Origin of the sequence: Acidovorax sp. NPDC077693 (genome assembly GCF_044542805.1) — a bacterium.
In the GTDB taxonomy this organism is placed as follows: Bacteria; Pseudomonadota; Gammaproteobacteria; order Burkholderiales; family Burkholderiaceae_C; genus Acidovorax.
Map to the genome: position 1 here is coordinate 316,599 of NZ_JBITVD010000005.1, position 56,593 is coordinate 373,191.

Annotated in this window: 46 protein-coding genes and 1 pseudogene (2 of these 47 only partly in view); 19 read left to right on the forward strand and 28 right to left on the reverse strand. The window is 66.4% G+C overall.

From position 1 onward, the window contains the following. Both ACIGHN_RS09150 and ACIGHN_RS09155 read left to right on the forward strand, forming a co-directional pair. Positions 1 to 4,091, forward strand: the 3' portion of a protein-coding gene (locus ACIGHN_RS09150; protein WP_396504105.1) for a PAS domain S-box protein. The gene continues 751 nt to the left of window position 1, outside the view; 4,091 of the gene's 4,842 nt are visible here — the last part of the coding sequence; its start codon lies off the left edge, out of view; its stop codon occupies positions 4,089 to 4,091. A 33-nt stretch (positions 4,092 to 4,124) separates the two neighbouring features. Further along, positions 4,125 to 5,255, forward strand: coding sequence for a two-component system response regulator (locus ACIGHN_RS09155; protein ID WP_396504106.1), 1,131 nt, complete (start codon positions 4,125 to 4,127; stop codon positions 5,253 to 5,255). Positions 5,256 to 5,383: 128 nt separating this feature from the next. Here the strand turns inward: ACIGHN_RS09155 and ACIGHN_RS09160 are convergent, their stop codons facing one another. Beyond that, entirely contained in the window at positions 5,384 to 6,361 is a 978-nt protein-coding gene (locus ACIGHN_RS09160; RefSeq protein WP_396504107.1) for an inositol monophosphatase family protein, read from the reverse strand. Positions 6,362 to 6,544: 183 nt separating this feature from the next. Between ACIGHN_RS09160 and ACIGHN_RS09165 the strand changes: the two genes are divergently transcribed. After that, complete coding sequence (locus ACIGHN_RS09165; protein WP_396504108.1) at positions 6,545 to 7,327, forward strand: RNA methyltransferase; 783 nt, start codon at positions 6,545 to 6,547, stop codon at positions 7,325 to 7,327. Between the two features lie 35 nt (positions 7,328 to 7,362). Continuing rightward, complete coding sequence (gene cysE, locus ACIGHN_RS09170) at positions 7,363 to 8,145, forward strand: serine O-acetyltransferase (protein WP_056414910.1); 783 nt, start codon at positions 7,363 to 7,365, stop codon at positions 8,143 to 8,145. Between the two features lie 227 nt (positions 8,146 to 8,372). Here cysE and mog read toward each other — a convergent pair whose 3' ends face one another. Then, positions 8,373 to 8,978, reverse strand: a complete 606-nt coding sequence (mog, locus tag ACIGHN_RS09175; protein WP_396504147.1) for a molybdopterin adenylyltransferase — start codon at positions 8,976 to 8,978, stop codon at positions 8,373 to 8,375. A 13-nt stretch (positions 8,979 to 8,991) separates the two neighbouring features. After that, positions 8,992 to 9,678, reverse strand: coding sequence for a ribosome biogenesis factor YjgA (yjgA, locus tag ACIGHN_RS09180; protein ID WP_396504109.1), 687 nt, complete (start codon positions 9,676 to 9,678; stop codon positions 8,992 to 8,994). Positions 9,679 to 9,742: 64 nt separating this feature from the next. On the opposite strand from yjgA, the gene pmbA reads away from it, so the two are divergent. Next, positions 9,743 to 11,176: a metalloprotease PmbA gene (gene pmbA / locus ACIGHN_RS09185; RefSeq protein ID WP_056170450.1), complete on the forward strand. Its 1,434-nt coding sequence runs from the start codon at positions 9,743 to 9,745 to the stop codon at positions 11,174 to 11,176. Between the two features lie 19 nt (positions 11,177 to 11,195). Continuing rightward, positions 11,196 to 11,681 (forward strand): hypothetical protein, encoded by a 486-nt coding sequence (locus tag ACIGHN_RS09190; RefSeq protein WP_396504110.1) that lies wholly within the window; start codon positions 11,196 to 11,198, stop codon positions 11,679 to 11,681. 156 nt (positions 11,682 to 11,837) lie between these two features. Here the strand turns inward: ACIGHN_RS09190 and ACIGHN_RS09195 are convergent, their stop codons facing one another. Then, on the reverse strand, positions 11,838 to 13,187 hold the full coding sequence (locus ACIGHN_RS09195) for a PLP-dependent aminotransferase family protein (RefSeq protein WP_396504111.1): 1,350 nt from the start codon (positions 13,185 to 13,187) through the stop codon (positions 11,838 to 11,840). 153 nt (positions 13,188 to 13,340) lie between these two features. On the opposite strand from ACIGHN_RS09195, the gene ACIGHN_RS09200 reads away from it, so the two are divergent. Further along, positions 13,341 to 13,970, forward strand: coding sequence for a DJ-1/PfpI family protein (locus tag ACIGHN_RS09200; protein ID WP_056414928.1), 630 nt, complete (start codon positions 13,341 to 13,343; stop codon positions 13,968 to 13,970). Positions 13,971 to 13,982: 12 nt separating this feature from the next. Here the strand turns inward: ACIGHN_RS09200 and ACIGHN_RS09205 are convergent, their stop codons facing one another. Further along, positions 13,983 to 15,077, reverse strand: coding sequence for a tartrate dehydrogenase (locus ACIGHN_RS09205; protein WP_396504112.1), 1,095 nt, complete (start codon positions 15,075 to 15,077; stop codon positions 13,983 to 13,985). Between the two features lie 112 nt (positions 15,078 to 15,189). On the opposite strand from ACIGHN_RS09205, the gene ACIGHN_RS09210 reads away from it, so the two are divergent. Beyond that, positions 15,190 to 16,185, forward strand: a complete 996-nt coding sequence (locus tag ACIGHN_RS09210; protein ID WP_396504113.1) for a LysR substrate-binding domain-containing protein — start codon at positions 15,190 to 15,192, stop codon at positions 16,183 to 16,185. A gap of 114 nt (positions 16,186 to 16,299) precedes the next feature. On the opposite strand, the gene ACIGHN_RS09215 is transcribed toward ACIGHN_RS09210, so the two are convergent. After that, a complete protein-coding gene (locus tag ACIGHN_RS09215; protein WP_056414940.1) occupies positions 16,300 to 16,746 on the reverse strand; it encodes a GatB/YqeY domain-containing protein in 447 nt (148 codons plus the stop codon). Between the two features lie 223 nt (positions 16,747 to 16,969). Next, on the reverse strand, positions 16,970 to 17,182 hold the full coding sequence (gene rpsU / locus ACIGHN_RS09220; protein WP_007833691.1) for a 30S ribosomal protein S21: 213 nt from the start codon (positions 17,180 to 17,182) through the stop codon (positions 16,970 to 16,972). A gap of 361 nt (positions 17,183 to 17,543) precedes the next feature. On the opposite strand from rpsU, the gene ACIGHN_RS09225 reads away from it, so the two are divergent. Further along, the gene (locus ACIGHN_RS09225) at positions 17,544 to 20,816 is read left to right on the forward strand and encodes an EAL domain-containing protein (protein WP_396504114.1); all 3,273 of its coding nucleotides are present in this window, start codon (positions 17,544 to 17,546) and stop codon (positions 20,814 to 20,816) included. A gap of 121 nt (positions 20,817 to 20,937) precedes the next feature. Here the strand turns inward: ACIGHN_RS09225 and ACIGHN_RS09230 are convergent, their stop codons facing one another. Beyond that, entirely contained in the window at positions 20,938 to 22,185 is a 1,248-nt protein-coding gene (locus ACIGHN_RS09230) for an NAD(P)/FAD-dependent oxidoreductase (RefSeq protein WP_396504115.1), read from the reverse strand. A gap of 97 nt (positions 22,186 to 22,282) precedes the next feature. On the opposite strand from ACIGHN_RS09230, the gene ACIGHN_RS09235 reads away from it, so the two are divergent. Continuing rightward, the gene (locus ACIGHN_RS09235) at positions 22,283 to 22,771 is read left to right on the forward strand and encodes a DUF4124 domain-containing protein (protein WP_396504116.1); all 489 of its coding nucleotides are present in this window, start codon (positions 22,283 to 22,285) and stop codon (positions 22,769 to 22,771) included. A 34-nt stretch (positions 22,772 to 22,805) separates the two neighbouring features. Here ACIGHN_RS09235 and ACIGHN_RS09240 read toward each other — a convergent pair whose 3' ends face one another. Continuing rightward, on the reverse strand, positions 22,806 to 23,939 hold the full coding sequence (locus ACIGHN_RS09240; RefSeq protein ID WP_056414957.1) for a sterol desaturase family protein: 1,134 nt from the start codon (positions 23,937 to 23,939) through the stop codon (positions 22,806 to 22,808). 194 nt (positions 23,940 to 24,133) lie between these two features. On the opposite strand from ACIGHN_RS09240, the gene ACIGHN_RS09245 reads away from it, so the two are divergent. Further along, positions 24,134 to 24,622 (forward strand): acyl-CoA thioesterase, encoded by a 489-nt coding sequence (locus ACIGHN_RS09245; protein ID WP_056170428.1) that lies wholly within the window; start codon positions 24,134 to 24,136, stop codon positions 24,620 to 24,622. A gap of 98 nt (positions 24,623 to 24,720) precedes the next feature. Here ACIGHN_RS09245 and ACIGHN_RS09250 read toward each other — a convergent pair whose 3' ends face one another. The 7 genes and pseudogenes from ACIGHN_RS09250 to ACIGHN_RS09280 form a co-directional block, all read right to left on the reverse strand. Next, positions 24,721 to 26,238, reverse strand: a complete 1,518-nt coding sequence (locus ACIGHN_RS09250; RefSeq protein WP_396504117.1) for a cellulase family glycosylhydrolase — start codon at positions 26,236 to 26,238, stop codon at positions 24,721 to 24,723. Positions 26,239 to 26,588: 350 nt separating this feature from the next. Continuing rightward, positions 26,589 to 27,302 carry a methyl-accepting chemotaxis protein gene (locus ACIGHN_RS09255; protein ID WP_396504118.1) on the reverse strand — a complete coding sequence of 238 codons (714 nt, stop codon included), beginning with the start codon at positions 27,300 to 27,302 and terminating at the stop codon, positions 26,589 to 26,591. A 256-nt stretch (positions 27,303 to 27,558) separates the two neighbouring features. Then, positions 27,559 to 28,398, reverse strand: coding sequence for a uroporphyrinogen-III C-methyltransferase (cobA, locus tag ACIGHN_RS09260; protein ID WP_082485942.1), 840 nt, complete (start codon positions 28,396 to 28,398; stop codon positions 27,559 to 27,561). Continuing rightward, complete coding sequence (gene ybiB / locus ACIGHN_RS09265) at positions 28,395 to 29,318, reverse strand: DNA-binding protein YbiB (protein ID WP_396504119.1); 924 nt, start codon at positions 29,316 to 29,318, stop codon at positions 28,395 to 28,397. The genes cobA and ybiB overlap by 4 nt, the downstream gene beginning before the upstream one ends. A 174-nt stretch (positions 29,319 to 29,492) precedes the next feature. Further along, positions 29,493 to 32,330: a molybdopterin-dependent oxidoreductase gene (locus ACIGHN_RS09270; RefSeq protein ID WP_396504120.1), complete on the reverse strand. Its 2,838-nt coding sequence runs from the start codon at positions 32,328 to 32,330 to the stop codon at positions 29,493 to 29,495. 48 nt (positions 32,331 to 32,378) lie between these two features. Next, positions 32,379 to 33,227: a type IV pili methyl-accepting chemotaxis transducer N-terminal domain-containing protein gene (locus ACIGHN_RS09275; protein ID WP_396504121.1), complete on the reverse strand. Its 849-nt coding sequence runs from the start codon at positions 33,225 to 33,227 to the stop codon at positions 32,379 to 32,381. Between the two features lie 59 nt (positions 33,228 to 33,286). After that, positions 33,287 to 34,507, reverse strand: a pseudogene (locus ACIGHN_RS09280) (NAD(P)/FAD-dependent oxidoreductase); the annotation flags it as partial. A gap of 342 nt (positions 34,508 to 34,849) precedes the next feature. On the opposite strand from ACIGHN_RS09280, the gene ACIGHN_RS09285 reads away from it, so the two are divergent. Continuing rightward, positions 34,850 to 36,649 (forward strand): protein kinase, encoded by a 1,800-nt coding sequence (locus ACIGHN_RS09285; RefSeq protein ID WP_396504122.1) that lies wholly within the window; start codon positions 34,850 to 34,852, stop codon positions 36,647 to 36,649. Between the two features lie 376 nt (positions 36,650 to 37,025). On the opposite strand, the gene ACIGHN_RS09290 is transcribed toward ACIGHN_RS09285, so the two are convergent. Further along, complete coding sequence (locus tag ACIGHN_RS09290; protein ID WP_056414980.1) at positions 37,026 to 38,240, reverse strand: nitrate/nitrite transporter; 1,215 nt, start codon at positions 38,238 to 38,240, stop codon at positions 37,026 to 37,028. 514 nt (positions 38,241 to 38,754) lie between these two features. Here ACIGHN_RS09290 and ACIGHN_RS09295 point away from each other — a divergent pair. Then, positions 38,755 to 40,413, forward strand: coding sequence for a methyl-accepting chemotaxis protein (locus ACIGHN_RS09295; protein ID WP_396504123.1), 1,659 nt, complete (start codon positions 38,755 to 38,757; stop codon positions 40,411 to 40,413). Positions 40,414 to 40,566: 153 nt separating this feature from the next. On the opposite strand, the gene ACIGHN_RS09300 is transcribed toward ACIGHN_RS09295, so the two are convergent. Beyond that, positions 40,567 to 41,592 (reverse strand): LacI family DNA-binding transcriptional regulator, encoded by a 1,026-nt coding sequence (locus ACIGHN_RS09300; RefSeq protein ID WP_396504124.1) that lies wholly within the window; start codon positions 41,590 to 41,592, stop codon positions 40,567 to 40,569. 204 nt (positions 41,593 to 41,796) lie between these two features. On the opposite strand from ACIGHN_RS09300, the gene ACIGHN_RS09305 reads away from it, so the two are divergent. The 4 genes from ACIGHN_RS09305 to ACIGHN_RS09320 are packed head-to-tail and all read left to right on the forward strand — an operon-like array spanning position 41,797 to position 45,182. Next, a complete protein-coding gene (locus ACIGHN_RS09305) occupies positions 41,797 to 42,282 on the forward strand; it encodes a gluconokinase (protein WP_056416228.1) in 486 nt (161 codons plus the stop codon). Beyond that, positions 42,279 to 42,806 (forward strand): TRAP transporter small permease, encoded by a 528-nt coding sequence (locus tag ACIGHN_RS09310; protein WP_396504125.1) that lies wholly within the window; start codon positions 42,279 to 42,281, stop codon positions 42,804 to 42,806. The genes ACIGHN_RS09305 and ACIGHN_RS09310 overlap by 4 nt, the downstream gene beginning before the upstream one ends. 5 nt (positions 42,807 to 42,811) lie before the next feature. Next, the gene (locus tag ACIGHN_RS09315; RefSeq protein WP_396504126.1) at positions 42,812 to 44,107 is read left to right on the forward strand and encodes a TRAP transporter large permease; all 1,296 of its coding nucleotides are present in this window, start codon (positions 42,812 to 42,814) and stop codon (positions 44,105 to 44,107) included. 55 nt (positions 44,108 to 44,162) lie between these two features. Next, positions 44,163 to 45,182, forward strand: a complete 1,020-nt coding sequence (locus tag ACIGHN_RS09320) for a TRAP transporter substrate-binding protein (protein WP_396504127.1) — start codon at positions 44,163 to 44,165, stop codon at positions 45,180 to 45,182. An 89-nt stretch (positions 45,183 to 45,271) separates the two neighbouring features. Here the strand turns inward: ACIGHN_RS09320 and ACIGHN_RS09325 are convergent, their stop codons facing one another. From ACIGHN_RS09325 to ACIGHN_RS09350, 6 genes are all read right to left on the reverse strand, one after another. Next, positions 45,272 to 46,450: a hypothetical protein gene (locus ACIGHN_RS09325; RefSeq protein ID WP_396504128.1), complete on the reverse strand. Its 1,179-nt coding sequence runs from the start codon at positions 46,448 to 46,450 to the stop codon at positions 45,272 to 45,274. A gap of 654 nt (positions 46,451 to 47,104) precedes the next feature. Further along, complete coding sequence (locus ACIGHN_RS09330; RefSeq protein WP_396504129.1) at positions 47,105 to 48,418, reverse strand: hypothetical protein; 1,314 nt, start codon at positions 48,416 to 48,418, stop codon at positions 47,105 to 47,107. Between the two features lie 35 nt (positions 48,419 to 48,453). After that, on the reverse strand, positions 48,454 to 49,347 hold the full coding sequence (locus ACIGHN_RS09335; RefSeq protein WP_396504130.1) for a hypothetical protein: 894 nt from the start codon (positions 49,345 to 49,347) through the stop codon (positions 48,454 to 48,456). 308 nt (positions 49,348 to 49,655) lie between these two features. Further along, a complete protein-coding gene (locus tag ACIGHN_RS09340) occupies positions 49,656 to 49,949 on the reverse strand; it encodes a hypothetical protein (RefSeq protein ID WP_056416233.1) in 294 nt (97 codons plus the stop codon). An 80-nt stretch (positions 49,950 to 50,029) separates the two neighbouring features. Beyond that, positions 50,030 to 50,317, reverse strand: coding sequence for a hypothetical protein (locus ACIGHN_RS09345; RefSeq protein ID WP_056415001.1), 288 nt, complete (start codon positions 50,315 to 50,317; stop codon positions 50,030 to 50,032). Between the two features lie 30 nt (positions 50,318 to 50,347). Then, complete coding sequence (locus tag ACIGHN_RS09350) at positions 50,348 to 50,845, reverse strand: hypothetical protein (RefSeq protein ID WP_396504131.1); 498 nt, start codon at positions 50,843 to 50,845, stop codon at positions 50,348 to 50,350. Between ACIGHN_RS09350 and ACIGHN_RS09355 the strand changes: the two genes are divergently transcribed. Next, the gene (locus tag ACIGHN_RS09355; protein WP_056415005.1) at positions 50,844 to 51,281 is read left to right on the forward strand and encodes a CBS domain-containing protein; all 438 of its coding nucleotides are present in this window, start codon (positions 50,844 to 50,846) and stop codon (positions 51,279 to 51,281) included. The two genes, ACIGHN_RS09350 and ACIGHN_RS09355, sit on opposite strands and share 2 nt — an antisense overlap. Positions 51,282 to 51,465: 184 nt before the next feature. On the opposite strand, the gene ACIGHN_RS09360 is transcribed toward ACIGHN_RS09355, so the two are convergent. From ACIGHN_RS09360 to ACIGHN_RS09375, 4 genes are all read right to left on the reverse strand, one after another. After that, positions 51,466 to 52,278 (reverse strand): ABC transporter ATP-binding protein, encoded by an 813-nt coding sequence (locus ACIGHN_RS09360; protein ID WP_056415006.1) that lies wholly within the window; start codon positions 52,276 to 52,278, stop codon positions 51,466 to 51,468. 104 nt (positions 52,279 to 52,382) lie between these two features. After that, complete coding sequence (gene ntrB / locus ACIGHN_RS09365) at positions 52,383 to 53,342, reverse strand: nitrate ABC transporter permease (RefSeq protein ID WP_056416236.1); 960 nt, start codon at positions 53,340 to 53,342, stop codon at positions 52,383 to 52,385. Positions 53,343 to 53,407: 65 nt separating this feature from the next. After that, positions 53,408 to 54,652 carry a CmpA/NrtA family ABC transporter substrate-binding protein gene (locus tag ACIGHN_RS09370; protein WP_056170379.1) on the reverse strand — a complete coding sequence of 415 codons (1,245 nt, stop codon included), beginning with the start codon at positions 54,650 to 54,652 and terminating at the stop codon, positions 53,408 to 53,410. Between the two features lie 491 nt (positions 54,653 to 55,143). Further along, a complete protein-coding gene (locus ACIGHN_RS09375) occupies positions 55,144 to 55,770 on the reverse strand; it encodes an ANTAR domain-containing response regulator (protein WP_056415009.1) in 627 nt (208 codons plus the stop codon). A 206-nt stretch (positions 55,771 to 55,976) separates the two neighbouring features. On the opposite strand from ACIGHN_RS09375, the gene ACIGHN_RS09380 reads away from it, so the two are divergent. Beyond that, positions 55,977 to 56,593: the 5' portion of a branched-chain amino acid ABC transporter substrate-binding protein gene (locus ACIGHN_RS09380; protein ID WP_396504132.1), read on the forward strand. The gene runs 553 nt beyond the window's last position; 617 of the gene's 1,170 nt are visible here — the first part of the coding sequence; the start codon lies at positions 55,977 to 55,979; its stop codon lies beyond the right edge, outside the window.

Sequence of the window (56,593 nt, forward strand, 5' to 3'; positions counted from 1 at the left end):
GCGTGGCGTCCGCGCTGCCGTTCTCCACCGACGCGAAGGAGGTGCAGCTCAACGGCGTGACCTATGCGCTCAGCCGCAGCAGCATCGACTGGAAGGACCCGGGCGGCCCCTGGCAGCTGGTGGTGCTGGACGACATCAGCGCGCTGATGTCGCCCACGCAGCGCATCCAGGTCGGCGGCGCCACGTTCGTGCTGCTGTTCCTGCTGGGCCTGCTGCTGCTCGATCTGTTGCGCAGCCGTGCGCGCGTGGCGGCGGCGCTGGAGCGCTTTCGGCTGCTGGGCGCTGCGCTGCAGAGCAGCCCGGTGTCGGTGGTGATCACCGACGGGGACGGGCGCATCGACTGGGTCAACACGCAGTACGAGCGCAACACGGGCTATTCGCTGGCCGAGGTGCGGGGCAAGAAACCGTCCATCGTGGCCAGCGGCCAGACGCCCGCGCAGACCTACCAGGCGATGTGGTCCACGCTGCTGTCAGGCCGCTCGTGGCAGGGGCATTTCGTGAACCGCCGGCGCGACGGCAGCACCTACCACGACGAGGCCACGCTGTCGCCGGTGCTCGACGAGAACGGCAAGCGCATCGGCATCGTGGGCCTGCATGAAGACGTCTCCGAGCGCATCCAGTCGCACAAGGAACTGGAGCGGCGCGAACGCCTGCTCAACGAGCTGCTGGAGCAGCAGACCGCCATCTTCGACAACGCCCCGCCCATCCTGCTGGTGTGCGACGGGCACTTCCGGCAGTTCAACCCGTCCTTCGTGGAGCTGATGGGCGGCGAGGCGTCGGAGCTGCTGGGCATGGGCATGTCGCGGCTGTTCGGCACGCCCGCGGGTGCCGAGCAGTTCTTCGCGCGCGTGGGGCCGGGCCTGGCCGCGGGCGAGGCGCTGCGCGAGACGGCCACCTTGAGCCGCCTGGACGGCAGCAGCTTCGAGGCACGCCTGGCCGGACGCAGCCTGCAGATGGAGGGCTTCAAGGCCGCGTCGATCTGGGTGATCGAGGACGTGAGCGAGCAGCGGCGCGCCGAGCTGGCCGTGCAGCAGGCCCGCGACCGCCTGGAGATGGCGCAGGAGGCCGGCAAGATCGGCGTGTTCGACATCGACCTGATGACCGACCAGGTGCTGTGGAGCGAAAAGCTGGTGTCCATGCTGGGCCTGCCGCCGGGCGACCAGTTGCGCAGCCGGCACGACTGGACGGAGCGCCTGCACCCCGAGGACCGCGACCGCGCCCTGGCGTACTTTGCGCAGTGCCTGGCCAGCGGCAACACGGACCTGCGCGACTCGTGGCGCATCGTGCGGCCCGACGGCGAGGTGCGCTGGTTCCTGTCGGCCGCGCGCATCTTCCGCGATGCGGCCGGCCAGGCCGTGCGGGTGGTGGGCGTCAACGTGGACATCCACGACCAGAAGCTGCTGGAGGCCCAGGTGGCCGAGCAGCTCGACTTCCAGCAGGCGCTCATCGACGCGATCCCGGTGCCGCTGTTCTACAAGGGGGCGGACGGCCGCTACATCGGCTTCAACCGCGCCTACGAGCAGTCGTTCGGCGTGCAGCGCGAGACCCTGATCGGCAAGACGGTGATGGACCTGACCTTCCTCCCCCAGAGCGAGCGCGCGCAGTTCGACGATGACGCACAGGAGGCGCTGCACGGCGTGCAGTCGGTGCACAAGGAGGTGGACATGCCGTACGCCGACGGCAAGATCCACCACACGCTGTTCTGGCTGCATGGCTTCTCGCGCCCGGACGGATCGCCGGGCGGCGCCATCGGCACCTTCGTCGACATCACCGACCGCCAGCGCGCCGAGGAGGACCTGCGCCGCGCCAAGGAGCTGGCCGAGGAGTCCACCGCGCTCAAGTCGAACTTCCTGGCCAACATGAGCCACGAGATCCGCACGCCCATGAACGCGATCATCGGCATGTCGCACCTGGCGCTCAAGTCGGGCCTGTCACCCCGCCAGCACGACTACGTGAGCAAGATCCAGCAGGCCGGCCAGCACCTCTTGGGCGTGATCAACGACATCCTCGACTTTTCCAAGATCGAGGCGGGCAAGCTCACGGTCGAAAAGCAGCCCTTCGTGCTCGACCGCATGCTCGAGAGCGTCTCGGACGTGGTGGGCTACAAGGCGGGCGCCAAGGGGCTGGAGCTGGTGTGCGACGTGGCCTGCGACGTGCCGCCCAACCTGGTGGGCGATTCGCTGCGGCTGGGGCAGATCCTCATCAACTTCGCCAACAACGCCATCAAGTTCACCGACGCCGGCGAGATCAGCATTGCCGTGCGGCTGCTGGAGGCCGCGGGCCACCGCGTCATGCTGCGCTTTGAAGTGCGCGACACCGGCATCGGGCTCACGCCCGAGCAGATGGGCCGGCTGTTCCAGAGCTTTCAGCAGGCCGACACCTCCACCACCCGCCGCTACGGCGGCACGGGCCTGGGCCTGGCGATCTGCAAGAGCCTGGCCGAGCTGATGGGCGGCGAGGTCGGGGCCGAGAGCACGTTCGGCAAAGGCTCCACGTTCTGGGTGTCGCTGCCGCTGGAGCGGGGCGCGCCGGCCCGCGTGCTGCTGCCGCCGCCCGACCTGCGCGGGCGCCGCGTGCTGGTGGTGGACGACAACCAGACCGCGGCCACCGTGCTGTCCGACATGCTGCTGGCCATGGGGTTCGAGGTGGACCAGGCCCATTCCGGGCTGGAGGCGCTGGAGCGCCTGCGCGAGTCGATGGCGCAGCGCCGCCCGTTCGGCCTGCTGCTGCTCGACTGGCACATGCCGGGCATGGACGGCGTGGAGCTGGCCGGCCACATCCGCGGCCTGGGCATGGCCGAGGTGCCCAAGATGCTGATGATCACCGCCTACGGCCGCGAGGACGTGATGCGCGCAGCGCGCTCCCAGGGCATCGAGACGGTGCTCATCAAGCCGGTCAACGCATCGCTGCTGTTCGACACGCTGATGCAGCCCCAGGAGCATTCCACCTTCAGTGCGCGCCGCCTGGTCACCCCGGCGCCCGCCGCCGAAGAGCTGCCGCTGGCGATCCGCGGCGCCTGGGTGCTGCTGGTGGAGGACAACGAACTCAACCAGATGGTGGCGGTCGAGCTGCTGCAGGAAGCGGGCTTTGCGGTGGATGTGGCGGAGAACGGCCAGGCCGCCATCCAGTGCATCGAACGCAAGGCCTACGACGTGGTGCTGATGGACATGCAGATGCCCATCATGGACGGCGAGACCGCCACGCGCCAGCTGCGCAGCAACCCGCGCTTTGCCCGCCTGCCCATCGTGGCCATGACCGCCAACGCCATGGAGGCCGACCGCCAGCGCTGCTTTGCCGCGGGCATGAACGACCATGTGGCCAAGCCCATCGAACCGGCCGCGCTGTGGGCGGCGCTGACCCGCTGGATACGGCCGCGCCCCGGCCTGGGCCAGGCGCTGTCACCGGAGGCGGTGACCGACGGCCTGCAGGACCCGGCGGCCGCCTTGCCCGCCGACGCTGCACCCGTACCGCCGCCCGCGGTGCCCGGGCTGGACACGGCCCTGGGCCTGCAGCGCGCCCTGGGCAAGCCTGGGCTCTACGCCGAGATGCTGCGGCGCTTCGCGCAGGGGCAGGCCACGGTGCTGGAGGACCTGCAGCAGGCCCTGGCCGTGGGCGACGTGGTGCTGGCCGAGCGGCTGGCCCACACCCTGCGCTCGGTGGCGGCCAACATCGGTGCGCAGGGGGTGGCCGACCAGGCCCAGCTGCTGGAGCAGGCGCTGCGCAGCGGCCAGCGGGGCGACGGCGTGACCGGCGCGCTGGTGCCACTGGCCACGGCCCTGCAGCCGCTGCTGCAGGCGCTGCAGGCCTGGGCGCAGCAGGCGGTGGCGCCACGCCCTGCGGCCAGCACGCCGGCAGCGGTTGGGGGCGTTCCTGCGCTGTCTGCGGGAGATGCCCTACAGCGATTTCGCACGCTGCTGGAGCAGGATGACCCTGCAGCGACCGAGTTTTTGCAACACAATGTCTCTGTGCTGAAGTCCGTGTTGGGACCGGCCTTCGCGCACGTGGAGGTTCACACCCTCAACTTCGACTTCGAGCAGGCCTTGGGGGCGATGGCGACGGTGCCGCACCCCGAACACCCCGCTGCCCTTTGACACCGGGCAGAGCACTACGCAGGACCCGACTCCATGGACCACGCGCCTTTTGCCCCCCAGCAATCCGCACTCGTCGACAAGCCGATCGCGACGGTGCTGGTGGTGGACGACACGCCCGACAACCTCACCCTGATGGGCAGCCTGCTGCGCGAGCACTATCTGGTGAAGGTGGCCAACCATGGCGAGAAGGCGCTGAAGATCGCGCAGTCGAGCACGCCGCCCGATCTGATCCTGCTGGACATCATGATGCCGGAGATCGACGGCTACGAGGTCTGCCGCCGCCTGAAGGCCGCGCCCGCCACGCGCGACATCCCGGTGATCTTCCTGACCGCGCGCTCGGACCCCAACGACGAGCGCATGGGCCTGGCGCTGGGGGCGGTGGACTACATCACCAAGCCCATCAGCCCGCCCATCCTGCTGGCGCGGGTGAACACGCACCTGGCCCTGAAGGCCACGGCCGACTTCCTGCGCGACAAGAGCTCGTACCTGGAGCGCGAGGTGGCCATGCGCACGCTGGAGGTGCAGGCCATCCAGGACGTGACCATCATGGCCATGACCTCGCTGGCCGAGACGCGCGACAACGAGACCGGCAACCACATCCGCCGCACGCAGCTGTATGTGAAGACGCTGGCGGAGCGGCTGCGCAACCACCCGCGCTTCGAGCATGCGCTGACCGACCGCATGATCGAGCTGCTGTACAAGTCGGCGCCGCTGCACGACATCGGCAAGATCGGCATCCCGGACGCCATCCTGCTCAAGCCGGGCAAGCTCACGGTCGAAGAGTTCGAGATCATGAAGACCCACACCACGCTGGGCCGCAACGCCATCCAGGAGGCCGAGCGCCGCCTGGGCATGCGCGTGGCGTTTCTCAGCGTGTCCAAGGAGATCGCTTACAGCCACCAGGAGAAGTGGGACGGCTCGGGCTACCCCGAGGGCCTCAAGGGCGAAGAGATCCCGGTGTCGGCCCGCCTCATGGCCGTGGCGGACGTGTACGACGCACTGATCAGCAAGCGTGTCTACAAGCCCGCGTTCTCCCACGACCAGGCCTGCAACACCATCGTGCGGGGCAAGGGCACGCATTTCGACCCGGACATGGTGGATGCGTTCGTGGACATCGCGGAGGACTTCCGCAACATCGCCCAGAAGTATCCGGACCCGGGCTGAAGGCTGACGTTCGACGTTCGACGGCTGACCGCTGCGGGCTGCGGGCTGCGGAGCGCCACCGGGGCGGTGGGCCCCTGGCGCTGGCGCCCGACCAGCGTCCTCAGGCCTCCCGGCTCACAACACCGGCATCAGAACGGCGCGTCGTCGCCCTTGGCGCTGCGGTCCTTGCCTGCGGTGCTGTCCTCGTGGCCTTCATCCGCATCGTCCGCTGCGGCGGGCTCTTGCGCATCGACCGGATCGGCACCGCTGCCGCCGTCCGCCAACGCGGCCTGGCGCACTGCGGCCTTGTCGCCAGCGCCGGCGAACTTGCTGTACTTGCCCAGGATGGGCACCAGTTGGCCGTAGATGCGCGGGTTGCCGGCCAGGCACTCGCGCTGCTCCAGAAAGTCCGCCTCGCCCGTGAAGTTGCCCACCAGGCCGCCGGCCTCGGTCACCAGCAGCGAGCCCGCAGCCACGTCCCAGATCGACAAGCCGGTCTCGAAGAAGCCGTCGGTGAAGCCCGCGGCCACATAGGCCAGGTCCAGCGCCGCGGCGCCGGGGCGGCGCAGGCCGGCGGTGCGCTGCATCACGTCGGCCATCATGTTCAGGTAGCTCTTGAAGTTGTCGCCCGGGCGGAAGGGGAAGCCGGTGGAGATCAGGCAGTCCTTGAGCTGGGTGCGCTTGCTCACGCGGATGCGGCGCTCGTTCAGGTAGGCGCCGCGGCCCTTGGTGGCGGTGAACAGGTCGTTGCGGCTCGGGTCGTACACGACGGCCTGCTCGACCTTGCCCCTCACGGCCAGCGCGATGCTGACGCAGTAGACGGGAAAGCCGTGGATGAAGTTGGTGGTGCCGTCCAGCGGGTCGATGATCCAGACGAATTCCGAATCCTTGGCGCCGTATTCCGTGCCCGACTCTTCGGCCAGGATGCCGTGGCCGGGGTAGGCCGTGAGCAGGGTCTCGATGATGATCTTCTCGGACGCGTGGTCCACTTCGGTCACGAAGTCGTTGATCTGCTTTTGCGAGATCCGCACCGATTCCACGTCCAGGGCCGCGCGGTTGATGATGGCGCCGGCGGCGCGTGCAGCCTTGATGGCCACGTTGAGCATGGGGTGCAGATTGGACGACATAGATTGTGGTGGTGAGCAGGGCGCCCCGGCACGAAAGAGCGTGGCGGCCTGCGAATCATGAGCGGGTCGGCCCGTCCCGGCGATGCGGGCGGCGACAATGAGGGCGGGATTTTACCCGGACCGCCTTTTTTTGCCTAACGCACGGCTTTTCCGCGCCGTTGCGCTCCAACCCGTTCCTGCGCCATGAAGACCCGTTTTGTCCTGATCAACACCAGCCACGCCGGCAATGTGGGCGCCGCCGCCCGCGCCATGAAGACCATGGGCTTCGACGATCTGGTGCTGGTGGCGCCACGCTGGGCCAACGTGCTGCGGCGCGAGGAAACCATCCAGCGCGCCAGCGGCGCCCTGGACGTGCTGAACAACGCGCGCATCGTCGCCACGCTGGACGAGGCGCTCGACGGCATCAGCCACCTGTGCGCCACTGCCATGACCCCGCGCGACTTCGGCCCGCCCACGGCGGCGCCCCGGGATCACTTCGAGACGCTCCTGAAAAGTGAGCTGGCGGCGCAGTCTGGACAAGCGCCAGATGCCGATCTGGTGTCCACCGCCGGCGGACAGGCTGGCGTGGCCTTTCTCTTTGGCTCCGAGCGCTTCGGCATGGCCAACGAGGACGTCTACCGCTGCCATGTGGCGCTCTCCATCCCGACCAACCCCGGCTTCGGCTCGCTCAACCTGGGCGCGGCCATCCAGGTCATCGCCTACGAATGGCGCCTGGCGCTGGGCGGCTTTGCGGTGCAGGACGCCACCACCGACCGCAGCCTGGCCGACGCCGCCCAGGTGGCCGGCATGCTGGGCCACTGGGAGCAGGCGCTCACGGCCATCGGCTTCCTGGACCCGGCCGCACCCAAGAAGCTCATGCCCCGCCTTAACCAGCTTTTCAATCGCGCGCAGCTCAGCCCCGAAGAAATCCACATCCTGCGAGGTGTCGCCAAAGCCATGATCGAGGCCGGCGGGCCAAAACGATAGACTGTGCGGCCATAAACTCATAACCAGAAGAACCGATGCTCGCCCGACTGCGCTCCGATATCCAGTGCATCCTCGACCGCGATCCTGCCGCGCGCAGCACGTGGGAGGTGATCACCTGTTATCCGGGCTTGCACGCGATCTGGCTGCACCGGCCCGCGCACTGGTGCTGGAACAACGGTCTCAAGTGGCCGGGGCGCTTCATTTCGCACTTTGCGCGCTGGTCCACGGGTATCGAGATCCACCCTGGCGCCAAGATCGGCGAGCGCGTGTTCTTCGACCATGCCATGGGCGTGGTGGTGGGCGAGACCGCCGAGATCGGCGACGGCTGCACCATCTACCAGGGCGTGACGCTGGGCGGCACCTCGCTGTACAAGGGCGCCAAGCGCCACCCCACGCTCGGCCGCGACGTGGTGGTGAGCGCGGGCGCCAAGGTGCTGGGTGGCTTCGAGGTGGGCGACGGCGCCAAGATCGGCAGCAACGCCGTGGTGATCAAGCCCGTGCCGCCGGGCGCCACGGCCGTGGGCATTCCGGCCCGCATCATCCCGTCCAAGGCCGGCGAGAGCGCCGACGTCACCGAACCCCAGCAGGCCCGCAAGTTCACGGCCTACGGCATCACGCAGGAAGACGACCCGCTCTCGCAGGCCATGCGCGGCCTGATCGACAACGCCTCGTCGCAGGAGCACCAGATCGCGCTGCTGTGGCAGGCCATCGAGAAGCTGTCGGCTTCATCGCAGCAGGCCAAGGACTGCGTACCGTGCGATGCGGCGATCAAGGAGCAGTTCGAGGCCGGCAAGTTCAACGAGCTGGTGGGCAAGTAGGCGCCGCCAAACCATCGCGACGCACTGGCACGGTTTGCTATTGAAAATATAGCTGCCAGCGCTTTCTTATCAAGCGGTAGCAGCTATTTTTCTTCGAATGATCTGGCTTGCAACAACCCACTGAGCCGTTCACGCTGAGCTTGTCGAAGCGCAGCGCAGGGCTTCGACAAGCTCAGCCCGAACGGTGGGCGTAGTTCAAAAATGCCGACACATCAATGTGCCGAAACTCAGGCCTGGCGCGGCGCCCGCACCGCGCTTTTGGGTCGGAACGCCTTGCACACTGCATCGTGCGTTTCCAGGTACGGCCCGCCGATCAGGTCGATGCAATAGGGCACGGCCGCGAAGATGCCGGGCACGATCTGCCCGCCCTCGGCGTCCTTCAGGCCTTCCAGCGTCTCGGCGATCGCCTTGGGCTGGCCGGGCAGGTTGATGATCAGGCTCTGGCCGCGGATCACCGCCACCTGGCGCGAGAGGATGGCCGTGGGGACGAACTTCAGGCTGATCTGGCGCATCTGCTCGCCAAAGCCCGGCATCTCCTTGTGCGCCACGGCCAGCGTGGCCTCGGGCGTCACGTCGCGCAGGGCGGGGCCAGTGCCGCCGGTGGTGAGCACCAGGTGGCAGCCTGCCGTGTCCACCAGCTCGATCAGCGTGGCGCTGATGCGCTCCTGCTCGTCGGGGATCAGGCGCGGCTCGAAGGCGATGGGGTTGTGCAGCGCGCGGGCCAGCCAGTCCTGCAGGGCCGGCAGGCCCTTGTCTTCATACACACCGGTGCTGGCGCGGTCGCTGACCGAGACGATGCCGATGCGCACGGCATCGTGCAGCGCGCCGCCCATGCCTGTGGGGGTGTCAGTCATTGCCGTCCTCGTCGCCGTCTTCGTCCAGGTCGCCGTGGTCATCGGCGTCGCCGGCACCGCCGCCCAGGTGCTCGCGCACCAGCTGGAACAGCTCGCGGTACGCGCGGCCCTTGCGCGGCGCCAGGCCTTGGGAGACCTGGACATTGGCCTCCTTGCCTGCGGGCTGGGCATCCTTGCGCGCCTGGCGGATCAGGGCGCGCAGCTGCTGCGTGTCGGTGCCGGGGTGCTCGTCCATCCACTGGGGCAGGGCGTCGTCGTCGGCGATCAGGCGGTCGCGCCACTGCTCGGCCAGGTGCAGGGCCAGCTTGTCGGAGGCCGAGCCAGTGCGCTGCACTTCCAGCGCCTGGCGGGCGGCATCCACCAGCTGGGGCTCGAGCTTGCGCATGAGCTTGCCCACAAACTGCATCTGGCGGCGCTTGCCCTCGAAGTTGGTGATGCGCTTGGCTTCGTTGATGGCATCCACCAGCTTGTCGGGCAGCCCCACGTTGTTGAACAGGTCGGCGCGCAGGCCCAGCAGTTCCTTGCCCAGATCCTGAAGTTCATCGCTCTCGCGCTTCATATCCGTGCGGCTGGCATCCGGCGTGCCTTTGAGTTCGGCCTTGAGTTGAATGTCCAGTTCGCTGCCTTCGGCAACGAACTGGCCTCTCACAAAGTAGCCTTTTTTGGGTTTGCGTGACATGGGGTGGGGGCAAATGGGAGGTGGCGCAGCGCGCGCCACAGCGGCAAGTATCATAGCCGTCGCTATGAACAAACCCTCCCAAAGCGCCGCGCGCGCGCCTGGCGCTGCTGCCGCAGCCACCGCCCCCCGCACTCCCGACTCGGGCTTCAGCTACAGCCGCCCCTTCTTTGAAGAGCTGGTGGACCGCGCCCTGGCGCACGCCAAGAAGCTGGGCGCCACCGATGCCGGCGCCGAAGCGTCCGAAGGCTGCGGCCTGTCGGTCAGCGTGCGCAAGGGCGAACTTGAAAATGTCGAGCGCAACCGCGACAAGTCGCTGGGCGTGACCGTCTACCTCGGCAACCGCCGTGGCAACGCCAGCACCTCCGACTTCTCCACCAAGGCCATCGAGCAAACCGTGCAGGCGGCGTACGACATCGCCCGCTTCACGGCCGAAGACCCGGTGGCGGGCCTGCCCGATGCCGACGACATCGCGCCCACCGACACCCACCGCGACCTGGACCTGTTCCACCCCTGGGCCGTCGACAGCGAGCAGGCGGCCCAGATGGCCATGGAATGCGAGGCCGCGGCGCTCAAGACCCACCGGCGCATCACCAACAGCGAAGGTGCGGGCGTGTCGGCGCAGCAAAGCCATTTCTTCAGCGCCCACACGCGCGGCTTTCGGGGTGGCTATGCCAGCTCGCGCCACAGCTTCTCGGTGGCGCCCATCGCATCGCTGCCCGGCCGCAATGCCGAGATGCAGCGCGACGCCTGGTACAGCTCCATGCGCGACGCTGCCGAACTGGCCTCGCCCGAGGCCGTGGGCCGCTACGCCGCGCAGCGCGCGCTGAGCCGCCTGGGCAGCCGCAAGATCCCCACCACGCAGTGCCCGGTGCTGTTCGAATCCACGCTGGCCGCGGGCCTGCTGGGCGGCTTCGTGCAGGCCGTGAGCGGTGGCTCGCTGTACCGCAAGAGCAGCTTTCTGCTCGACTCGCTGGGCAAGATGGTGTTCCCCAAGCACATCGACATCGCCGAAGACCCGTTCGTGCTGCGCGGCAAGGGCAGCTCTCCGTTCGACGAAGAAGGCGTGCGCGTGGCGCCGCGCAAGGTGGTGCAGGGCGGGCGCGTGCAGGGCTACTTCCTGTCGAGCTACTCGGCACGCAAGCTGGGCATGAAGACCACGGGCAACGCCGGTGGCTCGCACAACCTGACGCTGACGTCGCGCCTGACGCAACCGGGCGACGACCTCGATGCCATGCTGCAGAAGCTGGGCACCGGCCTGTTCGTGGTCGAGCTCATGGGCCAGGGCGTGAACTACGTGACGGGCGACTATTCGCGCGGCGCGAGCGGCTTCTGGGTGGAAAACGGCCGCATCGCCTTCCCCGTGCACGAGATCACCATCGCGGGCAACCTCAAGGACATGCTCAAGGGCATCGAGGCCGTGGGGGCGGATGTGTACAACTACGGCGCCAAGTCGGTGGGCTCGGTGCTGGTGAACCGGATGAAGGTGGCGGGCAGCTGACACTACCGAAGGCATTGGCATGTCTCAGCACGAATCGTTCCTCAGCACCTTTCACGCGGCGGTAGTGGCCTTTCTGACTCTGGATGAGCCGGCCATCGAGTCGCTGCAAACACGGTTCGCGCAGCACGCGGGGACTTGGACTCGGGCATGGGCATGCGGGTATTACCGGGCTGCCCACCTGTATCCCGCGCTGAGTCAGTCGGACCAAGATTTCTACGCCCTTGAGGCCAAAGAACTGGTGGGGCTGATTGCACCGGGCTTGGATATTGGGTCTGTGCCGAGCGCTGACGTCCAGCGCATCATGGCTGGGTTCGATGCCACACTCGCCTATGACGCGGTGGACGGACCGCTTACCCTGGTGCAAATCAACGATATGGCCCATGGACTCGCCATGTTGCTGGTGGCAAACCCGGGGTTTAGGGAACCCCGGCGGCGCGAGCGCGTTTTGCAATCGCTTTGCAATGACGTGACTGAGGATGTGCTGGGAGATTGGCCGACGAAATAGATCACTGATCGACGCCGCAGCTTCGCGCATTGGCAGCCAAGTGCGGGCGCTGATCTGCATAGGATTGCGCCCTCGCACCAGAGACTCCCGCAAACGCTGGAGTTTTTTGCGTGGTGGGAGGAGGGGCGATGGCGATGTGCGCCGACCGCCCACGTGTCAGCGATCCGTGAGGTCCTGCACTACGCTGCGCACCGTTTGCAACGCAGTGCGCAGTTGCTCGTGCCCCACCGAGCCGAGTGCCAGCCGTATCGCGTGGGGCACCTGGCGCGAGGTGGCGAACGGCTCGGCGGTGGAAACGGAAACGCCGCTCTTCAGCAGCGCCACCGCCACGCGGTCGGCGCGCACGCCCTCGGGCAGGGGCAGCCAGCTGAAGTACGACGCAGGGTGGCCCACCAGCGGCAGCCCGGCCAGCACCTTGCGCGCGATGGCTTGCCGCACCGTGGCGTCACGGCGCTTTTCTGCCTCCAGCCGGCGCACGGTGCCGTCCTGCAGCCAGCCGCAGGCCAGGGCAGTGACCACGCCCGCCGTGTTCCAGGTGGTGGTGCGGATGGCGCGCTGCAGCAGCGGTGCCCACTGCGGCGGCGCGGCCGTGAACCCGAAGCGCAGCCCGGTGGCCACGCTCTTGGACAGGCCGGACACGTACACCGTGGATTCGGGGGCGACGGTGGCCAGGGGCGCGGGCGCATCCTTGGCCAGAAAGGCATATGCCGCATCCTCGATGGCCACCAGGCCATGCTGGCGCACGATGGCCGCCAGGTCCTGCCGCCACTGCGCGCTGCAGACCCAGCCCAGCGGGTTGTGCAGGGTGGGCATGGTGTAGATGGCCTTCACACGCCGGCGGGCGCACAGGCGCCGCAGCGCGTCCAGGTCGGGGCCCTCGGTGCCGTTTGCCGCGGCGGGCAGCGGCGCCAGCGTGAGGTGCAGCATGCCGGCCAGCGCCTTGAACCCAGGGTAGGTGAGCGCGTCCACCGCCACCACGTCGCCGGGCTGCAGCAGCGCCATGCAGGCCACGGCCAGGCCGTGCTGGGCGCCGTCCACGATCAGCACCTGGGCGGGGTCCACCACCAGGCCGCGTGCGCTGGCCAGGTGCTGTGCCACGCATGCGCGCTCGTGCTGGCGGCCCCCGTGCGGGGCGTAGCGCAGCAGCGCCTCCAGGTCGCCGCCCGCCGCCAGCCTGCGCAGGCCGCTGGCCAGCAGACGGGCCTGTCCGGGCAGTGATGGGTAGTTGAAGTTCAGGTCCATCACCCCGGCGGCAACGGCCTGCTGGTCCACGGCCTGGCCCGCGGAGACGGGGGCCTCGCGCACAAAGGTGCCGCGGCCCACTTCGCCGCTGGCCAGGCCCAGGGCCTGCAGCTCGGCATAGACCCGCGTGGCCGTGGTCAGCGCGATGCCGTGCTGGCGTGCCAGCTGGCGGTGCGTGGGCAGGCGGGTGCCGGGCGGCAGACGACCTGCGCGAATCTGTGCAGCGAGGTCGTCCACGACGGGTTGGAACAAGGGCTGGGTCATGTTGCGCGGGGGTGTGGTGCAGGGCGAATGAGATGGGCCCGAACGATGGCTGCGGGATGTACTCAGGACAATTTTTTGATTGTATGGGGCAGCTTGCCTACGATGAACTCTGTCTTCAACCCCACCCCACACGCCCGCTGCGGCGCACCTGCCATGCACATTGCCATCCTGACCTTCGACGGTTTCAACGAGCTCGACTCGCTCATCGCGCTGGGCATCCTGCACCGCATCAAGCGCCCGGGCTGGCGCGTGAGCCTGTGCTGCCCCACGCCGGAGGTCACGTCGATGAACGGCGTGACGGTGCGCGCGCAGTCCCAGCTGGCGGAGGCCCGCACGGCCGATGCCGTCATCGTGGGCAGCGGCGTGCGCACCCGCGAGGTGGTGGAAGACGCAGCGCTGATGGCCCAGCTGTCGCTGGACCCTGCGCGCCAGCTGATCGCGGCGCAGTGCTCGGGCACGCTGGTGCTGGCCCGGCTGGGGCTGCTGGGGGCGGTACCCGCGTGCACCGACCTCACCACCAGGCCCTGGGTGCAAGCCGCGGGCGTGAACGTGCTGAACCAGCCGTTCTACGCGGAGGGCAACGTGGCCACTGCGGGCGGCTGCCTGGCATCGCCCTACCTGGCCGCCTGGATCATCGCCCGCTCGGAGGGCCTGGAGGCCGCCACGGCCGCGCTGCACTACGTGGCCCCGGTGGGCGAGAAGGAGGCCTATGTGGCCAACGCGCTGAGGTACCTGGGGCCTTACCTGCCCGAGCACCAGGGTGCGCAAGCGGTGGTGGCCTGAGCCTGATCGATTTCAGCCCTTCGCAATCAATGCTGCAATGGCCTCGCCGATCTGCGTGGTGTTGGCGCTGCCGCCCAGGTCCGGCGTGCGCGGTCCGCTCTTGAGCACTTCTTCGATCGCGCCGACGATGGCATCGTGCGCGGCGCGGCCCGCGCCTTGGCCCTGGGTGAGAAAGTCCAGCATCAGCGCGCCGGACCAGATCATGGCGATGGGGTTGGCGATGTTCTGGCCGTAGATGTCGGGCGCCGAGCCGTGCACGGGCTCGAACAGGCTGGGGAAATTGCGCTCGGGGTTCAGGTTGGCGGAGGGCGCCAGGCCGATGGTGCCGGTGGTGGCGGGGCCCAGGTCGCTCAGGATGTCGCCGAACAGGTTGGTGGCGGCCACCACGTCGAAGCGGCCGGGCTGCAGCACGAAGCGGGCGGTGAGGATGTCGATGTGCTGCTTGTCCAGCTTGACGTCGGGGTAGGCCTTGGCGACGTCGTCGGCGCGCTGGTCCCACCAGGGCATGCTGATGGCGATGCCGTTGCTCTTGGTGGCCAGGGTCACGTGCTTCTTGGGGCGGCTCTGGGCCAGGTCGAACGCGAACTTGAGCAGGCGGTTGGCGCCGTGGCGCGAGTAGACCGACTCCTGGATCGCGATCTCGCGGTCGGTGCCCTCGTACATGATGCCGCCGAGCGATGTGTACTCGCCTTCGGTGTTCTCGCGCACCACGTAGTAGTCGATGTCGCCAGGCTTGCGGCCGGCCAGGGGGCAGGGCACGCCTTCGAACAGGCGCACGGGGCGCAGGTTGATGTACTGGTCGAACTCGCGGCGGAACTTGAGCAGCGAGCCCCACAGCGACACATGGTCCGGCACGGTGGCGGGCCAGCCGACCGCGCCGAAGAAGATCGCGTCCATGCCCGACAGCTGCGCCTTCCAGTCGTCGGGCATCATTTTTCCGTGGGCGGCGTAGTAGTCGCAGCTGGCCCAGTCGATGGTGGTGGTTTCAAGCTCGATGCCGAAGCGCTGGGCGGCGGCCTGTACCGCGCGCAGGCCTTCGGGCATGACTTCCTTGCCGATGCCGTCGCCAGGGATGACGGCGATCTTGTAGGTGGGGCTGGTGCTCATGCGGGTTCCTTTGGGTCTGGAGAGAGGAAGAAAAAATCAGGGTGTAGCAGGATTGTTCGGCAGGCCACCAAAAAATACAATCCGGCAACTGTGCTCTTATTCTTCACACATCGTGCATAAAAACCCGGCCACCGACGACCTGCGCGTGTTCACCGTGGTCGTGCGCAAAGCCAGCTTTGGCGATGCGGCCACGGAGCTGGGCGTCTCGCCCGCGTACGTGAGCAAGCGCATCCGCCTGCTGGAGCAGGAGCTGGCCGTGAAGCTGCTGCACCGCACCACCCGGCGCGTGGCGGTGACGGAGGAGGGCGAGCGCGTCTTCCACTGGGCGCAGCGCATCCTGGACGACATGGACCAGCTGCTGCAGGAGGTGGCCATCACCCGGCGCGAGCCGCGCGGGCAGCTGCGGGTGAGCAGCAGCTTCGGCTTTGGCCGCCAGATCGTGGCGCCTGCACTGTCGCGGCTGGTGGAGCAGCACCCGGGCCTGCAGGTGCGGCTCGAAGTCTTCGACCGGCTGGTGGATGTGGCGGGCGAGGGGTTCGATCTGGACGTGCGCGTGGGCGACGAGATCGCGCCGCACCTGATCGCCCGCCGCCTGGCCGACAACCACCGCGTGCTGTGCGCCGCCCCCGCGTATCTCGCGCGCCACGGCACACCCCGCACGCTGGCCGAGCTGCCCAGCCACGACTGCTTGGTGATCAAGGAGCGCGACCACCCCTTCGGTGTGTGGCGGCTGCGCAGCGGCGCGGTGGACGAGACGGTGAAGGTGCGCGGCCCGCTCTCGGCCAACAACGGCGAGATGGTGGTGCAGTGGGCCGTGGATGGCCGCGGCATCGCGCTGCGCTCGCTGTGGGACGTGGGCGTGCACTTGCGGGCCGGGCGGCTGGTGCAGGTGCTGCCCGACTGGTACCAGGAGGCCAATGTGTGGGCCGTGTACCCCACGCGGCTGGACCGCTCGGCCAAGGTGCGGGTGTGCGTGGAGTTTCTGGAGGAGTATTTCCGCACGGAGTGGGGCAAGGTGCGGTCGCAAGGCGGGCAGGTCTTGGACGCACAGGGGGCAGGGTCTGCAGGCGCAGGCCCGGCGGTCGCTCAGCCCTTGATGAAAAAATAGCCGCTACCGCTTGTCCAACAAGCGCCAGCAGCTATTGTTTTGATAGTGGATGGCCTGGGCCACCCGCAGCGCCGTGGCGCTGTGGCTCCATGGCGCTGTGCCACCGCGGGGCGATCAGCCCGCCAGCGCAGCCTTCACGGCGGCAGAGACCTGGCCCATGTCGGCCTTGCCGGCCAGGCGGGTCTTGACCACGCCCATGACCTTGCCCATGTCGCCAGGGCCTGCAGCGCCCAGCTCGGCCACGATGGCCTTGACGGCGGCCAGCGTCTCGTCGGCCGACATGCGCTCGGGCAGGTAGGCCTGCAGCACGGCCATTTCCGACTTTTCCTTGTCGGCCAGGTCCTGGCGGCCCGCGCCTTCAAAGGCGGTGATGGAGTCCTTGCGCTGCTTGATCAGCTTGTCCACGATGGCCACGACCGCCACGTCGTCCAGCTCGATGCGTTCGTCCACTTCCTTTTGCTTCATCGCGGCCTGCAGCAGGCGGATGGTGCCCAGGCGCTCGCTGTCCTTGGCGCGCATGGCGGTCTTCATGTCTTCGGTGATCTTTTCCTTGAGGCTCATGGCGGCTTCCTTCTTGGGGTTTCAGGCAGGGACAGGGGACACAGGGTCTGCCAAAAGGCTTTCTGGCTAGGCGTCAACGCCGCAGACAGTAGTCCCGCTACGGCAAGGCGTTGCAACGACGCCAGAAAGCCTTTTGGCAGACCCGAAAAAACAAAAACCCGCGCTTGGCGTCCCTAGCGCGGGTTTGGCGGCTGCCCGGTGAGGGACAAAGCCGAAGTTGTACTTAGTACAGCTTCTTGGGCAGTTGCATGCTGCGAACGCGCTTGTAGTGACGCTTCACGGCGGCTGCCTTCTTGCGCTTGCGCTCGGCGGTGGGCTTTTCGTAGAACTCACGGGCGCGCAGGTCGGTCAGCAGGCCGAGCTTTTCAATGGTGCGCTTGAAGCGGCGCAGTGCGACGTCAAAGGGTTCGTTTTCTTTTACGCGGATCGTAGTCATTAGCTAAATGGTTTCCAAAATGTGCCCACAGAGGGACTCCAGGAGATCGAGCCTGAAGGCCGTGTGTGGCGGGTTCCCCGTCTGTAACTAGTATTTGGCCGACGGGGCATTGCCAGCAAAGCCGGAGATTATAGCCCTTGTCCCGCCGCATTGTGCAAGCGGTCCTTGTGCACCCCTGCTCGCCACCGGGCCGGAAGTCGCCCGCAGCGGCGAGTCGGAAAGCAAAACCCGCACGGAATCGGGTCTGCGCCCGCGCCAAGAGCCCGAGTGGCGTGGAAGTTGCTTCATGTTGTAACAGCAACATTCACCGCGAACGGCGGGCCCTCTTGACCGGGGCCCGCCACGCGCAGACACCAAGACCATGGCATTCATGCACCGCGTTTCGGGCTGGCTGGGCCGCCTCAGTGTGGGCCGCAAGCTCATGCTCATCTACCTGCTGGACCTGTCGGCGGTGATCTACGTCTCCAGCATCCTGATCCACGAGAAGTACGTGGCCATCGACTTCACGCGCAAGGAGATCGTGGGCACCACCTACGCGGCGGTCCTGCGCGATGGGCTGATGGGCCAGTTCCTCGCCGCGCCGCAGCAGCAGCCGCCCCTGGTGGCCGACGTGCTCACGCGGCTGGCGGGTGTGCGCCAGGCCTACGACGACCAGTTGCACACGCACGAGGTGGGCGAGCGCTTCAGTTCGGTGCTGCAGCAGCTGGTGCAAAGCCCGCCGCCCACCACCGACCCCATCGCGCTGACCCGGCTGCGCAGCCAGCTGCTGCGCGAGGGGCGCGAGCTGCTCACCACCGTGGGCAACCAGTCCAACCTGATCCTGGACCCGGACCTGGACAGCTACTACGGCATGTCGCTGGTGGTGCTGCGCTTTCCCGAGTTGCTGCAGGCGGTGCACGACACCGTGGTGTTCCTGCACGCGGCGCCCACGGGGCGCGGGCCGCAGTGGTCGTCCGAGCTGCTCACGCTGGTGGGCCGGCTGGACGCGGTGATGCTGGGCATCGAGTCCGACTACAACCAGGCGTTCATCGCCGGATCGCCCGAGATGCGCACCGCCCTCATGGCGCAGCGCGAGGCATTGAAGGCCTCGCTGGAGAGCTTTCAGGCGCTGCTGCAGGGCATGGCGGCGGGGGAGTCGCGCCTGACGCTGGCCCAGGTGGGCGCGCAGCAGGCGCAGGTGCTGGGCGCGCTGCGCGATGCCTGGGGCGTGGGCATCACCGACCTGGAGCGGCTGCTGAACCGCCGCGTGGACGGGCTCTATGCCCGCATGTGGCTGCACCTGGGCACGGCGCTGGTGCTGCTGGGCTGCATCCTGAGCCTGGTGACGCTGGTGGCCCGGCAGATCGCCAAGCCGCTGCAGCAGCTGGCGCGCGTGGCCGACGAGGTGCGCAAGAGCGGCGACCACACGCTGCGCGCGCACTGGTCGAGCCGCGACGAGATCGGCCGCCTGGTCACCGCGTTCAACGAGATGCTCTCGCAGCTCGACCGCGACCGCGTGCTGCAGCAGGAGCTGGCCGCCAGCGCCCGTGCGGCCGAGGCGCAGCGCGAGCTGGTGGAGGCGTTCCCGATCCCGATGGTCGTCACCTCGGTGCCCGAGCACGAGGTGCTGCATTCGAACGCGCCGGCCGGCCACTGGCTGGACGGGCGCAAGACCGACCCCTGGGCCGTGGGGCTGGAGCCCGGCGTGCGGGCGCGGTTCTTCCAGCGCCTGGCGGACCAGGGCTCGGTCGATGAGTTCGAGGTGCGCTGGAAGGGCAGCACCGAGCCTTCGTGGGCCGTGCTGTCGGCGCGGCGCCTGCAGTTCCAGGGCCGCGACGCGGTGCTCACGGCGTTCACGCCGATCAACGTGCTCAAGGTCATGGAGCAGCGGCTGGAGCTGTGGGCCAAGGTGTTCGAGGCCTCGTCCGAGGGCATCATCATCATGAACGCCGAGCAGCAGATCATCAGCGTGAACAAGGCGTTCTGCCGCAGCACGCACTACGACTTCTACGAGGTCATCGGCGAGGACCTGGGCTTCTTGCTGGAAGAGGCGGGCGGCGAGCCGCTGTCGGCGCAGATCAGCCGCACCATGCTCGACAAGGAGTCCTGGCAGGGCGAGGTGCGGTTTCGCCGCCGTTCCGGCGAGACCTACCCGGCCTGGCTCATGGTGTCTGCCGTGCGCGAGAGCAAGGGCGGGGCCGTGGCCAACCACATCGGCATCGCCATCGACATCACCGACCGCAAGCTCAACGAAGAGCGCATCCAGTTCCTGGCGCACCACGACGTGCTGACCGAGCTGCCCAACCGGTCGCTGTGCGTGCAGCGCCTGCAGCTGGCGCTGGCGCAGGCGCCGATCACCGGCGAGAAGGTGGCCGTGCTGTTCATCGACCTGGACCGCTTCAAGGCCATCAACGACACGCTGGGCCACCACATCGGCGACGGGCTGCTGCGCTCGGTGGCCGGACGCCTCACGCAGGCCGTGCGCAGCCGCGACACCGTGAGCCGCCTGGGCGGCGACGAGTTCGTGGTGGTGATGCGCGACGTGGCCGGGCACGACGACGTGCAGCAGCTGGTGGAGCGGCGGCTGATCCCGCTCATCCGCCAGAGCCACCCGGTGGAGGGGCACGAGCTGAACGTGTCGTGCAGCGTGGGCATCGCCGTGTACCCCGAGGATGGCGGCGACATCGACGAGCTCATGCGCCGCGCCGACGCCGCCATGTACGAGGCCAAGACCACCGGCCGTGACGCGGCGCGCTTCTATTCGGTGGAGACCGACCAGCGCGCCCTGGCGCGCCAGACCATGGAGCAGCACCTGCGCCGCGCGCTGGAGCGCCACGAGCTGAGCCTGCACTACCAGCCGCGCCTGGCGGCCAAGGGCGGGCGCCTGCTGGGGGTGGAGGCCCTGCTGCGCTGGAACAACCCGTCCATCGGCGCCATACCGCCCAGCGAGTTCATCCCCATCGCCGAAGAGACCGGCATGATCCGCGCCATCGGCAGCTGGGTGCTGCAGCAGGCCTGCGAGCAGTGGGCGCGCTGGCAGGCGCTGCCGCGCTCAGCGGGGGATGGCGGCGGTGGCAGTGGCGGCAGTGGTGGCAGTGGTGGCGCCCGGCACCCGCTGGCGGACATCTCGGTGTCCGTCAACCTGTCGGCCGCGCAGATGGCCGACCCGCTGCTCGTGCCCGACATCGAGGCGCTGCTGGCCCGCACCGGCATGCCCGCCCACCGGCTGGAGCTGGAGATCACCGAGTCGCAACTGATGGACAACGCCCACGCGGCCGAGCAGCAACTGGCGGCGCTCAAGTCGCTCGGGGTGCAACTGTCCATCGACGATTTCGGCACGGGGTATTCGAGCCTGGCCTACCTCAAGCGCTTTGACATCGACCGCCTGAAGGTCGACAAATCCTTTGTGCGCGACATGCTGAACAACCCCGCCGACATGGCCATCACGCGCGCCATCATCGCGCTGGGCCACACGCTGGGGCTCAAGATCGTGGCCGAGGGCGTGGAAGACCTGGCCACCGCGCAGGTGCTGGGCGTGCTCGACTGCGAGGAGCTGCAGGGCTACCACTTCAGCCGGCCGCTGGCGGTGGCGCAGCTGGAGGACTGGGCGCTGCAGCAGCGGGCGCTGCAAGTCAGGGCGGTTGGGACGGCGTAGCGGCCGAACATGCGCTGCGCAGGCGAGGGACGCCGAGCAAGGGCCGCCCCGCAGCGAGGGCGTCGTCCCCCTGCCCGCAGCGCTCTGGCGCTGCGAGAGCGGGGGGAAGGCCCGCAGGGCCTCAGGGGGGTGTCGCCTTCAACGCCTGTGCGCACGCATGGCCGCTGGCCCAGGCCCATTGGAAGTTGTAGCCGCCCAGCCAGCCGGTCACGTCCACCACCTCGCCGATGAAGTACAGGCCGGGTTGTGCCTTGCACTCCATGGTCTGCTGCGACAACGCCTTGGTGTCCACGCCGCCCAGGGTCACTTCCGCCTTCTTGTAGCCCTCGGTGCCCGTGGGGGTCAGCTCCCAGCGGGCCAGCTGCTCGGCCAGCCGCGCCAGGGCCTTGTCGGAGGCCTCGTTCACCGGGCGCTGCCAGTCGGCCTCGCGGCCCGCCCAGGCATCGGCCAGACGGCTCGGGACCAGCGTGGCCAGTTCGTTGGCGATCAGCTTGCGCGAGCGGGACTTGGCCTGCGCCAGTGCCGCGGGCAGGTCCACGGTGGGCGCGAGGTTGACGGCCAGCGGCGTGCCCTCGCGCCAGTAGCTCGAGATCTGCAGCACCGCCGGCCCCGACAGGCCGCGGTGGGTGAACAGCAGGTCTTCGTGGAAGGCCATGCGGTCCTTCTTGGCGCCGGTACTGATGTCCACCGGCAGCGCCAGGCCCGCCAGCTGCACAAACGGTGCCCAGGCATCGCCGTCGAACGTCAGCGGCACCAGGCCGGGCCGGCGCTCGACGAGGGGCAGGTTGAACTGCTGCGCCATCCGGTAGCCAAAGTCGGTCGCGCCGATCTTGGGGATCGACAGGCCACCGGTCGCGATGACGACCGAGCGTGCCTGCACTGGACCCCGGTCAGTATCAATTTGATAGCTGCCGGCGCTTGTCGGATCAGCGGAAGAGGGCAAATAGCCCAATTTTTTGACACCACACGGCTGCCAGTGCGTCACACCGCCGGCCGCGCATTCGGCCAGCAGCATGGCGATGATGTCCTCGGCCGAGCGGTCGGCAAACAGCTGGCCCTTGTGCTTTTCGTGAAAGGCGATGCCGTGCTTTTGCACCAGCGCGATGAAGTCCGCCGGCGTGTAGCGCGACAGGGCCGAGCGGCAGAACTGCGGGTTCTGGCCGACAAAGTGCTTGTGCGGCGCGGCGGGGTCCAGGTCGCGGTTGGTGAAGTTGCAGCGCCCGCCGCCCGAGATGCGGATCTTCTCGGCCACCTTCTCGGCATGGTCGATGAGCAGAACCTTCAGGCCCCGCTGGCCCGCCTGGCCCGCGCAGAACAGGCCGGCAGCGCCGGCGCCGATGATGATGGCGTCAAAGAATGGGGTGGTCATGGGAGCGGCGGATTGTAGTGGTCGCCATTGGACCACCGGCCGTGTGGCGCTGTAGGATGGCCGTCGGCACGCGCCGCCATTTTTCGAGGACCGATCCATGCACCCCACCATCCGCTATGCCGCCTGCGCCCTGGCCCTGGGCTTTCTGGCCCCGGCCTGGGCCATCAACAAATGCACCGGCGCCGATGGCAAGGTGGCGTTCCAGGATGCGCCGTGCGTGGGTGGGCAGAGCGAGAAGATCGAGGCGCGGCCCGCGATGCAAGGTGCGACTCCTATTGCACCTGCATCCTCTGCAACCAAGGAGGGCGCGTTCGGCGCCACTTGGCAGCGCAAGAACTACCTGCAGACCCAAGGTGTGCCGCAGGCGCGTGCAGCCGTGGAGCGCAACCAGAGGGAGTGCTCAGCGCAACCTGCGGAGGCCGTGGCGCAAGCGGGTCCCTTGCGGCGCAGCACGCTGGCTTCGGGCACCCAGTTTGCGCAAGAGCGGGCGGCCACTGAAGCCAAGGAAAAGACCGCGTGCGAGGCCCGCACCGAGGAGCTGCGCGAGCAGCTGAGGGCGCTCGAGAAGGAACTCGGCACGCTCTGACCGCGCGTTTTTTAATCGTGCGGCCCGCGTCGCCTCACCCCTTCCAGGTGAACGGAAACTTGAACTGCTTCACGAACCCATTGGGCACATAGTCGCCCAGCACGCCGTACTTCTCGGGCCAGAGCTTGTCGCTTTTCACGGCCGTGCCGAACAGGTAGTCCAGAAACGCGAAGTGCGCCGAATAGTTCTTGTCCAGCGCTTCCTGGTCCTGGCTGTGGTGCCAGTGGTGGAAATTGGGCGTGACCAGCACGTAGCGCAGCGGGCCCAGGCGCACGCTCACGTTGGCGTGGTTGAAGACCGCCTGGAAGCCCACGACGACGATGTACGCGTCGATGACCTCCTTCGAAAACCCCAGCACGTAGATCGGCGCCAGCACCAGCGTGCGCGTGATGAGCAGCTCCAGGATGTGCTGGCGCGAGCCGGCCATCCAGTCCATGCTCTTGACGCTGTGGTGCACGGCATGCAGGCGCCACAGCACCGGCACCTCGTGGTAGGCGCGGTGCGTCCAGTACTGCACGAGGTCGGCCACCAGCACGATCAGGAACAGGGCCACCCAGAAGTTGAGTCCTTGCACCCAGCCGCGGATGCCGTCGCTGGCCGCCCAGCCGAAGAACCTGTGCACGATGAGGTTGGTGGCCAGCAGCACGAAGCCCACGACCATGTGGTTCACGATGAAGTGGTGAAAGTCGGTCTGCCACTCCTCGCGGAAGATGGGCTGGTCCTTGCGCAGCGCGAACAGCTTCTCGATGAAGATGAAGATCAGCGAGCTGCCCAGCAGGTCGAGGATGAACCAGTCCAGGCCGATGTAGGGCGTGTTGTCCGGGAAGTTGGGGTCCACTTCGACCTTGTGGCCGCCCAGGAAGGCGGCCAGGGCCACGATGGCGAAGGCGAAGGTCGAGAGCCAGCGCGAGCGGTTGAACAGGATGTTGACCAGCGAGATGCCGCCTGCAACCGCCATGGCCCCGAGCATGATGTAGCGGATGACCGAGACGTCGTAGCTCTTGCGCAACTGCGGCGTGGTCAGGTATTCGGGGAAGTGGAACGCCAGCACCCCCAGAAAGCACAGGATGGCCAGGGTGAGGGCGATGACCCCCGAGACGAGGCCACGCCCGCGCCGCAGCGCACCGTGGCTTTCGGTGAATTCATTGAGCTTGTCGATGTCGAGCATGTTGCTGTTCCCTCCGGCATCGTGTGCCTGGTATCGGTATGCGCCGCATTCGGGCGGCCTGCGGCGCTTGGGGCCATGGTCTGGGGCGACCGGCCGTTGGCGCCGTGGCATGGGTTGTGCTGCGCCCAAGTTTAGCGGCCGCGGCGTTGCGAGGGCGCGACGCACCCCATCCCACCCCCACCTAAAATTCCAGCATGAACATCCCCTCACACCAACTCAGCATGACCGTGCTGATGTCCCCCGACATGGCCAATTTTTCGGGCAATGTGCACGGCGGGGCCATCTTGAAGCTGCTGGACCAGGTGGCGTATTCGTGCGCCAGCCGCTATTCGGCCTGCTACGTGGTCACGCTGAGCGTGGACCAGGTGATGTTCCTGCAGCCCATCCATGTGGGTGAGCTGGTGACGTTTCTGGCGAGCGTGAACTACACAGGGTCCTCGTCGATGGAGATCGGCATCAAGGTGGTGGCCGAAGACATCCGCACGCAGGTGGTGCGGCATGTGAACAGCTGCTTCTTCACCATGGTGGCGGTGGACGAATCGCGCAAGCCGGTGAAGGTGCCGCCCTTGTCGCCCACCACGGCGGACGAGAAGCGCCGCTGGGAGGCGGCCCTGCTGCGCAAGGCCTTGCGCAAGGAGTTGGCCGAGCGGTTCACGCAGGTGCGGGAGACGGCGGGCACCTAGCCTGCGGCCGCCGGCAGGCGCCGCGCCTTGACAGCGTGGCTTGCCGTGGTCACTGTGGCCAGCCATGAAGCCGTCGGCTGGTGTGAGCAAGCCGCCGTTCAGCGCGCCGCGCAAAATCCGAACTCGGCCGTGGCGCCCGGGGCCAGGGTTTTGTTCCAGGCCACACCCGAAGCGCTCAAGCGGCCTGCGGATTGCGTCCAGGTGGCGTTCCACAGATTGTTGATGGTGCCGCTGATGGGGATGTTGACGGCCCAGTTGCCGGACGCCGAACCCATGTTGATGACTCGGACGCGCTGGCAATAGCCGGCGCTCCAGTCGCTGTCCATGATCTGCACGACCGAGAAATTGGGTGCGGGTGCCGGAGCGGGCGTTGGAGCGGGCGCAGGTGTGGGTGCCGGTGCCGGAGTGGGGGAGGGTGCAGGCGTGGGCGCAGGTGCTGGAGTGGGCGCAGGTGCTGGTGTCGGTGCAGGTGCTGGTGTCGGTGCGGGAGCAGGCGCGGGTGCCACGCTGCCCCACAGCCGTTGCAGCAACTGCACCTTGTCCGCGCGCAGGGTACCCCAGTCGTCGTTCAGAATGCCGCCGGTGTCGCCGCTGTTGGGGTTCCAAGACCAGTAAAAGCCGCTGCGCATGCCCTTGGCCACGAGGTAGTCCACCAGCGCGTTCTGCCACAGCACGTCGCGTGCATCGCCCCGGCCGTACTTGCCGCCGAACTCGCCCAGCATCACCGCATAGCCGGCCTGCGCAAACCGGCCGAAGTGCCGGTCCCAGATGGCCGGCATGTTGGCCGGGAAATCCGCCGCATTGAAATACTGCTGCACATACACGTCAGGGCCGTAGACGTGCGGTGCCAGCAGCAGGCGGTTGGCGGGGATGTTCAGCGGCGTGCATTCCAGCGGCTCCAGGTTGCCGCCCCAGAAGTGGCCCGTGTTGCTGGAACACACGGGGTTTTCGCCAATGCCTTCCACCGCAATCAGCCAGTGCGGCGCCACCTGCAGCACTGCGGCGGAAGCGCGTTCGGCCGCGCGGTTCCAGTCGGTGGCCTGGTTGCCCGTGCCCCAGGTGGCTGCGCCGTGGGGTTCGTTCTTGATGTCGATGCCGATGACGCCGGCCACGCCCCCGTAGCGCTGCGCGAGGAAGGTCAGGTCCGCGATCCACTGCTGCTCGCTGTAGCTCGGCGTGTACCAGAGTTCGCTGATGGACTGGCAGTCCGGCGTGTGGTGGTCCAGCAGCACATACATGCCCCGGCGGCTGAGCTCCTGCACGATGGTGTCCATCACCTGGATGGCCGACAGGCCCTGCAGGTCGGCGTTGCGGCTGTAGTCGATGCTGTTGGGGGCATTGCCGCGCAGCGTGGCGGGGCAAAACGGCAGCCGCACGGCGTTGAATCCGCTTTGCTGCATCTGGGTGATCATGTCCTTCCAGTTGCGGGCCCACAGGCCGTGCACCACGTTCGTCTGGGTCTCGAAGCCGAACCAGTTGACGCCGCGCAGCTGCACCGCATTTCCGGCGCTGTCGGTGACCTTGCCGGCGTTGATGGAGTAGCTCCAGGCGCCGCTGCAGGTGGCGAGCAGACAGCCGGCGAGCGCCAGGCGTTGGCAAAGTGTGGTGAGCTGCATGGAATCCTCTCTGGCTGGGTGTTGGGTGCCGTGCGTCTCCGGATCGGGGAGTCCAGCGGGTGGCTGGGCAGGCAATTTCTATGGAAATCATAGGTCCGCCAAGCACGCAAATGCCGAGGTATCGGGCCCGCCTTGTAAGCGCCTGTTAGGGACGCGTCTGGGTGTTGGCCGCGTCCCACAGACGCTTTGTCGATCACGGTGCAACGGCACCGAGCCAAGGGCGAGGGTTCGCCATGCAGCGGTGTTCAGCGCCGTACCACACCACACCACACAACGCAACGCCGTCCGACGTTTTGCGTGTCGACGAGCCAGCGGACCACGCTGCGGCGAGTGGCCCGAGCGAGCCCCGGTCAGGCGGCGCTGCGGCTGCGTCCCGCCAGCGACACTGCCTGGAGCGAAAGGCCGTCGATTTCGTTGGTGATGCCCGACAGCACATTGGCGACCACCGCAAACTCCCGCCCATGCTGGCCCGCGCGGGCGGCCATCACCTGGGCGTTGAAGCTCACCACCTTGGCCTCCCGCGCCACCGTCTGGATGGAGGCCACGATGCCGGCCAGCTCCTTCATGAGGACCTCGGCCTTGGCCTTGCCCACCTGGTCGAACACCGTGGTGGCGGTGTTCAGCGCTTCGAGTGCGGCATCGGTGTTTTCCACCAGCCGTGCCAGTGCGTCCTCCACGCGGGGGCTGCGCGCTTCGGTCAGGTCCAGCGCGGTGCCGACCTGGCGGGCAAAGGCATCGATGGTGGCGCCGACGCCGCCAGGGGCACCGTAGACCTTGCGCACACGCTCAGCATCTGCCCCGTCCAGGTGCCGCGGCGTGTCGACCAGGCGGGCCTGACTGGCGGTGAACAGGGCCAGCGTGGTGCGCGCCGCCTTCAAGTGCAGCTCGCTGCCACCGGCGGCCAGCACGGTCTGCAGCACCATGCGCTGCGACAGCATGCGCTGGCGTGCGGCCAGGTTGACCAGCGACATGTCGGTGTCGCGCGAGGCGGCGGGCGACGGTGCCGACACGGTGGAGGGCGATGCAGGCATGCCGGTGCGAGAGGGAACGAGATAGGCTGCCATGGTGGTCCTTGTGCTTGTTGCATTCAGATACCCACAACAAGCAATAGCCGGGCCAATGTTCATTCGACGGGCCAGCGTGCAGCGGGGTCGCAACGGCCATCAGCCAAGGCGCCGCTGACCGCCCGCTGCGCTGCGCAGCCGTGGGCGCAAAGCCGCGCACGCACCGCGGCCCTGCAGGGGGTCGTGGGTCGGCATTGGCGCCGCGGCAGTGCACGGCGGCCCGTCCTGGCCGCCAGTCCATGCCGTACCAGAGGCGCTAGCCCGCGCGGCGTGCCATCGGCAGGTCCTGCGATGCCAGCGCCACGCCGCGCACCACATCGCCCACCACGATCACCGAGGGGCTGGCCAGCCCCTCGCGGGTGATGGTGGCGTGCAAGGCGCCCAACGTGGTGATGGCGTGGCGCTGTTGGGGCAGGCTGGCGTGCTGGATGATGGCCACGGGGGTATGGGCGGGCAGGCCGGTGAGCAGCTCCTGCTCGATGGTGGCCGCGCCGCTCACGCCCATGTAGATCACGAGCGTGAGCTTGGCGTCGCGCGCCGTGGCCGCCAGCTGGCGCCAGTCGGTGCCCGCATCGCCAGGCTTCGCATGCCCGGTGACGAACACCACCCCATGCGCATGCTCGCGGTGGGTCAGCGGCACGCCCAGCGAGGTCAGCCCTGCCAGGCCCGAGGTGATGCCGTTGATGACCTCGACCTGCACGCCCGCGGCACGCAGGTGCTCCACCTCTTCGCCACCGCGGCCGAAGATGAAGGGGTCGCCGCCCTTCAGGCGCACCACGTTCTCGCCCTCGTTCACGGCCATGAGCATCAGCTTTTCGATGAAGGCCTGCGGCGTGCTCTTGCAGCCGCCGCGCTTGCCCACGTAGACGACGCGGGCGGTGGGCGGGGCGTGGGCCACGATGGCATCGCTGACCAGGTCGTCCACCAGCAGCACCGTGGCCGCCTGGATGGCCTTCAGGGCCTTGATGGTCAGCAGCTCCGGGTCTCCCGGGCCGGCGCCGACCAGGGTGCAGCGGCCGCCGGTGCCCAGGTGGGGCGTCAAGGTGACTGCGGCGGCGGGCGTGGAGGGACTGGCGGGTGGCGTGGGGCGGCTCATGGCGATGTCTCCGGGACTGTTTGATCCGCTAGGTGCAAGATGTGTTCCACCTGTTTTTCGATGGCGGGCGGAATGGGCAGCTCGCCCGCCAGCACGCTGCGGGTGTAGGCGGCGGTGGTGGCCACATCGATCTCGGCGGGCAGGCCGGGCACCTCGCTGGCGGTGCCGGGCTGCTGGGCGTCCAGCAGCTCGTGTGCGCCGTGGACGAAGCCGTCGTAGCGCGGGGTGCGGCGCGGGTCGGTGGCGACCTCGCCTTCCAGCCCGCGGGACAGCAGGGCGGTCATGCCCAGCGTGCGGAAGGTGGTCTGCAGCATCTCGAAGTATTCGGGGTGGGTGTACGCGGTGACCACCACCGACGGCCCAGCGCACGGGCTCATCAGCTTGACCACGCTGTGCCCCGGGTTGCGCAGGCCCACCACCTCGCGCACGGCCAGCAGGCGGGCCAGGCCCGCATGCAGGTGCTGGGTGTGGATGTGGCGCACGGTTCCGTTTGCTATCTTTTCAGGAGCTGTCAGCGTTGGTATATCGAGCGCGAGCAGCACATCCGACGCCAGGATGCGGCGCGCCTCGGTGCGCATGCCGTGCAGCAGCACGGGCAAGCCTTTGCGGGCCAGCAGCAGGGCCAGCAGTGGGGTGAGCACCGGCAGCTTGCGCGCGCCGTTGTAGCTGGGCAGCACGATGAGCGGGCGGTCGGTGGCGGGCAGCAGGGACAGGCGCTGGTGCGTGGCGTCGAGAAAGCCGCACATCTCCTCGGCCGTCTCGCCCTTGATGCGCATGGCCAGGCAGAAGGCGCCGACCTCCAGGTCGCTCGCGTGGCCGTCCAGCACCTGGCCGAACAGGTCGGTGGCCTGCTCGCGCGTGAGCGGCTTGGCGCCGCGCGCGCCGCGCCCAATTTCCTTGATGTACTGGCTTATGCCCATGGTATTTTTTTAGCGGGACTTGTGAAACAGGGCTCCAGCGTCGTTATTTCGGCTTGCCGTACAGACGTACTGTCTGCGCCGAAAATGCCTAGCTGGAGCCCTGTTGCACACGTCCTTGTGGGGGTTCGAAGTGGGGCTGAGGTGCTATTTTCACGCAACCCAGACAACTTTTGGTTATATGGTGGCCTGCGCCAGAGGTTTGGTCGCCAGGGGGCCGGTGGCACGGACCATGCGCTTGAGTTCGGGGATGCAGGAGCCGCAATTGGTGCCGCAGCGCAGTGCGCCTTGCAGCTGGGCCAGGCGGTCGGCGTCGGTGCCGTGGCAGCGGGCCAGTTCGGTGGTGATGGCGATGTCCGCCACGTTGAAGCAGGTGCACACCGTCTTGCCGCGCGACTGCACCGCCACCGGGGCCTTGGCGCCGGGGACCAGCAGCAGGCGGCCGTAGCTTTGGGCGGGGAGTTCTTCCTGCAGCAGGGTCTTGAGCCAGCCTTCGGCGCTGGTGTCGCCGGCCAGCACGATACCTTCGAGCGTCATGGCATCAGGCCGGCGCACCAGGCGCGCCGCGCGGCGTTGGCCGCGCTTTTTGTCGGCGTAGCGCTGCGTGTCGTTGGCGGCCAGGCCCATCAGCGATTCGATGTGCTCGATGGTCGCGTCCGGCGGGGCTTCGTGCGCGGCGGCGCGCAGCAGCACGCCCACGCGCTCGCGGCCCGGTTCGTTCAACGGCGTGTTGTTGCTGAAGGGCACGCAGCTGGCAAACGGAAACTGCGCCATCAGCGCGGACAGCGCCTCGCGCGTGGCCTGCGCCGTGTCGGCAGGCAGCCAGGCCATGGCCAGCAGCGTCCAGGGCAGCTCGGCCTTCAGGATCTTGACGGCTGCGTGCTTGAGCTCGGGCTGTTTGGACGTGGGGCAGTAGGCCGAGGTGGTCAGCGCATTGACGCCCGCCAGCCGTTCGCCGGTGGACGAGCAGCCGCTCAGGAACTCGCTGCCCCAGTGCATGGCCATGAAGGCCTGCGACACGCCCACGGTGGTGTCGCCCTGCACGGGCACGACGATGGTGCCGCGCTTGCTCGTCACGTAGACCAGATCGCCGTTCTTCAGGGCGCGCTGTTGCATGTCCTGCGGGTTCAGCTGCACGCTGGGCTCGGCCACGTGGCCGAACAGGCGGCCCAGGGTGCCGGTGCGCGTCATGCCGTGCCACTGGTCGCGCAGGCGGCCGGTGGTCAGGCTGAAGGGGTAGCGCGACTCGCGCGGCTCGGCCACGGGCTTCCAGGCGTGGGCGGCAAAGCGGGCTCGGCCGTCTGCCGTGGGGTAGATGCCGTCTTCGTACAGGCGGGCCTTGCCGGTGGTGGTGCCCTCAGGCAGCGGCCACTGCTGGGGGCCTTGCGATTCGAGCAGGCTCCACGACAGGCCGGTGATGTCCAGGTCGCGTCCGCGCGTGCTCTCGCGGTGCTCCTGCCATACCCGTTCAGCGCCTGCGTCGGCGTGGTCGGTGGTGTAGGGGAAGAGGGTGGCTGCACCGGGGCGCAGCCGCGCCTCGAGTTGCTGGGCGAACTGCACGGCTATCGCCCAGTCATGCCGCGCCTCGCCCGGTGCGGGCACGGCGCTGCGCACGCGCGAGATGCGGCGCTCGCTGTTGGTCACCGTGCCGGTCTTCTCGCCCCAGGTGGTGGCGGGCAGCAGCAGGTCGGCGTACGCGCAGGTGGCGGCGGTGGCAAAGGCTTCCTGCACCACCACGAACTCGGCGCGCTGCAGGGCGCGGCGCACGGTGGCCTGGTCGGGCATGCTCTGCGCGGGGTTGGTGCAGGCAATCCACAGCGCCTTGATCTCGCCGTCGGCGGCGGCCTGGAACATCTCCACGGCTGTCTTACCCGGTGTGGCGGGCACGTCGGCCACGCCCCACAGCGCGGCGACTTCGGCGCGGTGCTGGGGGTTGGCCAGGTCGCGGTGCGCGCTGAGCAGGTTGGCCAGGCCTCCCACCTCGCGCCCGCCCATGGCGTTGGGCTGGCCGGTCAGGCTGAAGGGGCCCGCGCCCGGCTTGCCGATCTGCGCGGTGGCCAGGTGCAGGTTGATGAGCGTGGCGTTCTTGGCCGTGCCGCTGCTGCTCTGGTTCAGGCCCTGGCAGTACAGGCTCAGGGTCGATGCCGAGGTGGCAAACCACTTTGCGGCGGTGGTCAGGTCGGCCACCGAAATGCCGCACACCTCGGCCACGCGCTCGGGTGTGGCTTCGCGCACCAGCGCCTGCAGTTCGGCAAAGCCGTTGGTGTGCGCGGCGATGTACTTCGCATCGGTCCAGCCCTCGCGCAGCATCAGGTGCAGCATACCGTTGAATAGCATCACGTCGCTGCCCGGTTGCAGCGGCAGGAACAGGTCGGCCATGCCCGCGGTGTCGGTGCGGCGCGGGTCGGCCACGATGACCTTCATGCCGGGGTTGGCGGCGCGCGCATCTTCGATGCGGCGGAACAATATGGGGTGCGCCCAGGCCGCGTTGCTGCCAACGATGAAGAGGCACTGCGCGTGCTTCACGTCGTCGTAGCAGGCGGGTGGTGCATCGGCACCCAGGGTCTGCTTGTAGCCCGCCACGGCGCTGCTCATGCACAGGCGCGAGTTGGTGTCGATGTTGTTGGTGCCGATCAGGCCCTTGGCCAGCTTGTTGAAGACGTAGTAGTCCTCGGTGAGCAACTGGCCGCTGACGTAGAAGCCCACCGCGTCGGGGCCGTGCTGCTGGATGATGTCGGCGAATTGGCCGGCCGCCAGGCCCAGGGCCGCGTCCCAGGATAGCGGCTGGGGCGTATCGGTGCGCTGCAGGCGCTGCTGCGGTTGCAGCAGGCGCGTCTGCAGGGTGACGGGGCTGCTGGCCGTGAGGTGCAGGGTGGAGCCCTTGGTGCACAGGCGGCCGAAGTTGGCGGGATGGTGCGGGTCGCCGCGCACACCGATGATCTGCGGGCCGTCGCTCTCGATGATCACGCCGCAGCCTACGCCGCAGTAGGGGCAGGTGGATCGGGTCTCTGTCATGCCGTGGTCTTGTGGTGATGGTGTGGGGCGGTGGGCGATGGCGGCCTGTCAGTTGGCCAGGGCCGCATAGAGGCCTGTCACCTTGTCCATGCTGGACAGCAGGTTCTCGCTGGCGACGAACACATCGGACACCAGCCTCGCCGTGTTGCCCGTGGCATTGCCGGCCTGCATGCGCTGCAGGGCCGCGTCGAAGAACACCCATTGCCCGTCGGCCAGCTGCAGCTCCTGGCGGATGCGGTCATTGGCCTCGGGTGCCTTGCGCAGCACCTCGTTGGCCGCCACGAACTCGGTGCGCGCCTTGGCGATTTCGGACGCAGCCGCTGCGGCGTCCACCGGCAGCAGCGCCGCCAGGTAGAACTTGGCCATGCGCTGGCTCAGCATGCGCTGGCGCCCCGCCACGTTGACCAGTTGGCCCACGGGCTTGCCCGACGCGGCCTCGTACTGCACGGTGCCCAGGTGGGCCAGGGCCAGCACCTTGGCGTCGGCCTGCAGCATGGCGGCGGCGCCGGCCAGTGCGGGCGTGCCGGCCATCAGCGTGGCCTTGTGGGCGGCCCAGGCGGTGTCGAGCTGGCCGTAGGTCTCGCGGATCACCGGGGCGGGCGCGTAGGCCTTGAGTTCGGCCAGCTGGCGCTCGAACAGCGCCACGGACTGCTCCAGCACCTGGCGTGCGGCGTTCTCCTGCACCTTGTGCGCCAGGGCCAGCCAGGCCTTGCCCATGCGCTGGCTGAGCATGCGCTGGCGGCCGGCCTTGTTGATGGCGTCGTTGAGGTTGGCGACCTGTGCGTGTGCTGGCCCCGGCACCCAGGCCAGGGCGCAGGCCACGGCACCGGCGCCTGCGGTGGTCAGCAGGGTTCTGCGGTGCAGGGCGGCGGGCAGGCGGGCGGCGGCAGTCTTCATCGTGGTGGCCTTGGGGTAGCGTTGCGCAAGTGGGTTGTGGATGGAGGCGGTCAGTCCGCGCTCGACGGGCCGAACATCAGCTGGTCGCGGATATCTTCCACCGCGCGGCCCTCGCGCAGCAGCTCGAAGTACCAGCTGCCGTCCACCGTGTCGCCATACAGGCAGGCGCCCACCAGCTTGTTGTCCTTGATGACGAGCTTCTTGTACATGCCGGTCATGGGGTCGCTCATCACGATCTCCTCGGTGTGTTCGTCACCCTGGAAGTCCCCCGCCGAAAACAGGTCGATGCCCGTGACCTTGAGCTTGGTGGACGTCTGCGAGCCCTGGTAGCGGTCGATGCCCATCTCTGCCAGGTGGTTGGCCAGCACCTTGCCCTGCTCGAACAGCGGGGCCACCAGGCCGTACGCGACGCCCCGGTGCGCGGCGCATTCGCCCACGGCGTAGATGCGGGCGTCGGTGATGGTCTGCAGGGTGTCGCTGACCACGATGCCGCGGTTCACGTGCAGGCGCATCTTTTCGGCCAGCGCGGTGTTGGGGCGCACGCCCACGGTCATCACCACGAGGTCGGCGGGCACCGTGCGGCCGTCCTTGAACTTCACGGCGGTGACGCGGCCGTCGGCGCCGCCCACCAGCTCTTGCGTCTGGGCGTTGAGGAGGAAATTCATGCCGCGCTCCTGCAGCGTCTGCTGCAGCATGCGGCCGGCCACGTCGTCGAGCTGGCGTTCCATGAGCGTGTTGCCCACGTGCACCACGCTCACCGTCATGCCGCGCTTCATGAGGCCGTTGGCGGCCTCCAGGCCCAGCAGGCCGCCGCCGATGACCACGGCGTGCTGGTAGGTGGCGGCAGCGTCGATCATCGCCTGCGTGTCGGCAATGTCGCGGTAGGCGAGCACACCGGCCAGGTCCTTGCCGGGCACGGGCAGGATGAAGGGATTGGAGCCGGTGGCCAGGATCAGCCGGTCGTACTCGGCCGTGACCAGATCGCCTGCGCTGTTGGTGGCGCTGACCACGCGGCGCACGCGGTCCACCTCGTTCACCGTGAAGCCGGTGTGCAGCGCGATGTGGTGATCGGTGTACCAGGACCAGTCGTTCAGGATGATTTCGTCGAGGGTCTGCTCACCCGCCAGCACGGGCGACAGCATGATGCGGTTGTAGTTGGGGTGGGGCTCGGCGCCGAAGACCGTGATGTCGTACAGGTCGGGGGCAATCTTGAGCAGCTCTTCCAGGGTGCGCACGCCGGCCATGCCGTTGCCTACCATCACCAGTTTGAGCTTTTTCATTCATGACTCCTTCTGCGCCACTGCGGGGCCAGTGCGAAAAACAAAAAAGGCGTCCCTCACGATGCTGCCTCGATCCATCTCGAAACGGCATGTGGGGACGCCTTTGTCCGGGCAGCTCTTCCGTGCGCCATTGCAAGGGGGAGCCGCGAGACCCCGAAGGGTCGTTGGTGGTGTAAAGCAATGCCTGTGCCAGTCGCTGCGCACTGATGTGGGGCGGCACACGGCGGGATGGCTGGGTGGTGGTGCGCATCGGCCCCAGGGCTGCGCAGGCGCTGGGTGCGGGTGCCCTGGCCTGGCGCGGCATGCACCACCTTGGGCATGAAACCTGCATGGAGCTGGTGCATGAGTTTTGAACTGGACTTTGGCTTCACCTCCAAGGCGGGGCGCAAGCCGCTGAACGAGGACTTTGCCGCGCTGGTGGAAGGCCAAGGGCGCGACCGCGAGCGGGGTGCCATTGCAGCCATAGCCGATGGCGTGAGCACCGGCGGCAATGGCCGCGAGGCCGCGCAGACCACCGTGAACACGCTGGTGAACGACTACTTCGCCACGCCCGACACCTGGGACACCACGGTGGCGCTGGACCGCATCTTGAGTGCGCACAACGGCTGGCTGGCGTCCATGAACCGGCGCCGCCAGCCCGCGGTGGGGCTGACCACCCTCACAGCCCTGGTGCTGCGGGGGCAGTCGTACACGCTGGCCCACGTGGGCGACACGCGGGCTTATCTGCTGCGCTGCGGCCGCCTGCAGTTGCTGACCACCGACCACGTGATGGCGCAGCTCGACTTCGCGCACCAGATCACCCGCGCCATGGGGCTGGACGACCACGTGGTGGTCGACTACAGCCAGGGCGAGCTGCACAGCGGCGACCTGTTCGTGCTGCTGTCCGACGGCGTGCATGGCCGCGTGCCCGAGCGCGAGTTGCGCCACCTGCTGCGCGAGGGCGGCGCCGCGCAGGCCTTGAGCGATGCGCTGACCGACGCCGCACTGCGCCGCGGCAGCAACGACAACGTGACCGCGCTGGTGGTGCGCGTGCAGGGCGTGCAGGAGGCCACGCTGCAGGACGAGTCCCGCCGCGCCCAGGACCTGCCCGTGCTGCCGCTGCTCAAGGTGGGCGACCGGGTCGACGGCCTCACGGTGACGGCGCTGGTGGCCGACAGCGGCATCCACCGCATCTACCAGGTGCGCGATGCCGGGCGCGAGGGCGCCACGCAGCGGCTGTACGCCCTCAAGACCCTGCTGCCATCGCGCGCCCATGACGCCGAAGAGCGCGCCACGCTGGCCCACGAAGCCTGGGTGGCGCGGCGCATGCAGTCCGGCCAGGCGGCCACGCATCTGGCGCGGCTGAACGACTGGCCGCCCCACGGTGCGGGAACCAGTGCCAGCGCCATCGCGGACGAGGCCGCGCTCCCCGGCCCCAGCGCCTTCTACCTGCTGTACGACTGGCATGCAGGCGCCACGCTGGGCCAGCGCCTGCGCCGCCGCGAGCACCTGAGCGTGGCCCAGACCCTGGCGGTCACCGTGCAGGCCGCGCGGGTGCTGGGCTGGCTGCACCGCCAGGGCGTGGTGCACCGGGACATCAAGCCCGACAACCTGCACCTGGGCGACGACGGCGTGCTGCGCGTGCTGGACCTGGGCGTCGCCCTGTCCGGCCGCGAACCCGCCGCCACGCGCCGCCTGCACGCGGGCACCCCTACCTACATGAACCCCGAGCAGTGGCCGGGCTATGAGCGCAGCGCAGACACCGAGGGGCAACTGCCCGATGCCGGCAGCGACCTGTTTGCCCTGGGGGTGACGCTGTACCAACTGCTCAGCCAGGGCCGTCTGCCGTACGGAGACGTCGTGCCCTACCAGCTGGGCCGCTACCACCGTGACCCCGTGGCTCCCAGCCGGCACCACCCGGGCGTGCCGATCTGGCTCGATCACATTGCGTTGAAGGCCGTGGCACGGCAGCGTGGGCTGCGATTCGAGACGGCAGAAGAAATGCTGCTGGCACTGGAGCGTGGTGCCTCGCGCCCGCTGGCGCCTGCCGGGCACCAGCCTTTGATGCAGCGCGACGCCATGGCGCTGTGGAAGATCGCGCTGGTGGTGAGCGTGCTGGTGAATGTGTTGCTGGTGTATTGGCTGGTGTTCTTGCCGAGATAGGGTGGGGATTGTTTTGCTATCAAAAAAGTAGCTGGTAGCGCTTGTCCAGGAAGCGGTAGGGGCGGTTTTTATTTGAAGTGCAGCGCTTTGCTGCGCCTTGATTTGGCGCCAGAGCTTCACCACACAGCGCGGCGCGGTATTGACTCCCTCTCCCCTTGTGGGAGAGGGCGGGGGAGAGGGGGGTGCTACTACGAGGCGCACTGCCTGTTCTGCCCCCTCTCCCCAACCCTCTCCCGCGAGGGGAGAGGGGGTTTTAAGCGCTCAGCATGGAGCGTGTGGACGTAGAGGGGCGGGCAGCACCCGTCATACGCTGCGCGCACGGCCTCCCTTTTAGCGAAAGGTCGGCAAGCGTTGCACGCTTACGTGCTGTCGCACGTCATGCGCTGCGCGCACGGCCGCCCTTTTCTGCCCAGGTCCGCGTCCAGCGCTGCTGCATCACCCGCAGCAGCACCAGCATGGCCAGCGCACACACGGCGATCCCGACGAAGCCCCACAGGTACGTGCCCGTGTACTGGCGCGAGATGCCCATGCCATTGGGGATCAGGCCGCCGCCCAGTGCGCCGATCTCGCCGATCATCGATCCGGCCACCGCCGTGGTCAGCGGCCAGCGCAGGGGCACCAGCTGGAACAGTGCGCCGTTGCCTGCGCCCAGCGCTGCAAAGCACAGCAGGAACAGCAGCATGGTGACGGGCAGGGAGTTCTCCGCCAGGCCGCACAGCACCATGCTCACGGCGGTGATGGCCAGCACGCCGGTCAGCGTGTTCACGCCGCCCCAGTGGTCCGACAGCCAGCCGCCGAAGATGCGCAGGGCCGCACCCAGAAAGGCCGCCATCATCGTCAACTGTCCCGCCTGCACCTTGCTCACGCCGAACTGGTCGTTGAAGTAGCTGGGCAAAAACGTGGTCAGGCCGATGAAGCCGCCAAACGTCACGGCGTAGATCAGGCTGAAGGCCCAGCCGTCCTTCTCGAACAGGCAGGCGATGTGGTCGCGAAAGCTCGAATGGGGCGCCAGGTCTGGCGGCTCCTTGGCGTATACCGCCATCACCAGCGCAGGGATGGCCACGCTCACCGCCGCAAAGCCGTACACCGCCTGCCAGCCGAACTTCTGCGCCAGTGCGGGTGCGAGCAGGGCTGCCACTGCCGTGCCCACGTTGCCCGCGCCCACGATGCCCATGGCCAGGCCCTTGTAGCGCGGGGGGAAGGAGCCCGAACCCAGCGACAGCGCCACGCCGAAGCTCGCGCCCGCCACGCCCAGCAGCACGCCCATGGCCAGCAGGTCGTTGTAGGTGTGCACGAACAGGAAGCCATAGCCCATGGCGAAGAAGATGCCCGCCATCTCGACCAGCGTGGCGCGCTTGCGGCCGATGTACTGCGCGAGGATGCCCAGCGGAAAGCGCATCAGCGCGCCCGCGAAGATGGGGATCGACAGCATCATGCCCATCTGCGTGGGCGTGAGGTTGAAGCTTTCGCGGATGAAGGGCGCCATCGCGCCGTTGATCACCCAGATGGCGCACGAAAACCCGAAGTACAGGAACGACGACCACAGCGTGGGGGCGTGGCCGGATTTGAGGAACTCTCGAAATTGAAGCATGGCTGTCGTGTGCGAAGCGCTGAAAGGCTGCGATGGCGGGAGGGGGCTCCATCTGCAACCGGGCCAGAAAAACAAAAAGGCGCCTGCACGGACCGCGCAGGCTGCTGCTACTGCAGAGCCTGTACGCATTCCGTGAAGACGCCGACGTCCTGTTCGCCCAATCCGCCGTTGCACCGGGCTGCCATGCAGCCAGCTTTGGCTGCAGCCTCCACGAAGCAATGGCTATGCCAGCGGTTGGTGCTGCACCATCTCAAGCCTTTTGGCCGCCTGACGCTTGCTCCATAAGGGGTTACTGCTATTAATTTGAATATCGTGTCTGCAGCGTCCTCCGTTATGGTGCGGCGCCGCGCGGCAGCTGGGCCTGGAGTTGGTGCACTGCACCACGATGGAGAATCTGCCCGGTGGACATTTAGTTGTTTCAAAAAAACCGATTCGGGTCTTAGCATGTGATCGGCTTTCAGAACAGCCGAGTTCTCCCGCTGGGGTGCGAGGCATCTCCACGAAAGGGTTTTCCATGCGCGTCAATCTCCCGGTCAGCACGCAAGAATATGCCTTCCCCAAGGGTGAGACCCTGGTCTCGACTACCGACCTCAAGGGCCGCATCCTCTACTGCAACCCGATGTTCATCGAGGTCAGCGGGTACGAAAAGGAAGAGCTTCTGGGCCAGCCCCACAACATGATCCGGCACCCGGACATGCCCGAGGAGGCCTTCCGCGATATGTGGGAGACCATCGCCAGCGGGGCGCCCTGGTCGGCAGCGGTCAAGAACCGCCGCAAGGACGGCTCCTTCTACTGGGTCATGGCCAACGTCACACCGCTGATGCAGGGCGACCAGCCCACCGGCTACATGTCGGTGCGCACCGAGGCCACACGCGAGCAGATCAACGCTTCCGACCAGCTGTACCGACAGATGCAGGCCGAGAAACAGGCGGGCGCGCAGGTGCACGTGCTGCGCGCCGGCCAGGTGGTGAAGAACACCTCGTGGGGGCGTCTGGCCAACGCGGTGCGCCTGGGTCCCATGGGCAAGATGATGCTGTGCACCTTGCTGCTGGTGATCGCCTCCTTCGGCGCCGCCTGGCTGGGCGGGCACCAGATGACGGTCGCATCCGGCGTGGCCTGGGTGGCGGTGGTGCTGCTGGCGCTGGGCATGGCGTCGTACCTGCACAAGGCCACCGTCGCTCCGCTGGCGCAGATGCTGCGCTGGGCCAACCGCATGGCCGCCGGCGACCTCACGCAAAAGATCACCGCGTCGCGCAGCGACACCGTGGGCGACCTGCAAAAGGCGCTGGCGCAGCTCAACGTGAACCTGCTGTCCATCGTGCGCGACGCCCGGCAGGAAAGCGAGCACATGCAGGTCTCCACGCGCGAGATCGCGCAGGGCAACCAGGACCTGTCGTCGCGCACCGAGGCCCAGGCCAGCAACCTGCAGCAGACGGCCGCATCCATGGAAGAGATCACCGGCACCGTCAAGCAGACCGCCGAGTCCGCGCGCCAGGCCACGGTGCTGGCCACGCAGGCCACCCAGGTGGCCGAGCGCAGCAGCGAGGCGGTCGATGGCGTGGCCAGCACCATGAAACAGATCCAGGCCGCGTCCGGCCGCATCAGCGAGATCACGCAGCTCATCGACTCCATCGCGTTCCAGACCAACATCCTGGCGCTGAATGCGGCGGTCGAGGCCGCACGCGCGGGCGAGCAGGGTCGGGGCTTTGCGGTGGTGGCATCGGAGGTGCGCAGCCTGTCGCACCGCACGCAATCGGCCGCCAAGGAGATCCGCCAGCTCATCGACGACTCGGCCAACAAGGTGAGCGAAGGCCACGCGAAGACCGACGCCGCCCAGAAGACCATGACCGAGTCGCTGGAGCTGGTGCGCCGCGTGAACACGCTGATCGGCGAGATCCACAGCGCCTCCAACGAGCAGCTCAGCGGCATCTCGCAGGTCAATTCGGCCGTCGCGCAGCTGGACACCATCACGCAGCAGAACGCCGCGCTGGTGGAGGAGAACGCCGCCTCGGCCATGCAGCTCAACGGCCAGGCGCAGACCATGACCGAGACGGTGCAGGTGTTCCGCATCGACGCGTCGGCGCCAAACCAGGCGCGGGATGCGGTGGCGTTGCGCAAGGAGATGAAGGGCAAGGGGGCGTCGTCTTCGAGCCGCGAGCTGGCCCCGGTGTAAGGCCCCAAGCTCGCCGGCACAGCCTGCCCCAGCTTGGCCAGGCTGCAGCGCGTTCGCAATGGGCGCTGCCACGACCGGCAATGCCCGGAATGCGGCTGCGCGTGCCACCGGTAGCCTCCTCCGGAGGACGCCGCGAAGCGGCCGTGCCTGGGGCTACGTGCTCCCGCGCACCGTCAGCTCGAAGCCCAGGTCCACCGAGTTCTGATCCTGCAATTCGCCCCGCATCAGCGCCAGGAGCATCTGCGCACTGGCCTCGCCAATCGCCGAACGCGGTGTGCGCACGGTGGTCAGCGGTGGCAGCATCTGGTCGCTGCCCGCCAGGTCGTTGAACCCTGCAATCGCCACCTGGCCCGGAACGGACAGCCCCAGCCGGTGCGCCGCCAGCACGCCGCCTTGCGCCAGATCGTCGTTGCAGAAGAAGACGGCATCCACGCCGGGGCGGGTGCGCAGCACTTCTTCCAGCAGTTCGGCGCCCAGGCGGATGGAGGACGGCTGGGCGCTGAGCAGCTCCAGCCGCGGGTCGTAGAGGCCCGCCTCGCGCAGGCAGCGGCGGTAGCCTTCGGCGCGCTGCAGGGTGCGCGGGTCCAGCTGCGCCGCGACGAACGCGATGTGCTTGCGGCCCTGGGCGAGCAAATGCGCCGTCATGGCGTGGCCTGCATCCTGCTGCGAAAAGCCCACGCAGTACACGCCGTGCGCCGACGTCATCTCCATCAGGTGCACGCAGGGCACGCCGCTGGCGGCGATCATCTGGCGCGATGCCTCGGTGCGGTCAAAGCCCGTCACCAGCAGGCCCGCCGGGCGGTGGGCCAGGTAGGTGCGCAGCAGTTGCTCTTCTTCCTGCGGGTCGTAGTGCGTCACACCGATCAGCGCCTGGTAGCCGTGCGGGAACAGCGTGCGGTGCACGGCGTCCAGCACGTCGACGAACAGTGCGTTGGACAGCAGCGGCACCAGCACCGGCACCTGCACGCTGCGTTGCGACGCCAGGGCGCGGGCGGCGGGGTCGGGCACGTAGCCCAGTTGCTGCGCGGCATCCTTCACACGCTGCACCAGCTCCTGGGCCACACCCCGCTCGCCGCGCAGTGCGCGGGATGCGGTGATGGGGCTCACCCCGGCGGTCTTGGCCACGTCGCTGAGCGTGATGCGGCCGCTGGAGCGGCGGCGGGACTCTGGTTTGTTCAAAGGGTTAACCCGGATGGGTATGGGCTGGGATCTGGTTAGGATAGCGCTGTCCATTGGCTTGGACAAGGCGAATGCCTGATTTTTATCCGAAGAGGCGGAAATTTCCTCTGTATTTTGAGCATCCGGCGAGGATGCTTTTTCAAAAGTTCGTTGGATAGCGCTACCAATATGAATTTTGTACCGTCATCGGTGTTTCTGGTGGTCATGGGTGTGGCAGGTTGCGGCAAGTCCAGCCTGGGTTCCGCCCTGGCCCAGGCCGAGCGCCTGCCCCTGATCGAAGGGGACGACCACCACAGCCCCGCCAGCCGGGAAAAGATGCGCCAGGGCATCGCGCTCACCGACGCCGACCGCGAAGGCTGGCTCGCCACGCTGGGCCAACTGCTGCAGGCGCACCCGCAGGGCGTGGTGCTGACCTGCTCGGCGCTCAAGAAGGCGTACCGCGACCGCCTGCGCAATGCCTGCCCCGGGCTGCGCTTCGTGTTCCTGGAGATCGACCGCGCCAGTGCCGGCCAGCGCGTGGCGGCGCGGGCGGGGACCCACTTCTTTTCCACCGCCCTGGTCGACAGCCAGTTCGCCACGTTGGAGTCGCCCGTCGGTGAGGCCGGCGTGCTGCGGCTCGATGCCACGGTGGACCTGGCAACCCTTCAACAACAGGCGTCCGCCTGGATTGCCGCCACGGAGGCAGCATGAGCAACACACCCCTCCCGCCCGATTCCCCCACCCCCAGGCCGGCGGGCCGTTTCACCCGGACGGCCGAGGCCCTGATGGCCGCCTGCCTGGGCGTGATGGCCGTGGCGGTCTTCGTCAACGTGGTGCTGCGCTACGGCTTTGGCAGCGGCGTGGTGGCCAGCGAAGAGCTGTCGCGCCTGCTGTTCGTGTGGATGGTGTTCATCGGCGCGGCGGCCGCCTACCCCGCGGGTGAACACATGGCCTTTACCAGCCTGGCCGGCTTGCTGGCCCGCCGGCCGCTGGCTTTTGCAACGCTCAGCGCGCTGATCCGGCTGCTGGTGATCGCCGCCTGCGCCATGCTGGCCTGGGGTGCATGGCAGCAGGTGGTGGTGGGTCTGGGCAGCCACTCGGTGGTGCTGGGCTATTCGGCCGCGCTGCTGCCGCTGCCGGCCTTCCTGTGTGCGATGGCCATCGGTGTGATGGCCTTCATCGAACTGATTCAACGCAAGCCGCTGGACCTGGGTCACGGCGCAGAAGTGGAGTGATGCACATGGGTCCCGAAGCTCAGGCTTTCATCGTCTTTTCGCTGGGCATGCTGGTGTTCATGGGCACCGGCATGAACATGGGCCTGGCCCTGGTGCTCACCGGCGCCGGCATGGCCTGGGTGCTCGACTTCTTCGACACCCAGCTGCTGGCCCAGAACCTCGTGGCCGGGGTCGACAGCTTCCCGCTGCTCGCCGTGCCCTTCTTCATCCTGGCCGGCGAGCTCATGAATTCCGGCGGCATCAGCCGGCGCATCATCGACATGGCGCAGGCCTGGGTGGGCCACATCCGCGGCGGGCTGGGCTACGTGGCCATCGGCGCGGCGGTCCTCATGGCCAGCATGAGCGGATCGGCCCTGGCCGACACGGCGGCGCTGGCCACCATCCTGCTGCCCATGATGCGCCAGCAGGGCTACCCGATGAACACATCGGCCGGGCTGATCGCCTCGGGCGGGATCATCGCCCCCATCATTCCGCCGTCCATGCCCTTCGTGATCTACGGCGTGACGACCAACACCTCGATCTCGGCGCTGTTCGTCTCGGGCATCGTGCCCGGCCTGATGATGGGCGTGGGCCTGATCTTCGCGTGGCGCTGGGTGCTGCGCGGCATCGACCTGCCCGACAGCCGGCCTGCCTTGCCCCTGCGCGAGCGCCTGCGCGCCACGCTCAAGGCCTTCTGGGCCATGCTCATGCCGTTGATCATCATCGGCGGCATGAAGTCCGGCGTGTTCACGCCCACCGAGGCGGCGGTCGTCGCAGCCTTCTATGCCCTGGTGGTCGCGCTGTTCGTGCACCGCGAGATGAAGGTGCCCGAGATCTACGGCGTGCTGGTGCGCGCCGCCAAGACCACCGCCATCGTGATGTTCCTGTGCGCTGGCGCCCAGGTGGCCAGCTACATGATCACGCTGGCCGACCTGCCCACCGTGCTGACCGGCTGGCTCGGCCCGCTGGTGGACAACCCCCGCGTCCTGATGGCGGTGATGATGATCGTGCTGGTGCTCATCGGTACGGCGCTCGACCTCACGCCCACCATCCTGATCTTCGCGCCCGTGATGCTGCCGATTGCCGTGAAGGCGGGGATCGACCCGGTCTACTTCGGCCTGATGTTCGTGCTCAACGGTGCCATCGGCCTCATCACCCCGCCCGTGGGCACCGTGCTCAACGTGGTGGCCGGCGTGGGCCGCATCTCGATGCACAGCGTCATCAAGGGCGTCAACCCGTTCCTCATCACCTACGTGTTCATCCTGGCGCTGCTGGTGGCTTTCCCCCAGATCGTGACCTTGCCCGTCACGTGGATGCGGTGATGTCCGCGGTGCTTTCTTTCTCGTGCCTTTCAATTCTTTGCCAATGGAGACAACCATGAAGACTTTCCGCCGTACCTTGCTGGCCGCCCTATCGGTGGCTGCCTTTGCCGCCTCGTTCCAGGCCGCCGCCCAGGACTTCAAGCCGCGCATCATCCGCTTCGGCTATGGCCTCAACGAAGTGTCCAACCAGGGCCGCGCCACCAAGCTGTTTGTGCAGGAGGTCGAAAAGGCGTCGGGCGGCAAGATGAAGGTGCGCGCCATCGGTGCTGCCGCACTGGGCTCGGACCTGCAGATGCAGCAGGCGCTGGTCGGCGGCGCGCAGGAGATGATGGTGGGCTCCACCGCCACCTTGGTGGGTATCACCAAGGAGATGGCCATCTGGGACACGCCCTTCCTGTTCAACAACGCCAAGGAAGCCGACGTGGTGCTCGACGGCCCCGTGGGCCAGAAGGTGATGGACAAGCTGCAGGAAAAAGGCCTGGTGGGCCTGGTGTACTGGGAGAACGGCTTTCGCAACCTGACCAACAGCAAGCGCCCCGTGGCCAAGCTGGAGGACATGAACGGCATCAAGCTGCGCGTGATGCAGAACAACGTGTTCCTCGACAGCTTCAAGACCCTCGGCGCCAACGCCGTGCCGCTGCCGTTCTCGGAGCTCTTCACCGCCCTGGAAACCAACACGGTCGACGGCCAGGAGAACCCGTACAACACCATCCTGTCGAGCAAGTTCTACGAGGTGCAGAAGTACCTCACGGTGACCAACCACGTCTACAGCCCCTGGATCGTGCTGGTCAGCAAGAAGTACTGGGATGGCCTCTCCAAGGCCGAGCAAAAGGTGCTGCTGGACGCCGCCAGGAAGAGCCGCGACTTCGAGCGCCAGGACACGCGTGACGAAGCCGCCAAGGCGCTGGCCGACCTCAAGGCCAAGGGCATGCAGGTCAACGAACTGTCATCCGCCGAAGCCAGCCGCATGCGCGAGAAGCTGGGCGCGGTGAACGCGAGCATTGCCGCCAATGTCGGCGAAGACCTGTGGAAGGAAGTGCAGGGCGCGGTGGCTGCGGCGCGCGGTGGGAAGTGACGGCAGTCTGAGGGTTGGCCGACCGCGTCAATGCCGTGTGTCGGCCTGTTCCAACCTCATGTCAGAGGCGTTTCGTGTTCGCAATCCGGTCAAGGACTGCCACGCCACAGAGCGCCTTGAAAAGTTTGCTGGGGCCCTGTCTTGTGCTGAACCAGCCAATGCAGGCCGTCGCTGGAGATGGCCTGCAGATTGAAGTCGGCCACCGGGGGCGCCATTTCTTGCAGTTGCAACGGTTGACCCTGCAGATCGAGGCGGTACAGGTGGTTGTTCACCTGTAGGCCCATGAACCGGCTGTTGGCTGAAAACACAATGCGGTAGTGCCCGGTCTTTGCGTCAGCGGACGGGTCTTTGAAGGCCGCATGTGGCAGCTTGGCCACTTGCGCCATATGGGGGTTCCTGAAGATCTGCAGCGATTCGCTGCCGCGAAATACGAGCCAGGAGCCATCGGGCGACATGAGTGGGGCGAACTGGGGTAGCTGGTTTGCCATCGGCGAGGGGTCGGGATTTCCACACGGCAAATGGACACAAGCGTAGGGCTGGTTGTCAGGGTTGTGCGAGAACGCGTGCTGTGCCAGAGGCAGGGCGAAGACTTTGCGTTCCGACCAGTTGGACAAGCCCAGGAAGCGCGTACCGCTGGCGTGGACCATCAACCAGCGACCTTGTGGATCCAAGGTTGGGTACAAGCGGCTGGCCCCGCCAAAAGGCATGAGCACTGCACGTCCCGTGGCCAACTCACACACAGCCAGTGGTTGCGGTGACCTTGGCCCGACAGACGCCAGTTGGACCGCGAACCAGCCGTTGGCAAAAACAGGGCCCGACAACAAATCAACGTGCGGGAATTGGCACACGCTGCGTTTTTCCTGGAGGTCGTAGACATCGCTGGTCGCACCGTAGTAGATAGGCTCGAAACCATCTTCACCATCCTGCGGTGCTATGCGCAGCGCGTGCCGACCATCTGCACTCAAGAGGCTCATCTTGATACCCGTTCCTTGCTGCAGATCCGGCGTGATCCAGTGATGCCTGTCGTAGTCAATGTAGTGCAGCTGACCGTTGGCGCTGAACAGCATCTGATGGATGGCGGTCCAGCTGCTCGCTCCGACGCGGACGAGCCGTTTGAGCGGCGAGGTTTGCCACAGCTCAATTTCTTTGTCATTTCTGCGCGCAAACCTTTCGCCGGTGGGCGAAAAATCGGCCTGTACGCTTTCGCTGGTAGTGCCGAGCATGCCCAATGACTGAAGTGGCACAGGCTGAGAGCGTGTGTTCAGCATGCGGCTCCCCGAAGATGGAGCGGTATCGGAAGTTGGGGTGGGAATTGACGGTGCGCCAGCAGCGTGCAGCACCAGGCTTGTGGTGGCCAGCAGCGTCGCCACGATGGAGGTGCCAGTGCGAATCCAGGCCGCGCGCCAAGGAAAACGGTTCGATATCAAGTGGGGCGAGAACATTGGAAGATCGCTGGATGTACTAAGGGATGGAAGAGAAAGCGATGCCGCCGTGAAAGCACTTGAGAAAGTGTGACAGGTGTGGCAAGGCAGTAGTGCTTGCCAACCCCTTGGCTTCGTCTCCCCACGTAAATATCCGAGCCTGGACGGAGGCAGTGGCAAGGTCCGGTTTCTGATTGGCCGAGTAGCCGCTGATGGGTCTTCCATTCACCGTGATTGGGCCGTTCAATACTACCCAATGATTCTTGTAGGTGCTGCCAGAACCGCCAAACATGGCAGCGGAAACCAGCATCACTAACTGTCGAACCCCTGACGAGCATATGGCCGCTTAAGAAACAGATCCGGGCGCTCCTGGTACTACTCTTTCATCGCCTGCATGGGCGCCTTGCTGCCCAACACGATGCAAGGCGTGGTGTGAAGTCACGGTCAAACCGTTGTTGATTAGATGAAGTGGTCATCTTGAATGAACGCATGCAAAAGCGCTCAAGGTACTGATCCCCACAAGGCCCCTTGAAAAGTCTTGTCCCGCTCTGTTTCGTGCTGCACGAGCCAGTGCACACCGTCGCTGGAGATAGCCTGCAGATTGAAGTCATTTATCGGCGGCGCCACTTCTTGCAGGCGCAGCGGACTCGCTTTCAGATCGATGCGGTACAGGCGGCTATTGACCTGCAAGCCTATCCAACGACTATTGCCCGAAAAGACCAGAACATGCTTTCCAGTTCTGACATTTTTTACGAGCTGTTGGTAGGGGGCGTGAGTCAGCACTGCGACTTGCCGCATTTCTTGATTCTGGAAGATTTGAACGGATTGACTGTCCGTGTAAATCAACCAATCGCCGTCAGGAGATATCTTCGGCTGCATTATGGGAAGTCCGGGCACTGGCGGCAGAGGCGCAGGGCGTCCGCAAGGCAACTCGGCGCAGGGGTGGGGTTCGTCGTCCGGATTTTTGGCAAAGGCGTTTTGCGCAAGCGGCAGTGCAAAGAGCGCGCGATCCGCCCACTGGGACAAGCCAAAAAAGCGCGTTCCTCTGGAGTGCACCATGAGCCATCGGCCTTGCGGGTCCAGTGTGGGGAGCAAGTTTTTAGCATCACCAAACGGCATGATCAGTGCACGCCCTGTGGCTATCTCGCAAACCGCCAGCGGCTTTGGTGGTTGGGGTCCTGTAAAAGCTAGTTGAACAGCGAACCAGTTGTTGGTGAAAGCTGCGTTGGACAACCAGCCCATGCTGGGAAACTGGCATACGCTCCGCTTTTCTTGAAGGTCATAGATATCACTGCTGGCGCCGTGGTAGTTGGGCGTAAAGTTGTCTTCACTTTGTCTAGGTCCCCTACGTACTGCATACCGGCCGTTGGGGCTCAATAGATTGATGTTGCCACCAGTGCCTTGTTGTAAATCGTTTGTAATCCAGTGATGTCTATTTTGATCAATATAATGAAATTTACCAGTGGGATCGAAAATCATTTGGTCAATGAAAGACGAAATTTGCAAATCAACGTGAGCTAGACGTTTGAGTGGCAGGGTTTGCCATAACTCAAGCTCGTTATGGTTTCTATATGCAAAACGCTCCCCAGTCGTGGAGAAAACTAGATCGAAGCTCTCACGTTTTCCGCCAAAAATCCCTAGAGGCTTGAGTGAAATGACACCTGTGTCTGTGCTGGTGGATGCATCCACTGTGTTGCCTGGCATTTTTGACGTGCCTGCAGAATTCGCCGAAAAAATTATGCAAAATAATAGAGTTGAGATTGTGGCGTTTTTGGTGTGGCGCCAGTTCTTCAACCAAATCAGGTTTGTGCTCATCTTGGATTTAAGTGCATGTGTGATGTTTTGGGGGATTATGGTATGGATGAAAAAGCAATGCCGCCATGAAAGCATTTGAGAAAGTGAGAAAGGTGTTGAAATGCTCTGACTTTTGCTAATTCTCGATTGCTATTCCCCCAGGTGAATATTTTTGTGTCGATTGAAGCCGTTGCAAGATCCGGTTTTTTATCGGCTTTGTAGCTACTGATTGGCTTACCATTGACCATGATGGGGTCATTCAACACTACCCAATGGTTTTTGTAGGTGCTCCCGGTCCCTCCGAACATGGATGCGGAAACGAGCATGACCACCCAGGCGCTAGACTGATAAGGAGCCAACTCCAATAATTCCTTCCAGTCCGCCATTGGAAAAATCTCATTGGTGTTGTCGAGCAAGGTGGTGGAGCCCACCGCATTGAACCAAGATTTCAGATAGGCGGGACGGGTGATGGCTGAGCCCATGGCTGAGGGATGGTCGTAGCTGGAGAAAGGGATCAGGCTGGGGCTGTCGTTGCGCAGGCTGGCCATGCTGATCCAATCCACGGCATTGATGCCAGCTGCCTGCGGTACTGTCATTTTGACTCCTTCCGAATTGATGGTTTCGGTTTCAGCCGTGGCCCGAACCTGTGTGCTGGGTCGCACACTGCGCTGGCCCAAGGTGGCGGGTCGGCCAGTCCAAAGATCAATGATGTGCCCTACATACAGATCGGGCCGGTCATTGATAAGACAAAACATGAAGGCTGCTGGTCCGCATAGGCTGGTGCCGCCCTGTTGGGGCCAAGAGTGTTGATCATTGCTGAGCCTTTGCCTCAACTGATCAATGAGTTGTGTCCTGTTCACCCCCCAGGCTACGTGTGCTGCGAATTCGGAAGAATTGTTGAGCTCGGAGATGATTGAATTGGCGGTAGAAAGCGCGGCAGCTCTGATCATGAAAAATTGTGTCTAAGAGGCGGTTTAAGGTGTTATTTCCTGGGCGCGCATCTTATGGTTGGCTTGGATCCGCCACGCCTTAGATAATGGTTCGAAAACGTAATCGATTGAATAAATTGACTTGAGCGGTGTTGGGTGGATCTTTGTGCTGATTTGGGTAATTGGTCCGGCATTTATGCTTGTTTCAAAAGCTGCGGAAGCCACCTGTGAGATTTTCCAGACATAAACGCAAAAAGGCTGGGACTCCTTTCGGAGCCCCAGCCTTTGGGTCGGTTAGCAGCAGCTAATGCTGCCGCAATATCAGCAAATTACAGCGAACCGATTTCGCCGGAAGAGATCCGGCCGGTGCGCAGTGCTTCTGCTGCTTGGGCCTGCACGGCAGCGCGGTCGGCCGTGGAGGTGAAGGACAGGACGCGCGAACCGGAAGGAATGGTGCTGCTGGTGGCAGCCACGGTGGAGGCTTCGGCCATCACTTCGGCGCGGGTGCGGCTGGTGTCGTACTTGGCGGCGAATTGCGAAGCATCGGCTTCGTCAGCGTGGGCACCGAAGGCAGCGAAAGCGGACACAGCGGCGATGGAGAGGAAACGTGCGGTCTTGTTCATGATGAAAGTCCAGGTTATTTTTAGAAATCAGGTTGTTGACTTGTCAGCGAGAGACAGGCGTTGAATCCTTCGGATTCAGATCAGCCTTGCTCACCCGAAGGGATCTGGCCGGTGCGCACAGCGTCGGCAGCCTGGGCACGCACGGCAGCGCGGTCAGCCGTGGACTTGTAGGTCACGACGCGCGAACCAGCAGGCTCGATGCTGCGGGTCTGGGCAACGGTGGAGGCTTCGGCAGCCACTTCGGCGCGGGTACGGTTCGTGTCGAACTTCGTGGCGAATTGCGAAGCGTCGGCTTCGTCAGCGTGGGCACCGAAGGCAGCGAAAGCGGACACAGCGGCGATGGAGAGGAAGCGTGCGGTCTTGTTCATGATGAAATCCTTGAAGTTAAAAAAAGCGTCTCAAAAAAGCCGGTAACCAGTACAGGAACGAAAGGTGTCCATCGCCAGATCCCGGGTTCGGTGAGTCGCCTTGCGGGTTCGGCTCATCGATGGGATGAACTGTACGCCGGGGCTGTTCAGAGAAAAACCATCTGGTCGCAAACTGACTGTTCCGGTATTGGAAACAATCACTGGAGCCAAGGGTTGCCGTGTGTGCAGGGCGTCTTGCGATGCGGTCAGCGGCAACTGGGGGCGGCTCTTGCCACCAGGGGTTGAACTCAGGAGAGGTGCGTTGAACATGGGCTCCATCGTGCCCATGACTGCGTGTTGCGTCGTCTCGTCGCGGTTTCGGTTCTTTTCAGTTTGTTTCGCTGCGGGCCGAATGCAACAGGCACGAAACAACTGATTGGTCGGATCGCCTACAAAGCGCCGCAAATCGGGCTTGCGCGGGTTGCGCTGACGGGGCTTATGGGCTGAAATCTCTCTGTACCTGTTCCAGGTTTCAGAGGGAGGTTCCATGACCATCGTCTCCAAGATTCTCGAGGCCAAGCCCGACGCCACCGTGCACACCATCCGGCCCACCGATTCGGTGCTGGCCGCCTTGCAGCTCATGGCTGACAAAGGCATCGGTGCGCTGGTGGTCACCGAGGGCGATGCCATCGTGGGCATCTTCACCGAGCGCGACTATGCGCGAAAGATCGCCCTGCTGGGCCGTACCTCGGCGGCCACCATCGCGCGCGATGTGATGACCTCGGCCGTGCGTTTCGTGCGGCCCGACCAGACCAGCGAGCAGTGCATGCAGATGATGAGCACCGGCCGCCTGCGACATCTGCCCGTGGTGGACAACGGCAAGCTGGTCGGCATGATTTCCATCGGCGACCTGGTCAAGGACATCATCTCCGAGCAGAAATTCATCATCGAGCAGCTGGAGCAGTACATCACCGGCAGTCATTGACGAGCCCTTCGAGGCGCTGCGCGGGGCGCCGCCCCAGTGGCGGGGCGGCCCTTGCACGGCGGCGGCGGTTTGGGCCGCGCGCATTCAACCGGCGGTGCGCATCAGGGCCGAATGAAAAATGCGCTGACCGGGACCGGCCAGCGCCTGGGGTGTTGCGCTGCCACGCGCTGGCAGCGCCGGGGCTTCAGGCCGCTTTCTCGACGTGCCCTTGGCGCGTGTACAGAAAATCGATCACGGCCTTGCGGTAGTGCACGTACTGCGCGTCTTCGGCCAGCTCCACGCGGCGGCGGGGGCGGGGCAGGTCGACGGCCAGCACCTCGCCAATCGTGGCGGCGGGCCCGTTGGTCATCATCACGATCTTGTCGGACAGCAGCACGGCCTCGTCCACATCGTGCGTGACCATGACCACGGTGCTCTGCGTGCGCGCCACGATCTCCAGCAACTCGTCCTGCAGCTTGGCGCGCGTCAATGCGTCCAGGGCGCCGAAGGGCTCGTCCATCAGCAGCACCTGCGGTTCCATCGACAGGGCGCGGGCGATGCCCACGCGCTGCTTCATGCCGCCCGAGATTTCGCCGGGGCGCTTTTGCGCTGCCGGCGTCAGGCCGACGAGCGCCAGGGCCGCATCGGTGCGGGCCTTGAGCTGCGCCTTGCTTTCCTTGCCGCCGAATACGCGCTCCACCGCCAGGTAGATGTTGTCGAAGCAGGTCAGCCACGGCAGCAGCGAGTGGTTCTGGAACACCACCGCGCGCTCGGGGCCCGGGCCCTTGATCTCCTTGTTGGCGCACAGCAGCGCGCCGTTGGTGGGTGTGGTCAGGCCCGCGATCAGGTTGAGCAGCGTGGACTTGCCGCAGCCCGAGTGGCCGATCAGCGCGACGAACTCGCCCTTGGCGATCGTGAGGTTGATGTTCTTGAGCGCCGGGAACAGGCCCTTGGCAGTCTTGAAGGTCTGCTCCACGCCATGGACTTCGATGAACTTGGTGGTGAGAGAGGTGTGCATGAGGAACTCCTGGTTGTTTCGAGGCCCGCGGTGGCCCCGGCTTGGCCGGGCCGCTGGGGGGCGCCTGAGGGGATGACGCGCCGCAGGCGCGGCTCAGGGGTGGGTCAGGTCTTGACTTCTTCGAAGGTGAACGCAGTGGCCAGCTTGATGAGCGCAAACTCCAGCACCAGCCCGACGATGCCGATCACGAAGATCGCGATGATGATGTTCTTGACGTTCAGGTTGTTCCACTCGTCCCACACCCAGAAGCCGATGCCGACGCCGCCAGTCAGCATCTCGGCCGCCACGATCACGAGCCATGCGGTGCCCACGGCCAGGCGCACGCCGGTCAGCATGTAGGGCAGCACGGCGGGGAAGAGGATCTTGGTGGCGATCTTCCACTCCGACAGGTTCAGCACGCGGGCTACGTTCATGTAGTCCTGCGGCACGCGCTGCACGCCCACGGCGGTGTTGATGATCATGGGCCAGATGGAGCAGATGAAGATGGTCCAGATGGCGGCCGGGTTGGCGCCCTTGAACACCAGCAGGCCGATGGGCAGCCAGGCCAGGGGCGACACGGGGCGCAGCAAGCTGATCAGCGGGTTGAACATGCGCGACAGGAAGTTGAAACGCCCGATCACGAAGCCCGCCGGAATGCCCACCAGCGCCGCCATGCCGAAGCCGATGGCCACGCGCTCCAGCGACATCAGCACGTTCCAGCCCACGCCCTGGTCGTTGGGGCCGTTGCGGTAGAACGGGTTGCTGAAGATCTCCAGCGCCTGCTTCCAGGTCTCCACGGGACTGGGGATGCTGCCGCCGGTGGTGGTGGACACCACCGCCCACAGGCCGATGAGCAGGCCCAGGCCGCACAGCGGTGGCAGCACGGCCATCCAGAAGCTGCGTGACAGCGCAGCCCAGTCACGCCGCGGTGCTGGCGGCGTGCTGGCGGTGGTGGATTGCGGTTGGCTGCTGGTGCCGGTGGCCGGCGTAGCGCTGGCCGTGGCGGCGGTGGCTGCAGGGTGCATGGCTTTTGTGGCAACCGGCGGGGCTGCATCCAACGGGGTGTGAAAAACGGCGCTGACCATGGTGTTCTCCTTCAAGAGGGGCGGGTGGTGCTGGCGGAGTGGATGTCGTCGTCAGGCCAGGGCGATCAGGCCTTGACCTTGAAGCTGTCGGCGTACTTGGCGGGGTCCTTGCCGTCCCACACCACGCCGTCCATGAACTTGCTGCTGCGCATCTCGGTCTTGGGCACGGGGGTCTTCGATGCGGCGGCGGCCTGCTTGTAGACGTCGATGCGGTTCACGGCCTTGGCCACGTTCAGGTAGTCGGGGTGGTCCTTGATCAGGCCCCAGCGTTTGTGCTGCGTGAGGAACCACATGCCGTCCGACAGGTATGGGAAGTTCACCGCGCCGTCGTTGAAGAACTTCATGTGGTTGGGGTCGTCCCAGGTCTTGCCCATGCCGTCCTGGTAGCGGCCCAGGATGCGCTGGTTGATCGCGTCCACGCCGGTGTTCACGTAGGCCTTGCCGGCAATGGTCTCGGCCATCTTGTTCTTGTTGGCCAGGCCTTCGTCGATCCACTTGCTGGCCTCCAGGATGGCGGCCGTCACGGCGCGCGCCGTGTTGGGATATTTCTGCACGAATTCGGACGTGGTGCCCAGCACCTTCTCGGGGTGGTCCTTCCAGATGTCCTGCGTGGTGGTGGCGGTCACGCCGATGCCGTCCATGATGGCACGGTGGTTCCAGGGCTCGCCCACGCAGAACCCGTCCATGTTGCCCACGCGCATGTTGGCTACCATTTGTGGTGGCGGCACGGTGATGACCTTGGCGTCCTTCATCGGGTTGATGCCGTTGGCCGCCAACCAGTAGTACAGCCACATGGCGTGCGTGCCGGTGGGAAAGGTCTGCGCGAAGGTGTACTCGCGCTTCTCGCTGGCCATCAGCTTGGCCAGGCCCGCGCCGTTGACGGCGCCCTTGTCCGCCAGCTTCTTGGACAGCGTGATGGCCTGGCCGTTGTGGTTGAGGTTCATCAGCACGGCCATGTCCTTCTTGGGGCCGGCCAGGCCCAGGTGCACGCCGTAGACCAGGCCGTACAGCACGTGGGCAAAGTCGAGCTCGCCGTTGACCAGCTTGTCGCGCACACCGGCCCAGGAGGCTTCCTTGGTGGGGATGATGGTCACGCCGTATTTCTTGTCGATGCCCAGCACCGAGGCCATCACCACGCTGGCGCAGTCCGTCAGCGGGATGAAGCCGATCTTGACCTCCTTCTTCTCGGGGGCGTCCGAGCCCTGGGCATGCACCAGCGCACGCAGCGCGGGGCTGACGCCAACGGCGCCCACGGTAGCGGCCTGCAGCACGGTGCGGCGGTTGAGGCTGGTTTTGAGCAGATCGGTCATGGGGCACTTCCTCGTAGCGTTAAAAACAAAAAGGCGTCCACACCACACCCCGCGAGATGCACACATGCATACGTCGGGGCGGGTGGGGACGCCTTTGTCCATTGCCAAGCATTGGGGCCTGGCATCAGCACCGGCCCGTCGTTGGGCCGCTGCTGTCAGGGGCAAGACCTTCATTGGTCTTGCCAGGGTTTATGCAAGCTGCGTGCCAACCTTTGATGCACCAGCTGCGCGCCAGCGCGGGGCGGTGATTGCTATGTAATTGATAGCTGTTAGCGCTTGTCTGTCAAGCGGTAGCGGCCATTTTTAATCAAATGGTGGTGCAATGGGTGCAGCGGGAACGCCCGCACTGCCTTTGTGCGGCGCACCATCTGGGAGTGGGGCGAGAACTGGGCGCGGACCAGGGCAGGGCGGGAAGGTTAAAAGCGCGGCCACGCAGCACACCGAGAAGCCCCTGCTGCGGGCGCGCAGGGCCTCAGGGGGATGTCACGGGTTCAGCCCAGCAGGTCCATCACATCCAGCATGCGCTGGGCGACGTCCACGAGCTTGAGGCCCTTGTCCATGGCCGTCTTGCGCAGCTTCTCGTACGCTGCCTGCTCGGTCAGGCCCTGGCGCTGCATCAGCAGGCCCTTGGCACGGTCGATGGTCTTGCGGTCCTTGAGCTCGGTCTTGGCATCGGCAAGCTCGGCGCGCAGGGCCTGTTCGTGCTGGAACCGCGCCATCGCCACGTCCAGGATAGGGCGGATGCGCTGGGGCGACAGGCCGGCCACGATGTAGGCCGACACGCCCGCGGCCACCGCGTCCTTGACGTGCGAGGTGTCCTCGTCGTTGGTGAACATCACGATGGGCCGGCGCTCGTCGCGCGTGGCAACCACCACATGCTCCAGCGCGTCGCGCGCCTCGCTCTCGGCGTCCACGATGATCAGGTCGGGCTGGAGCTGCGCGATGCGCTCGCTCAGGAACACGTCGGCCGGCAGCGTTGCCACCAGGTTGAAATTGTTCTCCAGCAGCCCGATGCGCAGCGCCCGCGAACGTTCCGCCTGCAACACGGCGTGTTCGTCGTCGGGATCGGCGATGGCCAGGTCCGGGGCCACCACCACGATGCGCAAAGACTCGTTCATACCCCGAAGCATAAGCAATTTTTACGCCACAAATTGGTGCGCAGAAGCGGTGCAGGACGTCCGATCATCACACCACCGAGCCCTGCGTGCCTTGCAGGGCCTGAAACTTGCTAATAGTTTTATGGTTGGCAGGGCATACCCGATAGCCGCCTTCCATTCACTCGCATATACATCTGGTCACATTGACATACTGATGAGGAATCTGCATGAACAAGCTTAACGACCGGCGCCGTTTTCTTTCCGCCGGCCTGGCCTTGACCGCGGTCACGTCTGCGGCGCTGCTGCTCCTGTCCGGGTGCAGCAAGGTGCCCGACACCATCAAGATCGGCGTGGCCCAGCCCTTGAGCGGCCCGCTGGGCGCGCTGGGGCAGGATCTGCTCAACGGCGTGAACCTGGCGGTGGCCGAGCTGAACAAGGGCGGCTATACCGTGGATGGCAAGCGCGTGACGCTGGAGGTGGTCTCGGTGGACGACAAGGCCGACGCCGCCACCGGCAAGACCGTGGCCCAGCAACTGGTGGATTCGGGTGTGGTGGCGGTCATAGGCCACCTGAACTCGGGCGTGAGCATCGAGACCGCGCCCATCTACGCGGCCAAGGACATTGCGCAGATCGCCATCTCCACCAACCCCAAGTTCACGCAGCTGGGCTTTCCCACCACGTTCCGCATGGTCGGCAACGACACCCTGCAGGCGCGCGCCATCGGCTCGTTCGCCGCCACGCAGCTCGGTGCGTCCCGCTACGCCGCACTGGACGACGGCACGCCCTACGGCAAGGGCCTGGCCGACGGTGCGGCCGCGCAGCTCAAGACCGAGAAGAAAGAGGT

Excerpts from the sequence above, each read along its gene's own strand:
- ACIGHN_RS09315 (WP_396504126.1), top strand. The coding sequence starts at position 42,812 with ATGGGTCCCGAAGCTCAGGCTTTCATCGTCTTTTCGCTGGGCATGCTG.
- ACIGHN_RS09310 (WP_396504125.1), top strand. The coding sequence starts at position 42,279 with ATGAGCAACACACCCCTCCCGCCCGATTCCCCCACCCCCAGGCCGGCG.
- ACIGHN_RS09235 (WP_396504116.1), top strand. The coding sequence starts at position 22,283 with ATGCACCCCACCATCCGCTATGCCGCCTGCGCCCTGGCCCTGGGCTTT.
- ntrB (WP_056416236.1), bottom strand. The coding sequence starts at position 53,342 with ATGGTCAGCGCCGTTTTTCACACCCCGTTGGATGCAGCCCCGCCGGTT.
- ACIGHN_RS09335 (WP_396504130.1), bottom strand. The coding sequence starts at position 49,347 with ATGATCAGAGCTGCCGCGCTTTCTACCGCCAATTCAATCATCTCCGAG.
- ACIGHN_RS09250 (WP_396504117.1), bottom strand. The coding sequence starts at position 26,238 with ATGCAGCTCACCACACTTTGCCAACGCCTGGCGCTCGCCGGCTGTCTG.
- ACIGHN_RS09195 (WP_396504111.1), bottom strand. The coding sequence starts at position 13,187 with ATGACCCAGCCCTTGTTCCAACCCGTCGTGGACGACCTCGCTGCACAG.
- ACIGHN_RS09240 (WP_056414957.1), bottom strand. The coding sequence starts at position 23,939 with ATGCTCGACATCGACAAGCTCAATGAATTCACCGAAAGCCACGGTGCG.
- ACIGHN_RS09370 (WP_056170379.1), bottom strand. The coding sequence starts at position 54,652 with ATGACCGATCTGCTCAAAACCAGCCTCAACCGCCGCACCGTGCTGCAG.
- ACIGHN_RS09160 (WP_396504107.1), bottom strand. The coding sequence starts at position 6,361 with ATGTCGTCCAATCTGCACCCCATGCTCAACGTGGCCATCAAGGCTGCA.
- ACIGHN_RS09275 (WP_396504121.1), bottom strand. The coding sequence starts at position 33,227 with ATGAAGACTGCCGCCGCCCGCCTGCCCGCCGCCCTGCACCGCAGAACC.
- ACIGHN_RS09190 (WP_396504110.1), top strand. The coding sequence starts at position 11,196 with ATGTCTCAGCACGAATCGTTCCTCAGCACCTTTCACGCGGCGGTAGTG.
- ACIGHN_RS09345 (WP_056415001.1), bottom strand. The coding sequence starts at position 50,317 with ATGAACAAGACCGCACGCTTCCTCTCCATCGCCGCTGTGTCCGCTTTC.
- cobA (WP_082485942.1), bottom strand. The coding sequence starts at position 28,398 with ATGAGCCGCCCCACGCCACCCGCCAGTCCCTCCACGCCCGCCGCCGCA.
- pmbA (WP_056170450.1), top strand. The coding sequence starts at position 9,743 with ATGAACAAACCCTCCCAAAGCGCCGCGCGCGCGCCTGGCGCTGCTGCC.
- ACIGHN_RS09285 (WP_396504122.1), top strand. The coding sequence starts at position 34,850 with ATGAGTTTTGAACTGGACTTTGGCTTCACCTCCAAGGCGGGGCGCAAG.
- ybiB (WP_396504119.1), bottom strand. The coding sequence starts at position 29,318 with ATGGGCATAAGCCAGTACATCAAGGAAATTGGGCGCGGCGCGCGCGGC.
- ACIGHN_RS09375 (WP_056415009.1), bottom strand. The coding sequence starts at position 55,770 with ATGAACGAGTCTTTGCGCATCGTGGTGGTGGCCCCGGACCTGGCCATC.
- ACIGHN_RS09360 (WP_056415006.1), bottom strand. The coding sequence starts at position 52,278 with ATGCACACCTCTCTCACCACCAAGTTCATCGAAGTCCATGGCGTGGAG.
- yjgA (WP_396504109.1), bottom strand. The coding sequence starts at position 9,678 with ATGTCACGCAAACCCAAAAAAGGCTACTTTGTGAGAGGCCAGTTCGTT.
- ACIGHN_RS09305 (WP_056416228.1), top strand. The coding sequence starts at position 41,797 with ATGGGTGTGGCAGGTTGCGGCAAGTCCAGCCTGGGTTCCGCCCTGGCC.
- ACIGHN_RS09245 (WP_056170428.1), top strand. The coding sequence starts at position 24,134 with ATGAACATCCCCTCACACCAACTCAGCATGACCGTGCTGATGTCCCCC.
- ACIGHN_RS09350 (WP_396504131.1), bottom strand. The coding sequence starts at position 50,845 with ATGGAACCTCCCTCTGAAACCTGGAACAGGTACAGAGAGATTTCAGCC.
- ACIGHN_RS09215 (WP_056414940.1), bottom strand. The coding sequence starts at position 16,746 with ATGAGCCTCAAGGAAAAGATCACCGAAGACATGAAGACCGCCATGCGC.
- ACIGHN_RS09320 (WP_396504127.1), top strand. The coding sequence starts at position 44,163 with ATGAAGACTTTCCGCCGTACCTTGCTGGCCGCCCTATCGGTGGCTGCC.
- ACIGHN_RS09340 (WP_056416233.1), bottom strand. The coding sequence starts at position 49,949 with ATGAACAAGACCGCACGTTTCCTCTCCATCGCCGCTGTGTCCGCTTTC.
- ACIGHN_RS09270 (WP_396504120.1), bottom strand. The coding sequence starts at position 32,330 with ATGACAGAGACCCGATCCACCTGCCCCTACTGCGGCGTAGGCTGCGGC.
- ACIGHN_RS09295 (WP_396504123.1), top strand. The coding sequence starts at position 38,755 with ATGCGCGTCAATCTCCCGGTCAGCACGCAAGAATATGCCTTCCCCAAG.
- ACIGHN_RS09325 (WP_396504128.1), bottom strand. The coding sequence starts at position 46,450 with ATGCTGAACACACGCTCTCAGCCTGTGCCACTTCAGTCATTGGGCATG.
- ACIGHN_RS09230 (WP_396504115.1), bottom strand. The coding sequence starts at position 22,185 with ATGACCACCCCATTCTTTGACGCCATCATCATCGGCGCCGGCGCTGCC.
- ACIGHN_RS09255 (WP_396504118.1), bottom strand. The coding sequence starts at position 27,302 with ATGGCAGCCTATCTCGTTCCCTCTCGCACCGGCATGCCTGCATCGCCC.
- ACIGHN_RS09355 (WP_056415005.1), top strand. The coding sequence starts at position 50,844 with ATGACCATCGTCTCCAAGATTCTCGAGGCCAAGCCCGACGCCACCGTG.
- cysE (WP_056414910.1), top strand. The coding sequence starts at position 7,363 with ATGCTCGCCCGACTGCGCTCCGATATCCAGTGCATCCTCGACCGCGAT.
- ACIGHN_RS09225 (WP_396504114.1), top strand. The coding sequence starts at position 17,544 with ATGGCATTCATGCACCGCGTTTCGGGCTGGCTGGGCCGCCTCAGTGTG.
- rpsU (WP_007833691.1), bottom strand. The coding sequence starts at position 17,182 with ATGACTACGATCCGCGTAAAAGAAAACGAACCCTTTGACGTCGCACTG.
- ACIGHN_RS09165 (WP_396504108.1), top strand. The coding sequence starts at position 6,545 with ATGAAGACCCGTTTTGTCCTGATCAACACCAGCCACGCCGGCAATGTG.
- mog (WP_396504147.1), bottom strand. The coding sequence starts at position 8,978 with ATGGGCGGCGCGCTGCACGATGCCGTGCGCATCGGCATCGTCTCGGTC.
- ACIGHN_RS09155 (WP_396504106.1), top strand. The coding sequence starts at position 4,125 with ATGGACCACGCGCCTTTTGCCCCCCAGCAATCCGCACTCGTCGACAAG.
- ACIGHN_RS09290 (WP_056414980.1), bottom strand. The coding sequence starts at position 38,240 with ATGCTTCAATTTCGAGAGTTCCTCAAATCCGGCCACGCCCCCACGCTG.
- ACIGHN_RS09205 (WP_396504112.1), bottom strand. The coding sequence starts at position 15,077 with ATGAGCACCAGCCCCACCTACAAGATCGCCGTCATCCCTGGCGACGGC.
- ACIGHN_RS09200 (WP_056414928.1), top strand. The coding sequence starts at position 13,341 with ATGCACATTGCCATCCTGACCTTCGACGGTTTCAACGAGCTCGACTCG.
- ACIGHN_RS09330 (WP_396504129.1), bottom strand. The coding sequence starts at position 48,418 with ATGAGCACAAACCTGATTTGGTTGAAGAACTGGCGCCACACCAAAAAC.